At 71.0% G+C, this 52883-nt stretch carries 72 protein-coding genes and 1 tRNA gene (2 of these 73 only partly in view); 23 read left to right on the forward strand and 50 right to left on the reverse strand.

Annotation, left to right across the window (positions count from 1 at the left end):
* Positions 1-141, reverse strand: the start of a protein-coding gene (locus tag ABZ854_RS05530) for a hypothetical protein (RefSeq protein WP_361204666.1). Its footprint begins 216 nt before the window's first position; 141 of the gene's 357 nt are visible here — the first part of the coding sequence; the start codon lies at positions 139-141; its stop codon lies beyond the left edge, outside the window.
* The gene (locus ABZ854_RS05535; RefSeq protein ID WP_361204669.1) at positions 138-305 is read right to left on the reverse strand and encodes a hypothetical protein; all 168 of its coding nucleotides are present in this window, start codon (positions 303-305) and stop codon (positions 138-140) included. The genes ABZ854_RS05530 and ABZ854_RS05535 overlap by 4 nt, the downstream gene beginning before the upstream one ends.
* A 202-nt stretch (positions 306-507) precedes the next feature.
* Here ABZ854_RS05535 and ABZ854_RS05540 point away from each other — a divergent pair, with 202 nt between their 5' ends.
* A complete protein-coding gene (locus ABZ854_RS05540) occupies positions 508-804 on the forward strand; it encodes a hypothetical protein (protein WP_361204672.1) in 297 nt (98 codons plus the stop codon).
* Positions 797-1120: a DUF6221 family protein gene (locus ABZ854_RS05545; RefSeq protein ID WP_361204675.1), complete on the forward strand. Its 324-nt coding sequence runs from the start codon at positions 797-799 to the stop codon at positions 1118-1120. The genes ABZ854_RS05540 and ABZ854_RS05545 overlap by 8 nt, the downstream gene beginning before the upstream one ends.
* Here the strand turns inward: ABZ854_RS05545 and ABZ854_RS05550 are convergent.
* From ABZ854_RS05550 to ABZ854_RS05705, 32 genes are all read right to left on the reverse strand, one after another.
* Complete coding sequence (locus ABZ854_RS05550) at positions 1057-1803, reverse strand: hypothetical protein (protein ID WP_361204678.1); 747 nt, start codon at positions 1801-1803, stop codon at positions 1057-1059. The genes ABZ854_RS05545 and ABZ854_RS05550 overlap by 64 nt on opposite strands.
* A gap of 85 nt (positions 1804-1888) precedes the next feature.
* The gene (locus ABZ854_RS05555) at positions 1889-2332 is read right to left on the reverse strand and encodes a hypothetical protein (protein ID WP_361204681.1); all 444 of its coding nucleotides are present in this window, start codon (positions 2330-2332) and stop codon (positions 1889-1891) included.
* Positions 2333-2430: 98 nt separating this feature from the next.
* Positions 2431-2709 (reverse strand): hypothetical protein, encoded by a 279-nt coding sequence (locus tag ABZ854_RS05560; protein WP_361204684.1) that lies wholly within the window; start codon positions 2707-2709, stop codon positions 2431-2433.
* A gap of 79 nt (positions 2710-2788) precedes the next feature.
* Positions 2789-3244 (reverse strand): hypothetical protein, encoded by a 456-nt coding sequence (locus ABZ854_RS05565; protein ID WP_361204687.1) that lies wholly within the window; start codon positions 3242-3244, stop codon positions 2789-2791.
* A gap of 2 nt (positions 3245-3246) precedes the next feature.
* Positions 3247-3942: a hypothetical protein gene (locus tag ABZ854_RS05570; protein ID WP_361204690.1), complete on the reverse strand. Its 696-nt coding sequence runs from the start codon at positions 3940-3942 to the stop codon at positions 3247-3249.
* Entirely contained in the window at positions 3939-4109 is a 171-nt protein-coding gene (locus ABZ854_RS05575; RefSeq protein ID WP_361204694.1) for a hypothetical protein, read from the reverse strand. Before ABZ854_RS05575 ends, ABZ854_RS05570 begins: the two co-directional genes overlap by 4 nt.
* Positions 4106-4336, reverse strand: coding sequence for a hypothetical protein (locus ABZ854_RS05580; protein WP_361204697.1), 231 nt, complete (start codon positions 4334-4336; stop codon positions 4106-4108). The genes ABZ854_RS05575 and ABZ854_RS05580 overlap by 4 nt, the downstream gene beginning before the upstream one ends.
* Positions 4333-5385, reverse strand: coding sequence for a DUF4326 domain-containing protein (locus ABZ854_RS05585; protein WP_361204700.1), 1053 nt, complete (start codon positions 5383-5385; stop codon positions 4333-4335). Before ABZ854_RS05585 ends, ABZ854_RS05580 begins: the two co-directional genes overlap by 4 nt.
* An 80-nt stretch (positions 5386-5465) precedes the next feature.
* Complete coding sequence (locus tag ABZ854_RS05590; RefSeq protein WP_361204703.1) at positions 5466-6029, reverse strand: hypothetical protein; 564 nt, start codon at positions 6027-6029, stop codon at positions 5466-5468.
* 69 nt (positions 6030-6098) lie between these two features.
* Entirely contained in the window at positions 6099-6299 is a 201-nt protein-coding gene (locus ABZ854_RS05595) for a hypothetical protein (RefSeq protein WP_361204706.1), read from the reverse strand.
* Positions 6296-8185, reverse strand: a complete 1890-nt coding sequence (locus ABZ854_RS05600) for an AAA family ATPase (RefSeq protein WP_361204708.1) — start codon at positions 8183-8185, stop codon at positions 6296-6298. Before ABZ854_RS05600 ends, ABZ854_RS05595 begins: the two co-directional genes overlap by 4 nt.
* A gap of 12 nt (positions 8186-8197) precedes the next feature.
* Complete coding sequence (locus ABZ854_RS05605) at positions 8198-8509, reverse strand: hypothetical protein (protein WP_361204711.1); 312 nt, start codon at positions 8507-8509, stop codon at positions 8198-8200.
* On the reverse strand, positions 8509-9315 hold the full coding sequence (locus ABZ854_RS05610; protein ID WP_361204714.1) for a DUF2303 family protein: 807 nt from the start codon (positions 9313-9315) through the stop codon (positions 8509-8511). Before ABZ854_RS05610 ends, ABZ854_RS05605 begins: the two co-directional genes overlap by 1 nt.
* Before the next feature lie 5 nt (positions 9316-9320).
* Positions 9321-9686 (reverse strand): hypothetical protein, encoded by a 366-nt coding sequence (locus ABZ854_RS05615; protein ID WP_361204716.1) that lies wholly within the window; start codon positions 9684-9686, stop codon positions 9321-9323.
* A 34-nt stretch (positions 9687-9720) separates the two neighbouring features.
* Complete coding sequence (locus tag ABZ854_RS05620; RefSeq protein WP_361204719.1) at positions 9721-9954, reverse strand: hypothetical protein; 234 nt, start codon at positions 9952-9954, stop codon at positions 9721-9723.
* Entirely contained in the window at positions 9951-10217 is a 267-nt protein-coding gene (locus ABZ854_RS05625) for a WhiB family transcriptional regulator (RefSeq protein WP_361204722.1), read from the reverse strand. Before ABZ854_RS05625 ends, ABZ854_RS05620 begins: the two co-directional genes overlap by 4 nt.
* Positions 10214-10792 (reverse strand): hypothetical protein, encoded by a 579-nt coding sequence (locus ABZ854_RS05630; RefSeq protein ID WP_361204725.1) that lies wholly within the window; start codon positions 10790-10792, stop codon positions 10214-10216. Before ABZ854_RS05630 ends, ABZ854_RS05625 begins: the two co-directional genes overlap by 4 nt.
* The gene (locus ABZ854_RS05635; RefSeq protein WP_361204728.1) at positions 10792-11178 is read right to left on the reverse strand and encodes a hypothetical protein; all 387 of its coding nucleotides are present in this window, start codon (positions 11176-11178) and stop codon (positions 10792-10794) included. The genes ABZ854_RS05630 and ABZ854_RS05635 overlap by 1 nt, the downstream gene beginning before the upstream one ends.
* The gene (locus ABZ854_RS05640; RefSeq protein ID WP_361204730.1) at positions 11175-11810 is read right to left on the reverse strand and encodes a hypothetical protein; all 636 of its coding nucleotides are present in this window, start codon (positions 11808-11810) and stop codon (positions 11175-11177) included. Before ABZ854_RS05640 ends, ABZ854_RS05635 begins: the two co-directional genes overlap by 4 nt.
* Positions 11807-12076: a hypothetical protein gene (locus tag ABZ854_RS05645; RefSeq protein ID WP_361204733.1), complete on the reverse strand. Its 270-nt coding sequence runs from the start codon at positions 12074-12076 to the stop codon at positions 11807-11809. Before ABZ854_RS05645 ends, ABZ854_RS05640 begins: the two co-directional genes overlap by 4 nt.
* Positions 12073-12324, reverse strand: coding sequence for a hypothetical protein (locus ABZ854_RS05650; RefSeq protein ID WP_361204736.1), 252 nt, complete (start codon positions 12322-12324; stop codon positions 12073-12075). Before ABZ854_RS05650 ends, ABZ854_RS05645 begins: the two co-directional genes overlap by 4 nt.
* The gene (locus ABZ854_RS05655; RefSeq protein WP_361204738.1) at positions 12321-12683 is read right to left on the reverse strand and encodes a hypothetical protein; all 363 of its coding nucleotides are present in this window, start codon (positions 12681-12683) and stop codon (positions 12321-12323) included. Before ABZ854_RS05655 ends, ABZ854_RS05650 begins: the two co-directional genes overlap by 4 nt.
* Positions 12680-13432 (reverse strand): exonuclease domain-containing protein, encoded by a 753-nt coding sequence (locus tag ABZ854_RS05660; protein ID WP_361204741.1) that lies wholly within the window; start codon positions 13430-13432, stop codon positions 12680-12682. The genes ABZ854_RS05655 and ABZ854_RS05660 overlap by 4 nt, the downstream gene beginning before the upstream one ends.
* Complete coding sequence (locus ABZ854_RS05665; RefSeq protein ID WP_361204745.1) at positions 13429-14193, reverse strand: ERF family protein; 765 nt, start codon at positions 14191-14193, stop codon at positions 13429-13431. Before ABZ854_RS05665 ends, ABZ854_RS05660 begins: the two co-directional genes overlap by 4 nt.
* 1 nt (position 14194) lies before the next feature.
* Complete coding sequence (locus tag ABZ854_RS05670; protein WP_361204748.1) at positions 14195-15232, reverse strand: lambda-exonuclease family protein; 1038 nt, start codon at positions 15230-15232, stop codon at positions 14195-14197.
* Positions 15232-15522, reverse strand: coding sequence for a hypothetical protein (locus ABZ854_RS05675; protein ID WP_361204751.1), 291 nt, complete (start codon positions 15520-15522; stop codon positions 15232-15234). Before ABZ854_RS05675 ends, ABZ854_RS05670 begins: the two co-directional genes overlap by 1 nt.
* A complete protein-coding gene (locus ABZ854_RS05680) occupies positions 15519-16055 on the reverse strand; it encodes a hypothetical protein (protein ID WP_361204754.1) in 537 nt (178 codons plus the stop codon). The genes ABZ854_RS05675 and ABZ854_RS05680 overlap by 4 nt, the downstream gene beginning before the upstream one ends.
* Positions 16052-16189, reverse strand: a complete 138-nt coding sequence (locus ABZ854_RS05685) for a hypothetical protein (RefSeq protein ID WP_361204757.1) — start codon at positions 16187-16189, stop codon at positions 16052-16054. Before ABZ854_RS05685 ends, ABZ854_RS05680 begins: the two co-directional genes overlap by 4 nt.
* Entirely contained in the window at positions 16189-16629 is a 441-nt protein-coding gene (locus ABZ854_RS05690) for a hypothetical protein (RefSeq protein WP_361204760.1), read from the reverse strand. The genes ABZ854_RS05685 and ABZ854_RS05690 overlap by 1 nt, the downstream gene beginning before the upstream one ends.
* Positions 16626-16976 carry a hypothetical protein gene (locus ABZ854_RS05695; RefSeq protein WP_361204763.1) on the reverse strand — a complete coding sequence of 117 codons (351 nt, stop codon included), beginning with the start codon at positions 16974-16976 and terminating at the stop codon, positions 16626-16628. Before ABZ854_RS05695 ends, ABZ854_RS05690 begins: the two co-directional genes overlap by 4 nt.
* Before the next feature lie 90 nt (positions 16977-17066).
* Complete coding sequence (locus tag ABZ854_RS05700; RefSeq protein WP_361204766.1) at positions 17067-17294, reverse strand: hypothetical protein; 228 nt, start codon at positions 17292-17294, stop codon at positions 17067-17069.
* Positions 17278-17592 carry an XRE family transcriptional regulator gene (locus tag ABZ854_RS05705; RefSeq protein WP_361204769.1) on the reverse strand — a complete coding sequence of 105 codons (315 nt, stop codon included), beginning with the start codon at positions 17590-17592 and terminating at the stop codon, positions 17278-17280. The genes ABZ854_RS05700 and ABZ854_RS05705 overlap by 17 nt, the downstream gene beginning before the upstream one ends.
* A gap of 264 nt (positions 17593-17856) precedes the next feature.
* On the opposite strand from ABZ854_RS05705, the gene ABZ854_RS05710 reads away from it, so the two are divergent.
* The 3 genes from ABZ854_RS05710 to ABZ854_RS05720 all read left to right on the forward strand — a co-directional run bounded on the left by ABZ854_RS05710 (position 17857) and on the right by ABZ854_RS05720 (position 20033).
* Positions 17857-18222, forward strand: coding sequence for a helix-turn-helix transcriptional regulator (locus ABZ854_RS05710; protein ID WP_361204771.1), 366 nt, complete (start codon positions 17857-17859; stop codon positions 18220-18222).
* Between the two features lie 216 nt (positions 18223-18438).
* Entirely contained in the window at positions 18439-18696 is a 258-nt protein-coding gene (locus ABZ854_RS05715) for a hypothetical protein (RefSeq protein ID WP_361204774.1), read from the forward strand.
* A 29-nt stretch (positions 18697-18725) separates the two neighbouring features.
* Positions 18726-20033, forward strand: a complete 1308-nt coding sequence (locus ABZ854_RS05720; protein WP_361204777.1) for a tyrosine-type recombinase/integrase — start codon at positions 18726-18728, stop codon at positions 20031-20033.
* A 291-nt stretch (positions 20034-20324) separates the two neighbouring features.
* Here ABZ854_RS05720 and ABZ854_RS05725 read toward each other — a convergent pair whose 3' ends face one another.
* Complete coding sequence (locus ABZ854_RS05725; protein WP_361204779.1) at positions 20325-21395, reverse strand: YihY/virulence factor BrkB family protein; 1071 nt, start codon at positions 21393-21395, stop codon at positions 20325-20327.
* A gap of 172 nt (positions 21396-21567) precedes the next feature.
* Between ABZ854_RS05725 and ABZ854_RS05730 the strand changes: the two genes are divergently transcribed.
* Positions 21568-22035, forward strand: coding sequence for an ATP-binding protein (locus tag ABZ854_RS05730; protein ID WP_361204782.1), 468 nt, complete (start codon positions 21568-21570; stop codon positions 22033-22035).
* A 134-nt stretch (positions 22036-22169) separates the two neighbouring features.
* On the opposite strand, the gene ABZ854_RS05735 is transcribed toward ABZ854_RS05730, so the two are convergent.
* Positions 22170-22871, reverse strand: coding sequence for a DUF5324 family protein (locus ABZ854_RS05735; RefSeq protein ID WP_361204785.1), 702 nt, complete (start codon positions 22869-22871; stop codon positions 22170-22172).
* A gap of 262 nt (positions 22872-23133) precedes the next feature.
* Here ABZ854_RS05735 and ABZ854_RS05740 point away from each other — a divergent pair, with 262 nt between their 5' ends.
* The gene (locus ABZ854_RS05740; protein ID WP_361204788.1) at positions 23134-23667 is read left to right on the forward strand and encodes a peptidylprolyl isomerase; all 534 of its coding nucleotides are present in this window, start codon (positions 23134-23136) and stop codon (positions 23665-23667) included.
* 124 nt (positions 23668-23791) lie between these two features.
* Positions 23792-24682, forward strand: coding sequence for a rhomboid family intramembrane serine protease (locus tag ABZ854_RS05745; RefSeq protein ID WP_361204791.1), 891 nt, complete (start codon positions 23792-23794; stop codon positions 24680-24682).
* Positions 24683-24977: 295 nt separating this feature from the next.
* On the opposite strand, the gene crgA is transcribed toward ABZ854_RS05745, so the two are convergent.
* Positions 24978-25232 carry a cell division protein CrgA gene (gene crgA, locus ABZ854_RS05750; RefSeq protein WP_129307939.1) on the reverse strand — a complete coding sequence of 85 codons (255 nt, stop codon included), beginning with the start codon at positions 25230-25232 and terminating at the stop codon, positions 24978-24980.
* A gap of 140 nt (positions 25233-25372) precedes the next feature.
* Here crgA and ABZ854_RS05755 point away from each other — a divergent pair, with 140 nt between their 5' ends.
* Genes ABZ854_RS05755 through ABZ854_RS05780 form a run of 6 tightly spaced genes read left to right on the forward strand, consistent with a single transcriptional unit; the run spans position 25373 to position 29622 of the window.
* A complete protein-coding gene (locus ABZ854_RS05755) occupies positions 25373-26161 on the forward strand; it encodes a DUF881 domain-containing protein (protein ID WP_361204795.1) in 789 nt (262 codons plus the stop codon).
* A 22-nt stretch (positions 26162-26183) separates the two neighbouring features.
* Positions 26184-26888, forward strand: coding sequence for a class E sortase (locus tag ABZ854_RS05760; RefSeq protein WP_361204798.1), 705 nt, complete (start codon positions 26184-26186; stop codon positions 26886-26888).
* Positions 26889-26942: 54 nt separating this feature from the next.
* Positions 26943-27104 carry a hypothetical protein gene (locus ABZ854_RS05765; RefSeq protein ID WP_361204801.1) on the forward strand — a complete coding sequence of 54 codons (162 nt, stop codon included), beginning with the start codon at positions 26943-26945 and terminating at the stop codon, positions 27102-27104.
* The gene (locus ABZ854_RS05770; RefSeq protein WP_361204804.1) at positions 27101-27739 is read left to right on the forward strand and encodes an aminodeoxychorismate/anthranilate synthase component II; all 639 of its coding nucleotides are present in this window, start codon (positions 27101-27103) and stop codon (positions 27737-27739) included. The genes ABZ854_RS05765 and ABZ854_RS05770 overlap by 4 nt, the downstream gene beginning before the upstream one ends.
* Complete coding sequence (locus ABZ854_RS05775) at positions 27736-28854, forward strand: class E sortase (RefSeq protein WP_361204807.1); 1119 nt, start codon at positions 27736-27738, stop codon at positions 28852-28854. The genes ABZ854_RS05770 and ABZ854_RS05775 overlap by 4 nt, the downstream gene beginning before the upstream one ends.
* Before the next feature lie 15 nt (positions 28855-28869).
* The gene (locus ABZ854_RS05780) at positions 28870-29622 is read left to right on the forward strand and encodes a class E sortase (protein ID WP_361204810.1); all 753 of its coding nucleotides are present in this window, start codon (positions 28870-28872) and stop codon (positions 29620-29622) included.
* Between the two features lie 74 nt (positions 29623-29696).
* Here ABZ854_RS05780 and pknB read toward each other — a convergent pair whose 3' ends face one another.
* The 6 genes from pknB to ABZ854_RS05810 all read right to left on the reverse strand — a co-directional run bounded on the left by pknB (position 29697) and on the right by ABZ854_RS05810 (position 37897).
* Complete coding sequence (gene pknB, locus ABZ854_RS05785) at positions 29697-31700, reverse strand: Stk1 family PASTA domain-containing Ser/Thr kinase (protein WP_361204813.1); 2004 nt, start codon at positions 31698-31700, stop codon at positions 29697-29699.
* 171 nt (positions 31701-31871) lie between these two features.
* Positions 31872-33356, reverse strand: a complete 1485-nt coding sequence (locus ABZ854_RS05790; protein WP_361204816.1) for a penicillin-binding protein 2 — start codon at positions 33354-33356, stop codon at positions 31872-31874.
* Positions 33353-34807: an FtsW/RodA/SpoVE family cell cycle protein gene (locus ABZ854_RS05795; RefSeq protein ID WP_361204819.1), complete on the reverse strand. Its 1455-nt coding sequence runs from the start codon at positions 34805-34807 to the stop codon at positions 33353-33355. Before ABZ854_RS05795 ends, ABZ854_RS05790 begins: the two co-directional genes overlap by 4 nt.
* A 27-nt stretch (positions 34808-34834) precedes the next feature.
* On the reverse strand, positions 34835-36367 hold the full coding sequence (locus ABZ854_RS05800) for a Stp1/IreP family PP2C-type Ser/Thr phosphatase (protein WP_361205169.1): 1533 nt from the start codon (positions 36365-36367) through the stop codon (positions 34835-34837).
* Between the two features lie 137 nt (positions 36368-36504).
* Positions 36505-37023, reverse strand: a complete 519-nt coding sequence (locus ABZ854_RS05805) for an FHA domain-containing protein (RefSeq protein ID WP_361204822.1) — start codon at positions 37021-37023, stop codon at positions 36505-36507.
* A 10-nt stretch (positions 37024-37033) separates the two neighbouring features.
* Complete coding sequence (locus tag ABZ854_RS05810) at positions 37034-37897, reverse strand: DUF3662 and FHA domain-containing protein (RefSeq protein WP_361204825.1); 864 nt, start codon at positions 37895-37897, stop codon at positions 37034-37036.
* A gap of 469 nt (positions 37898-38366) precedes the next feature.
* Between ABZ854_RS05810 and ABZ854_RS05815 the strand changes: the two genes are divergently transcribed.
* The 6 genes from ABZ854_RS05815 to ABZ854_RS05840 all read left to right on the forward strand — a co-directional run bounded on the left by ABZ854_RS05815 (position 38367) and on the right by ABZ854_RS05840 (position 43410).
* Positions 38367-38450, forward strand: a tRNA-Leu gene (locus ABZ854_RS05815).
* A gap of 206 nt (positions 38451-38656) precedes the next feature.
* Positions 38657-39409, forward strand: coding sequence for an rRNA methyltransferase (locus ABZ854_RS05820; protein WP_361204827.1), 753 nt, complete (start codon positions 38657-38659; stop codon positions 39407-39409).
* A gap of 274 nt (positions 39410-39683) precedes the next feature.
* Positions 39684-40514 (forward strand): TrmH family RNA methyltransferase, encoded by an 831-nt coding sequence (locus tag ABZ854_RS05825; RefSeq protein WP_361204829.1) that lies wholly within the window; start codon positions 39684-39686, stop codon positions 40512-40514.
* 76 nt (positions 40515-40590) lie between these two features.
* Positions 40591-42117, forward strand: a complete 1527-nt coding sequence (locus ABZ854_RS05830) for a DUF2252 domain-containing protein (RefSeq protein ID WP_361204832.1) — start codon at positions 40591-40593, stop codon at positions 42115-42117.
* A gap of 101 nt (positions 42118-42218) precedes the next feature.
* Positions 42219-43031, forward strand: a complete 813-nt coding sequence (locus ABZ854_RS05835) for a hypothetical protein (protein ID WP_361204835.1) — start codon at positions 42219-42221, stop codon at positions 43029-43031.
* A gap of 49 nt (positions 43032-43080) precedes the next feature.
* A complete protein-coding gene (locus ABZ854_RS05840) occupies positions 43081-43410 on the forward strand; it encodes a rhodanese-like domain-containing protein (protein ID WP_361205172.1) in 330 nt (109 codons plus the stop codon).
* Between the two features lie 33 nt (positions 43411-43443).
* On the opposite strand, the gene ABZ854_RS05845 is transcribed toward ABZ854_RS05840, so the two are convergent.
* The 6 genes from ABZ854_RS05845 to paaA all read right to left on the reverse strand — a co-directional run bounded on the left by ABZ854_RS05845 (position 43444) and on the right by paaA (position 48308).
* Positions 43444-44577: an acyl-CoA dehydrogenase family protein gene (locus ABZ854_RS05845; protein ID WP_361204838.1), complete on the reverse strand. Its 1134-nt coding sequence runs from the start codon at positions 44575-44577 to the stop codon at positions 43444-43446.
* A 105-nt stretch (positions 44578-44682) separates the two neighbouring features.
* The gene (locus tag ABZ854_RS05850) at positions 44683-45744 is read right to left on the reverse strand and encodes a 2Fe-2S iron-sulfur cluster-binding protein (protein ID WP_361204841.1); all 1062 of its coding nucleotides are present in this window, start codon (positions 45742-45744) and stop codon (positions 44683-44685) included.
* A complete protein-coding gene (gene paaD / locus ABZ854_RS05855; RefSeq protein ID WP_361204844.1) occupies positions 45744-46286 on the reverse strand; it encodes a 1,2-phenylacetyl-CoA epoxidase subunit PaaD in 543 nt (180 codons plus the stop codon). Before paaD ends, ABZ854_RS05850 begins: the two co-directional genes overlap by 1 nt.
* On the reverse strand, positions 46280-47008 hold the full coding sequence (gene paaC / locus ABZ854_RS05860) for a 1,2-phenylacetyl-CoA epoxidase subunit PaaC (RefSeq protein WP_361204847.1): 729 nt from the start codon (positions 47006-47008) through the stop codon (positions 46280-46282). The genes paaD and paaC overlap by 7 nt, the downstream gene beginning before the upstream one ends.
* Positions 47005-47292, reverse strand: a complete 288-nt coding sequence (paaB, locus tag ABZ854_RS05865) for a 1,2-phenylacetyl-CoA epoxidase subunit PaaB (RefSeq protein ID WP_094218582.1) — start codon at positions 47290-47292, stop codon at positions 47005-47007. Before paaB ends, paaC begins: the two co-directional genes overlap by 4 nt.
* Positions 47289-48308, reverse strand: coding sequence for a 1,2-phenylacetyl-CoA epoxidase subunit PaaA (paaA, locus tag ABZ854_RS05870; RefSeq protein ID WP_361204850.1), 1020 nt, complete (start codon positions 48306-48308; stop codon positions 47289-47291). Before paaA ends, paaB begins: the two co-directional genes overlap by 4 nt.
* Before the next feature lie 560 nt (positions 48309-48868).
* Between paaA and ABZ854_RS05875 the strand changes: the two genes are divergently transcribed.
* From ABZ854_RS05875 to ABZ854_RS05885, 3 genes are read left to right on the forward strand one after another with little or no spacing between them, the layout of a single operon-like run.
* Positions 48869-49567: a DUF5819 family protein gene (locus ABZ854_RS05875; protein WP_361204853.1), complete on the forward strand. Its 699-nt coding sequence runs from the start codon at positions 48869-48871 to the stop codon at positions 49565-49567.
* Entirely contained in the window at positions 49564-50781 is a 1218-nt protein-coding gene (locus ABZ854_RS05880) for an HTTM domain-containing protein (protein ID WP_361204856.1), read from the forward strand. Before ABZ854_RS05875 ends, ABZ854_RS05880 begins: the two co-directional genes overlap by 4 nt.
* Positions 50778-51527 (forward strand): TrmH family RNA methyltransferase, encoded by a 750-nt coding sequence (locus ABZ854_RS05885; protein ID WP_361204859.1) that lies wholly within the window; start codon positions 50778-50780, stop codon positions 51525-51527. Before ABZ854_RS05880 ends, ABZ854_RS05885 begins: the two co-directional genes overlap by 4 nt.
* Positions 51528-51575: 48 nt before the next feature.
* On the opposite strand, the gene paaN is transcribed toward ABZ854_RS05885, so the two are convergent.
* Positions 51576-52883: the 3' portion of a phenylacetic acid degradation protein PaaN gene (gene paaN / locus ABZ854_RS05890; protein ID WP_361204862.1), read on the reverse strand. 384 nt of this gene lie beyond the right edge of the window; the window shows 1308 of its 1692 coding nt (coding positions 385-1692); its start codon lies beyond the right edge, outside the window; the stop codon is at positions 51576-51578.

Here is a 52883-nt window from a genome sequence, read left to right on the forward strand (position 1 = left end):
GCCGTTCCCCATGGGGACGGTGGCGTGTTCCCCGACCTGGCGTTCGGTGTGTGGGGTGGTGAGGTCGACGGTGGCCCCGCCGACGGTGAGGTAGCGGGCGAGGACGCCTTCGGGCCACGGCGTGGTGGGCTGCTGGTTCATCGCTGGCCGCCGTTCTGCCGCGGGAGCGGGTTGGCGGCGAGGTGCTTGGCGAGGGCGCGGCCCTGCTTGGCGAGCGCGGGGTGGCGGAGGCTGCTGCACAGGTTGCAGTCGCGGGCCGTGTGGGGGCTGTGCTCGTGGTTGGGCTGGTCGGTACGGTTGGCCATGAGGGCCTGCCTTTTCGTGATGGTTGAGGTGGGCCTGGCCCCGTCCCGGAGCGCCAACTCAGCGGGACGGGGCCGTTGTGCTTGGAGGGAACCCGGGTGCGGCTCCCCCTGGCTCAGCACGTTAGACCCTAGGGTCTAGCTCATGCAAGACCCTAGGGTCTAGAGTCGGGGTGTCGCGCTCCACGGCACGGAGGGAGCGTCAGTGGACGAGCAGGTCGAGGAGGTGCGTCGACTCTTGGAAGCCATCGAGCGCCTGGAGCAGATGCAGGACGACGAGGCGTGCGCCAAGGCGGTCACGCAGGTACTCGATACCTGGCCGGACCACCATGCGCGCCTGCGGGAGTTGCGTCAGGCCCGGGTCCAGCGGATGAAGGACTCGGGGATGACGTGGCAGCAGATCGGCGACGTGCTGGGGGTCCATCAGACGCGGGCGCAGCAGATCGCGAAGGGGCTGCGGGGGACGAAGCGGCCGGCGAAGAAGGAGGCGTCGGATGGATGACCTGGTGGTGTGGCTGCGCGCGCAGCTCGACGAGGACGAGCGGATCGCCACGGGCGGCTACGCCCGGCCCGTGGCGGCACAACCCAGGCAAGCAGTGGCTTGGGCCGGAAGCGTTCGAGAAGTACGACCTGCGCCTGCTCGCCCTGCCCTACGCGGCCCGGCCCGGCTACCGCGCCGAGTGGCGGCCGTAGCTGCACGTGCTGAGGGCCCTGCCGCCGCAAGACCGGCAGGGCCCTCGTGCTGTCCAGCAAGCTACGCCGCTACGCCCTGCTCGGTCCAGATCCGCCCGCACCCCGTGCAGTGCGCGAGCGGCTGACGGCCTTCCCCGCCGTGGACGTCGATCCGGCCGCCGCACGCGCACGGCTGCTCCAGCGTCCGCTGCTGCGCCGCGATGTCCAGGGCCCGCTCGACTCGGTCGGCGGCGCCGGCCGCGATGGTGCCGATCCGCTTCTCCTCCGCTTCGGTGATCCGCCGGCACGGCCCGGGTGCCCGCTCGACGCGGGCGAGGAGCCACAGCGCGGCGTGCGGCGCGGTGCGGCGGCCGGTGTACTTCCAGCGGCGCGGGTCCACCAGGTCGGCGTGCGCCAGCTGCGCGCGGCGGGCCCGGTCGGCGGCGGCGATGTCCGCGTCCCGCTGGGTGAGGTACGGGTGGGTGGCTGTACGGCGGGCGGTCGGGGCGGCGATTGGCGTGCGCTGTGCGGCGTGGGCGATGTCGTCGGCGCACTGGACGAGTGCGGCTTCGACGGCGCGCATGGTGTCGAGGATGTGTAGACGGACGGGGATCGGGCGTTCGCCGAGCTGGAGCGGGTCGCGGTCCTGGCTGTGCCGCCAGGCCCGGTGTGCGCGGAGGTATTCCTCGCGGTCGGCGTCCTCGAGGTGGGCGAGGTAGCCGCGGAGGCCGAGCCCGAAGGCGCCAATCTGGGCGGGTTGGCCGGCGGCTTCGTGGAGGTCGGTCCAGTGGAGAGCGATGGTGCGGAGGTGGGTGGCGGTGGTGGTCATCGTGACTCCCGTGGTGCGAGGTACGGTGAGGCCACCGAGGGGGCGCGCCTGGTCTTGGCGGAGTGGGCGCGCCCCTGCCGTGTGTTCAGGCGTCGCAGTCTTCGGCCGCGCCCATGACGAGGCGCTGAATCTCGGGGTCAGCGAATTCGAATCGCTTGGCCACAGCCTGAGCCGTTTCCTCGTCGAGATACTTCTGCCACTCGTCCCAATGGGCGACGATGAGCCGCTCGGTTGCGGTCTTCCGCGCACCAGCGGTCACTTCCCCCGGCGAGGCCAGGGTCGGGATGTGGTTCGCGCAGACGATCCGCCGATGACGGGACTTGGGCCGATGTGCACAGGCCCGGGTCCCACAGCCTGCCCTCCAGCAGGGGTCCAGGTCCTCGGTGATCGTCACAGCCACCGGCTTTCCGCAGGGCATCTCCCGGGGCGCCCTCTTAGCGTGAGCGCAGATGAGGCCGTCTCCCGGTTGCCAGGACCGGATGAGGATGCGGACCCGGTCGGTCTCTTGCAGGACCGTTTCGGTGTTCATGATCGCTGCTCCTTGTCGGTGGTGGGGCGGTACGGTGATCGCACCGGTTGGGGCGTGCCGTGGATCTGGGGAGGTCTGGGCGCGCCCCTTCGTCGTGCTCAAGAGTTCGGCCGGACGCTCCCGTCGCGGCGCTCGCGGTAGGACTGCCTTGTGCCCGTCTTGTTCTCCCAGCCAGTCAGGCACTCGGGGCAGACGTCCGAGTTTCGGTTGCTGAGGGGGCGCCCGGTCGCCTTGCTCAAGAGGGCAGGAAATCGCCAGCCCTTGCCGTAACCGACGCCTCGGGCATCCATGGCGCTGGCGAAGTGCTCGCCGTCGTTGAGCTGCTTGCCGCAGCCGTCGCACTGGAGCTTGACGGAGTAGATCGAGATCGTGGCCATATTCAGTTCCCCTCCGCCAGCTCATCAAGGTGCTGCGCGCGGACCAAGTTGTGCCGGGCGTCCACGCTGTGCTGGTTGGTCATCGGTTCCTCGCGATCTCGCAGCGTCCGGTCTCGGTGTGCATCTCGGCGCAGGCAGGCCCGCAGCGCTGCGCCAGCTCGGCCGTCCACGCGGCGATCCCGGCGTACTTGTCCTCGGTGGTGTGGCCGTCCCACTGCGCGCGCGGGTCGGTGACGTCGACGCGTTCGACGTGGGTGAAGAGGTCGGCGTCGCGCGGGCTGATGTGCCAGCTGGCCTGGTGGCCGCCGAGGTGGAGGTAGACGATCTGCCAACCGGGCTCGTCGACGTCCGGCGCCGGCGCGGTGACGGCCCCGTCGGTCATCGCGGCCAGGAGGGCGACGAGGTGGGCGCGCTCGCGGTAGGCACGGTCGCGCTCGGCCTCCACCGCCTTGATCTTCTTGGCGAGGTGTTCGCCGACGCGCGAGGCAGTCGCGTTCACGGCGCTCTGGGTGCGGCGGTTGGGGCGCTGAGGCATGGTCACTTCTCCGTGGTCTGGTCGGCGGGCTGGATGGCGTTGTGGAGTTCGGCGAGGTGCTCGTCCCACCAGCGGAGGTAGCGGGACATGGACGTGCCGAGCGGGGGCCCGCCTGCCTGCTTCCACCGCTCGTAGAGGTCGATGACGCGGGTCACGGTGTCCTCGGCGGACCGGTAGAGCGCGGCCGCCGCCCGGCTGTGCGGCAGCACGACCGACAGGGCGGCGTCGGCGGCTTCGTAGGCTGCGGCCTTGGGCCACATGGGCAGGTTGTTGCGGGCGATGGCGTCGGCGATCTGCTCGCGTAGGGCGGAGGGCTCGCCCTCGGTCGCTTCCGCGCTGAGCTCGCTGAGGGCAGCGACGACGTTCACGGCGAGTTCGTGGCGGCCGAGGTCGTAGTCGCTGATGCCGGCGGAGGTGGGGTGCGCGAGTCCCCTGACGAGGCCGAGCACGCGCATGATGGCGGCTTCGGCGCGGTGTCGGGCGTTGCCGACGGTCTTCAGCTCGCGCTCGCGCTGCTTGGCGATGGCCTGCCAGTCGACGGGTGCGCCCTGCTCGGGCTCGGTCGTCGGGTTCACGTCGACGAGTTCGAACCGGATCGGCCAGCCCAGGATGCGTAGTGCGCGCTGCACGGCGCTGAACGGCTGGTCGGCAATGTGTTGCGCGAGGGCTTCACCGAGGTCGGGCTTGGGCTTGCTCACTTGTTCCTCCGTGCTGCGCGCGCGAGGGCGCGCCGTGTGGCTCGGTTCGGTCGGGGGTCGGGTGCGTCGTCGTCCACCAGCTGCTCGACGCGGACGAGTTCGGTGTGCCAGGTGCGGCCCGGGGCGGGCGTGTGCTCGCCCCGGGGCGCCGACGACGGGCCGGTCACGCTGCCTCGTCGTAGTCGCGGCTCGCGCGGGCCAGGCGCCGCGCCTCACGCCTGCTGCGGGCCCACGACGGGCCGCTGGTGACTCGCCAGATGGTGCGTACGGCGTAGGCGCCGGTGGCGAGTGCGGTGAGGAGGCACATGGTGGCGACGACGGCGAGGACGACGAGCCAGGCGACCATCCAGCGGCCGAGGCTGATGAGGGTGTCGATGGCTTCGAAGATGATCACGGGCGGGCTCCGGGTTCGTTGACCAGGCGCAGCAGCACAGCGGCGTGGCAGTGGTCGGGCTGCCCGGGCTCGGGGTACGGGCACCAGCACGTGAGGTCGCGGCCCTGGAGGAGCGCGCGGAAGAGGAGCAGGGTGTCTGCCTGCTCGGGCTCGCAGATCCACCGGGCGTAGCGGTCGGTGGCGTCCACGCGCGCATCGGCGATGTCGTCCCAGCGCCCGAGCTTGCGGCCCTTGTACTCGACAGCCCACATGTCCAGGAGGCCGCCCCGCTGGGACGCGGCCGGGGCGAGCATGAACGGGTTGCCGAAGCGGGTGGGCCGTCCCACGTAGACGGCTTGCTCGGGGGCGCGCCAGCCCTTGGTGCGGCGGCGCTGGAGGCGGCGGGGCTCGGTGTCGAGGGCGGCGGCCAGGGCCGGGAGGTCGGCGGGCCGCTCGAGGACGGTGCTCGCCGCGTCAGGCTCCCGGCACTGCGCCATGCTGCACGTGACGTAGCCGCCGTGGCCGAGGAACAGGCTGGCGTGTCCGCAGGCGGGGCACTGGCCCTTGACGAGGGGCAGGCCGGCGGCGAGCGGAGCGGTGGAGGCGGGCTGTGGCTGCGCCTCGTCGGCGATGCGGCGCAGCTTCTGCAGGGCGGCCTGGTCCTCGTCGGTGAAGCCGTCACCGAGCGACATCTCCTCGGCGGCCTGGTCGAGGGCGAAGGTGAGGAACTTCCGGTCGGCGTCGGTCAGCACCGGGGCTGGGCCGGCGGGCTCGGGCAGTACGGCGTCAGCGCGAGCCACGGCGGCAGCGAACGCCGCGATGGTCCGCGGGTCGTCATACACCCGCTGCGGCATGGACGCGTCGTCACGGGCGCAGCGCTCCCAGAGGGTGAGCGCGAGGACCTCCATCAGCGGGTCGCCGTCCACCCAGGCCGCGTTGTCGAGGTGCGGCTTGACGGCGGCCCGGAGCGCCAGGCGCGCCTTGAAGTCTGCGACGGCCTTCCGGTCGCCGGCCGTGAGTCGGACGTTCGGGTTGTTGCCGCAGCGAGGGCTGACCGGCTGTTCGGGCATGGTGTGGCTCCTGTGGTGGATGTGGTGTGATGGGCCCGGCGGCCGCCCGCACTTCGACTGCGGGCGGCTGTTGCGTGTCGTCATCCGGCCTGCCGCTGCGAGGCGCGCCACGCCTCGAGGACCCGCTTGGGGATCTGACCGACCCGCGGGCAATCCACGCCGTTCGCGTCCGCCCACGCCCGCACGGTGCGGGTGTCGTAGTCGCGGACGTAGGCGCCGGGCCGCTTCTTCCGGGGCTTGGCCGGCGTCAGTTCGTCCTTGCGGGCCCGGATCTCCGCCAGCTGCTCCTCCTCGCTCGCGAGCGCTGTCAACTCGCGGTCGGAGGCGTACCGGGCGCGCAGGCCGACGAGAGCAGCACGGGCGCGCGCGGCCTGCGCCTGCACCTCCTGGTCGTCGTGCTGGTCACCCCAGGCGAGGAGCCGGCCGACGGGCAGTTTCTCCGGGTCGGCGTCGGCGGCCGGCGGGCGTAGGGAGACAGCGGCTGGCAGGGCCGGGGAGGTCGTGAGGATCGGGGCGGGTGCGGTGGTCATGGGTTCGGGTGTCCCTTCGAGGTCGGGGAGGTTGAGCCGCCACTGTCGGGCGGCTTCGGGGCCGCCCTGGTGGTCGATCTCGTCGAGGAGGTTGAGGAGGGCGGCGATGGTCATCGGCGGGGCTTCAATTCGCGTGGGGCCGGGTGGAACCGAGTTGGCGGTGAGGCGGCTGACTGCGGCTGCTCAGGTGTCGTTGGCTGCGGGGCGTGGCTTGCCGCAGCAGGCTTCTCGGTCGGCGTAGTTGTCGGTTCGGCAGGTGGGGCAGGTCCAGAGGAATCCGGCGCGGCGGCCGACGCGGAGCAGGGCGTTCATCTCTCCGCTGGTCTCGGCGGCTCCGAGGAGCAGGGTGATGGCTCGGGCGCGGGTCTCGGGGTCGGTGGTCACGCGCTGTGCCTTTCGGGGTTGGTGGTGTCGGTGGGGTGTTCGGGTCGGTCGGGGTGGCTGCCGGTTTCGGGGTCGCAGGCGAGGTGGGTGTCGTATCCGCGGTCGGCTCGGTAGCCGGTGATGGGGGTGTGGCAGACGGTGCAGAGCGGGCCGTCTGTGGCGGGCGGTCCGTCCCCCTGTCCCCCCTCTAGAGAGGGGGACAGTGGGACAGGTCGGGGCACTGCCTGACCCGAGCTGTCCTCAACCTGTCCGGGACAGGTCTGACCTGCGGTTTCGCCTGACCCTGTCCTGATCTTGGGGTCAGGTTTGATTTCTGGATCTGACCCAGGGGTGGGGTCAGGTTCTCCGGGGGTGTCCTGTCCCGTGTTGTCCGGGTTTGCCGCCTGGTGTGGTTGTCGGGATCCGGTGTCAACAAGAGGAGCCTGAGAAAATTGCAGGTCAGACCTGACCTCGGCCTGACCCCGGGTCTTCCTGATCCTGGCAACGTCAGCAAGGAGATCGGTTCGGGCGGCGATCCTCAGCCGCTGGCACTCCGTGCGCAGACGGTCCCGGCCGTGCCCCGAGGGGACGCCGGCCGCATCGAGCTGCGCGGCGATCCACTCGGCGGTGCCGACGACGGCGGCCGGGTCGACCTGATCGAGGGACTCCAGGACGACGGAGGTGACGGGCCGCCCGTCGGGCTTGTACTCGCCGTCGAGGGTGACGACCTTCAGCCCGAACTGGATGTCGCCGCCCTGCTCGTCGTCTTTCTGCTTGCCGACCTTGACGGTGACGATGGTGTTGCGGGCGTCGTCGCCCTTCTTCGACACGTGCAGCTCGGACTGCAGGGCACCCTTGGCGCTGGAGGCGCCGCGGCCGTGTTCGCCGACGTGCCCGGTGTGGTGGATGACGAGGACGCAGGCGCCGGTGGCGCGCCGCAGGTCTTCCATCCGTTCGATGACGACACCGACTTCGGTGTTGGAGTTCTCTTCGACGCCGACGGACACGCGGGCCTGCGTGTCGATGACGATCATGTCCGGGGCCAGGCGGCGCATCGCCTCGATGAGGGTTTCCCACTCGGGGCTCATGGCCTGGACGGGCCGGGGCAGGAACAGCACGTTGTCCATGCGCATGCCGTAGTGCTGCTCCCAGGCGCGGACGCGTTTGCGGATGCCGCGGGAGCCCTCGGCGACGAGGTAGACGACGGTGCCCTGGCGGACGTACTGGCCGTGCCAGCGGCGGCCGGTGCCGATGTGCGCGGCGATGTCGATGGTGACGAAGCTCTTCATGTGCCCGGACGGGCCGATGATCCGGGCGAGGGAGTCCAGGTGGAGGAGGTCGCCGAGGAGAGGCTCCAGGGCGGTCATGTCGTCGAGTGCGTTGGTGTCGAGGAGTTCAGCGAGGAGGGCATCGGCGGGGTCGCCGGAGCGGCCGGCGGCGCGTTCCTTCTGACGCTTGAGGTAGTCGTCGATGAAGGTGACGGCCGTGCCGGGCTGGGCGTCGGGTTCGGTGGCGCGCTGGACGATGCGCCGGCCGAGGTCTGCTTCTGCCCGGAGATCGGCGCGGCGGCGGACCTCGTCGGCGTAGTACTCGGGGTCGCCGCCATAGTCGCCGAGCTGTGCGATGTAGCTGATGCCGCCTGCCCGGCGGAGTTCCTGGCGCTTCTCCAGCTCGATCCGCAGTGTGATCGGGTTGACGGGCTGGCCTTCGTCGTGGAGGTAGTTGAGGACGTCCCAGACGAGTTCGTGTGCGGGGAGCGCGAAGTCGCTGCGGGTGATGATGTGGCGTACGGCGGGGATCTGCTTGGGCTGGTGCATGCAGCCGCTGAGGACGAACCGTTCGGCGTCGTGCTGGTCGGGGCCGTCATTGTCCGCCGTCTGGTGCGGGAGGGGGCGGACGTTGTCCACGGGGCGGTCTCCTCAGAAGATCGTGGCGGGCTCGGCGGGCGGGCACTGGTGGTCCAGCAGGTGCTGGTGCGGGCAGTCGGGCGGGTGGCCGCGGGCGGTCCAGCGGAGCCGGAGCGGCCGGTAGGACTGGCGGGGCAGGCACCAGACGAGCCGGTTCGGTTCGGCGTCGGCGGCCGTCGTGTCGTACGGCCTGGTCTCGCCCGGAGGCGGGAGGTCCACGCGGGCGCGGAGGGCGGCGGTGTGACCGACCCACTGGGCGAGGGTGTGGGCGCCGCAGGCGGGGCAGCGGGAGTCGTCGTTGCCCCGCCCGCGGGCCCGGCTCATCAGGCCGACGTCCCGTTCATGACCGGGGTGTCGATCTGCTCTCCGATCGCCTTGACCACGTCAGCGAACGCGGTCTTGCGGATCTCGTCGGGGCGCTCCAGCTTGTAGCCGAGGCGGAGACCGTTCTGCCCGATCCGGTAGCGGAGGCGGGCGGTGAGCTTGTAACCCTCGCTGCCCTCGAACGGGACCAGGCCGATCGTGAACGTCTCGGGGACGGTGAGCTGCCCCTTCTGCCCGGCCTTCGTGGTGGCGGTCTCGACGTACTGGAACTGTCGCTGGCCGCTGCTCAGCCGGGTGGCGGACTGGAAGTCGACCTTCTGCGCGGCCTGGAAGGACTGGGCGATCTCCAGCATGTCCGCGGCGGACGGCTCCAGGAGCTCGGGCAGGTGGTCCTGGAGGAACTCGGCGAACGTCTCCTGGTCGAGGAGTTGACCGTCGTTGCGGTTCCACTGCTGCCAGGCTGCGGTCTCGCGGAGGGCGAGGTGGAGCCGGTGGCCGGCCCAGCGGGCGCCGTCGGCGGTGTGCGCGTCGAGAACGGCGGTGACGGTGAGGCGTTCGGCGTCGGCGTACACCTCGGTGTCGTCGTCGGCGTGCTTGCTGTAGTAGGCGTGGAAGGAGACGGCGTCGCGGACGGTGGTGGTGCCGGCCTTCCGCGGGGGCACGCCGGTGTGCTCGGGTCCGGTGAGGTCGACCTTGTGGAGGCCGCCGCCGGGGGTGACGAAGGCGTAGTACTTGCCGAGCTGGAGTTCGGCCGGGTCGGCGCTGGCGAGGGCGGTGTCGACGATGGTCTGGGTGTTGTCGGTCATGGTGGTCAGGCGTCCTTGAAGGTGTTGGTGGCGGGGGCGGTGCGGAAGTCCAGGGCGATCTGCCTGGGGTCGTTCCGGGTGGGGTTGCCGTCGTCGTCGACGAAGTAGATGGCCGCTGGCGGGGTGCTCTTGGGGGCCTTGAGGTCGGACTCGACGGAGATCGCCAACGGGTCGCCTTCGACGTGGCCCTTGGACGGCTCGACGAGGACCTTGATGACCAGGGAGCCCTTCTTGCCGTGGGTGGAGACGGCCTGGAGCAGCTCGTGGAGTTCCTCGCTGAGCGCGGTATGGATGCGGCCGTTGAGGTGGCCGACGAGGAACGCGGCGAACTCGGCCGTCTGGACCTGCGGCTCGGTGTCCTGGGTGGTCATGTGTGGCTGGTGCCTTCCTGTGATGGCTGGTGGGTTAGGCCGCTTGCGCCTGGACGGCGGGACGGCAGGTGTGTGAACTGCGGATGGTGTTGATGAACCGGGCGATGTCGCCGGGCCCGTTGCCGTCGGGGACCTCGACGGTGTGGCAGCGCAGGCACTCGTAGCGGGCGCGCGGGAGCCGCTTCCATCGGTAGCCGCCGTGGCTGGTCTCGCGGCCGTCGCCGAGGTCGACGAACAGGGCTGCGGCGACCACCTGGCGGCTGGTCACGGGCGGGCCTGGCGGCTGCGCATCAGGGTGGTGCGCTCGGCCGGGGTGAGGCCGCCGTAGACGCCGTACCGGGAGCCGTCCTCGGACCGGAGGACTTCGTCGAGGCACTCCTGGCTGACCGGGCAGCGGGCGCAGACCTGCTTGGCCTTGCTGATGCCGGTCTTGGAGTCGGTGAAGAACTGGTCCAGTTGCTGCCCGCGGCAGGCGGCCTTGTTGGCCCAGGCGACGCGGTTGTCGAGGGTGTCGGGGGCGTGGCCGTTCATGCCGCCACCGCCTGCCGGGCCGCCAGCGTGCGGCCGTACTTGCAGGTCTGGCAGTACGCGTGGCCGTCGGCGCCGATCCGGCCGTGTTCGGCCATGCTGTGCCCGGCCTTGCACCGCTCCGGGACCGGGCCGCCGCCGAGGAGGTAGCGCAGCTGCTCCCGGTTGCGGCGGCGGCCGGGCTCGTCCTCGACGTGGTCGGGGGCGATGCAGTGCTTGTGGCCGCAGTCCGCCATGGCGTAGCCCTCGGGGTCGCGGCCGGTGCGGATCCGGAACGCGACGGCGGAGGCGCTGTGGTGCTTGTCCTTGTAGGAGAGGAGCGGGGTGCCGCTGGTCGTGCCGTGTTCGCCGGTCCACTCCATGTGGCCGTCGGCGTCGGCGGGTCCGGCGTACTCGCGCCACTTCTCCTCGAGGGTGCGGACCGTGGCCGGGCGAATGTAGACGGGCAGGTCGAGTTCGTCGCGGATCGCGCGGATCCGGGCGCGGTCGGCGCGGAGTTCGCGGCTGATGCGGTTCACGCTCCAGCCCTGCTGGAGGGCTTTGACGATCTGCTCGCGGGTGGCGTTGATGTTGCTCATCAGACGTTCACCGCCTTCGGGGTGTCTGCGCGCCAGCGGTGCACGGTGCGCTTAGTTACGTGGATGCGGTCGGCGATCTCGGTGGCGCTGGCGTGCTGGCGGGTGAGGACCCAGCAGGCGAGGCGGGCCTCGTCGCGGGTGAGTTCCGGGAAGGGCGGCTGGCCGAGGACGACCCGGCGTACGGCCTCCTCGTCGACGCCGGGGTGCCGGGGCCGGCGGGCGCGCGGCATGTAGTGCGGGCGGACGAGGCGCTCAAGACGACGGGCGGCACCGCGGTAGGTGCGGGCCTGGTTGGCGTGTTCCTCGTCGGCGGCGACCTGGCGGAGGGCGGCGGCGAGACGGCGGGCCGCGGTCTGGCTGGTGACGCGGATGGTGATCTCGATCATCGGGGGATCACCGCCGCGCGGTCGGGCCAGCGCACGGAGTCCAGCGCCCGCCGGTGGGTGTCCGGTACGACGGCCAGGGGCCAGCCGAGCCAGTGCAGGCCCATCGCGAGGAGGATGTAGGCGTCGGCCTCGTCGTACTTCGCCGGGCCCTCCGTGACGATGCCGTACGTGTCGGCGACGGCCTGCCGTACGACCGCCTTCAGCGGTTCGCCCTTCAGCCGCTGCCCGGTGTCCGGGTCCTTCGGGGCGGCGGTGCCGACGGCGTAGATGATCCGGTGGTCGGGGTTGACGACGACGTAGGGGATACGCCGCTTCCACAGGTCGTGGCGGACCATCCACCGCATCGCGGACAGGGCGTCGGCCCCATGGTTGTTCTTGGAGAACGCGGGGCCCTCGATGACGACGAACGCGGCGTGCCGGGTGTGGTCGGCGATCCCGGCGAGCTGCTGCTCGAACCGGGAGTGCTGGCCGCTGCCCTTGGCCTTGACGTAGTCGGTCCAGCCCTCTCCGGCGATGCCGGTGATGCCCATGGCGACGTCCAGGCCGATCACCTTGGGGAGGTTGGCGGGCCGGGGCCCGGCCGCCGCGGGGGCGGCCGGTGCCTCGGTGTCGAACAGGGTCGCGGTGCTCACCGGACGCCCCCCGCCTGCTGCCCGCCGGTGAGGGCGGTACGGCAGTCGAGGCACACGGTGCCGGTGGCGAGCTGCACATGGAGCGTGCGGCGGTGCTCGGCCAGGCACCATGCCTCGAACTGGTTGAGGGCCTCGACGGGCCGGACCATGCCCGCGCGGTGCTGGCCGACGGTGGGCGCCGGCCGGAAGTACCAGCGGGCGGCGCCGGTGGCGAGGATGAGCGCGGCCATGAGGACGGCGGCGCCGATCGTTACCTCGGGGATCACGCCAGGGCCTCCCATCGCTGGCAGGTGCACCGCTGGTTGGCGGCCGTGAGTTCGGCGAGCCGCTGCTCCAGGGCGCGCGCGCACGCCTGCGCCCGCGCCAGCTCCTCGGACGGCTTGCTGATGTGGACGCGGCCGCCCTCGATGAGCCGGGGGGCGTCCTCGGCGTCGATGACCTGCCGGGCCGCGGTCGTGGCGGCGGTCTTGTAGGCGTCGCGCTCGTATCGGGCCCGGCTGACGATGGGGTTCACAGGAGTCCCTCCCGCTCTGCCGCGTCGGCGAGTGCGTCGGCTGCGGCGTAGTCGTCCTTGAGGTCGATGCCGGCCTGCTGGAGTTCGAAGGCGAGGTCGGCGAGGGAGTAGTCGTCGCCGTGTTGGTTGGCGATGACGAGGCGGGCGATGGTGGTGCGCAGGGTGGTGCGCTCGGTCTCGGCGAGGAGGAGCCGCTTGACGACCGTGGGGACAACGAGCCGGAAGTAGCGGACCTCGTCGCGGGGTTCGGTCCGGCGGTGCCAGGTGAGCAGGTCGCGGACGGCGTCGGGGCTGGCCGGGTTGGCGGGGCCGAGTGTGGTGCGGAGCTCGGCGAGCTGGGCGCGGGTCATGGTGTTCACGTGTCACCCCCGGCGCGCTGGGCGGGGATCAGCGGCCACGAGCCGTCGATCACCTTGTTCGGGTCGCCGCCCTGCTCCGGCGTGGCCCGGGTGCGGAACCACTGCTGCAGGCTGGCCTGCTGCTCGGCCCGCCACGCCTGCTGAGCGGTGAACAGCTCGGCCGGGCCCATGCCGTTGAGCCTCGGGAACCGCTCGAACTGGGCCTCGGCGATCAGCAGTGCGGCCAGGGCGTCGGCCTCGGCGGTGTGCCAGTCGGTCAGCTCGACGCCGTACCGCTCCGCGGTGGGCTTCAGCTTGCGCTGCCCGGAGCCCTTCACGTACCGGTCGCACTGCTTGTCGATGACGATGGGGTCGATCAGCGTCAGGGGGTGCAGGCCTACGCGTTCCTCGACGGTCGGCAGGCCGTGGCGTACGAGGTCGTGGTGGAGGATCGACCAGTCGAAGCTGTGGTTGAACGCGATCAGCGGCATGCCCCACTGGATGGCGCGCACGAGGTTCGTGGCGATCTCGTCCAGCGCCGTCTCTGGGTCCTGGCCTTCGGCCTGGACCCGGGCGTCGTCGATGCCGTGGACCTCGGTCGCCTCGGCCGGGATCGGGACGCCGGGGTTGATCAGCCAGGAGAAGACGCGGTCCTCGCGGCCGCCGCCGCGCACGATGAACGCGGCGGTGACGATGCGGTCCTCGAGCGGGTTCGGGCCCGTGGTCTCGGTGTCCCAGGCGGCCTTGCGGACGTCGGCGAAGGTGCTCACTCGGCACCCCCGGCGGCGCGCTCCTTGCCGATGCGGACGACCATCGCGCCGATCTGCTCCTCGTCGCCGACCTCGTTCGTGACGAGCGCCCCCAACTGCCGGGTGGTGCCCAGCTCGTGGTGGATCTGCCGCAGCCGTCCCGCGCTCGTGCTCGGGTTGCAGATCTCGTCCAGGTAGCTCGCCGCCGGCCGGACCGGGGACTCGGCCCGCTCGAAGTGCACGGCGTCCGCGTCCCGGTCCTCGGTGGGCACGAGCCCGTTATTGATCAGGAGCGTTCGCAGCGCGATGCTCTGCGCCTTGGGCGTGGACCGGCCGCCGGAGTCCGAGGCCTCGCCCGCGGCCTGCGAGTCGAAGTACGAGCCGTCGGGGCCGTAGATCCGGAAGGTGACCAGCGCGGTGCACTCCCGCATCCGGCCACCCGAACTGGTGGAGATGTCGCGGTACTCGGTGGCGACCTTGTGCTGGATGACGAGCACGCCGTGCTTGCGGCAGGCGGGCCCGAAGGCGTTCAGCGCGGTCTCGATGCCCCGGAAGTTGAACCGGCCGGCCCGGCCGCCGTCGAACCGCTCGTTCTTGGCGATGGAGCGGACCTCGCCCATCACCCGGGACCAGGCGATGACCGCGCTGGCCGATTCGGCGTCCTTCGAGAGGTCGCCGAGGTCCGGCTCGGTCAGGTTCGGTGCCTCACGGACCTCGGTGGTCGGCTCGCTGTCGGACAGCGTCCGGCCGGCCGCAGCGGCCGCGTTCTCACGCAGACCCATGTCAGATGCCCCCCTTGAAGGCCTTGGAGATGTCGAGACGCTCGGTCGGATTGGCCTGCACGCAGGCCTCGTAGGCGTCGGGCCAGCGCTCGGCGAGCTGCTCCAGGTCGACGCGCGGGGCGGCGTTCGTGGGCTCCAGGGAGTAGGCGCGCTCGCCGCCGAGCCGGGCCTGCTGCGCGTCGCCGAGGGCGGCGATCATGCGGGCCTTCGCGGCGGCCTTCGCCTTCTTCGCGGCCGACTCCTCGCGCTGGTGCCGGTTGTAGGCGAGGAGCGCGTCCAGGGCGTCGGCGTGCATGTCGACGTCGACCGCGCCGGACCGGGTGGGGTGCAGGCGGCGGAACATCTTCGCGACTGCCTCACCGTCGCCGGTCGGCTCCGGCGGGACCTGCGCCTGGACGTGCTCGGTCCAGAACCGGTCCATGGCCGTGGTGATGTCGTCGATGACGTCCGCGTACTGGTCGGCGCGGACAGTGCCCTGGTGGTACTCGTTGCCGCCGATCAGGACGGCGAAGTGCATGTGCTCGTAGCCGTTGACGACGATCTGCCAGAGCATCTGGGCGAGGACGTCGTCCGGGGCGCCTGCATGCCACTGCGCGTTCTTGAAGGCGGAGCGGGTCTTGACCTCGAGGGCGCACGGTGTGCGGTCCTCGGTGATCGGGCATTCGGTGACGCGCCGGTCAAGGGTCGTCATCCAGTGCGGGTGGTCCTCGTGGGAGACGAGTCCGACGCGGCGGATGACGGACCGGTTGCGCATGGCCCAGTGGCGGGCGACGGGCTCTTCGTGGACGGTGCCCCAGAACGCGGCTTCGCCTGCGTCGTCGATGTCGTGGCCGGTCTTGTCGTAGTAGACGGCGAGGGGCGGCTTCTTGTCGACGAGGCCGAGGATGGCGGGGACGTCGGAGGAGCCGATGCCGCCTCGGCGGGCGGTGAGCCAGTCGGCGCGGTCGGCGTCGGCGGGGAGGATGAGTCGGCCGGTGGGTGTGACCCGGCGGCCGGCGGCCGGGGCCGCAGCCCCGGCGCGCGCGGTGGCGGTCGTCATCAGGCAGCCACCTCCGTCATGCAGTGGCGCTCCCACGGCCGCGCGAAGGTGTCGAGTGAGGCGTCCGGCGTCGTCATGCCGAGCCGCTTTCCGCACTGGCACGACGCGTGGAGCTCGCAGTCCCCGTACTCGATGACGAGGGCGTGGCCGCCGGCGAGGGTCTCGCGGAAGTCGGGGTCGGGGTTGGGGTCGCGGGGTTCCTTGTCGGCGCGGGCCAGCAGGTCGCGGGCTCCGGTCTCGTCGTATCCGGCGCGCTGGAGAGCGGCGAGGATCTCGGTGCGGGCGCTCACGGGCGGCCGTCCTTCCGGGAGTTCGGGGTGTCGGTGAGGCGGTGGATGGCGTAGCCGCCGGCGATGACGGCCGCGCTGGCGACGGCGGCCCAGACGGCCCACCGGGCGGTGCCGTCGAAGAATGCGGAGGCCGCGAAGGCGATGGCGGCGGCGAGGGCGCCGGACGTCACGAACAGGACGGGCAGCAGCAGGCAATGCAAGGGCCAGCGGCGGTCACCGGCGGCGGGAGTGGCGTCGGCCCCGGTGGGGCCGCTCTTCTCCTCGGCCTGGTCGCGGGCAGCCGCGTCGTCGTGGGCGTGTTCCCACAAGAGCCGGCGGACCTCGTCCATGTCGGCGGTGCCGGGGCCGGTGACGGTGTGCAGGGTGCGCACGAGGCCGCGGAGCATGGCCAGTTCGCCGTCGTACGTCTGGCCGTCCTCGGCGAGGATTTCGGCGCGGTGGGCGTCGAGCTTGGCGACGGCCATGCGGCGGTTGCCGTCCTCCTGGACCTTGCCGACCATCGCGTACAGGTACAGGTCGTCGCGGGCGCTCACTGGTCACCGCCCGACCGCTGCGAGGGCAGCCACACCGACTCCGACGCGCTGTGCGCCTCGTCCTCGACGAACAGCACCGCCCACGCGATCAACGCCACGGCCGAGGCGAACACGAGCGCCGTGAGAAGCCACATCACGAGACACCGCCCGTCGGCAGGACCCGGGAACCGTGGGGCAGAGGGTCCTCGCGCAGGGCCTGCGTCGGCGCCAGCATGCGGGTCAGCCGGTCGACGGCGGCCTCGGCCCCGGGCGTCAGCGCGAACGAGATCGGGTCCTCGTCGACGGGCCGCTCGTACTCGGCGAGCCGGGCCTCCAGCTCGGCGATCTGGTCCCGGTTCGCGCGCAGCTGCTTCGCCGCGTCGGACAGTGCCTCATTGGTGGTGTGCCGCTCCACCAGCAGCTCGGCAACCTGCTTGCGCAGCTGCTCCAGCTCGGCGGCGGTCTCCGGGGACTGCAGCAGCTGCGCCGACTCCAGCGCGAACGCGGCCTGCGACGCCAGGTCGTACGACGGACCGTTCTCCCACGCCGCGTCGATGACCTTCTTCGCCGTCATGGCGAGGGACGAGATGCTCACGCCGCCACCGCCGCAACGATGTAGCCCAGTACGACCTCACCGGCGGGGACCGGAGCGGAGACCCGGATGGGGACCGACGAACCGTCCGCGCGCTCTGGGGACGAGGTGAGCAGCGTCCACAACTCGACGCCGTCACCGGCGGGGTGGACGTGGACCCTGCCGCCACGGGCGGTGAGCCACGCGCCCAGGTCGTCGACGTCGGCGACGCTGACGTACACGGCGTCAGGCCGGGCGGTCACGGACGGGGCGGGCAGGGCGAGGTAGTCAAGCATCACCTCGACGGCGATGCGGTTGTCGCTGGTCTGCGCCAGCTCGCTGACCGGAGGGACGGTAGTCTCGGTGGTCACGGTGACCTCTGCTTTCTCTGGTGTGTTGAGGCGCCGAGTCGGGGGTCGTCGGGTCGCATCCGGCGGCCCTTCGGCGTGCTCAGGGGGGTGTCAGGCGGTGGCGGCGAGCTGCTCGTCCTGCGTGGCCATCCAGGTCTTGACCTCGTTGAGGTCGAAGCGGCGGCCGCGGGCGCCGAAGGGCTCGACGGGCATCCCGGCCTTGATCCACTGGAGGACCGTGAAGTCGGAGACGCCGTAGTACGTCTCCAGCTCCTTCTGGCTCAGCAGGGGGATGAGGCCGCCCGGGAGGGCGACGCGACGGTCACTCTTCGTCGGCATCGGGGGTTGACCTTTCGATAATCGAAGTCGAAGGTGTGGGCATGGCAAAGAGGTCCTGGAGGGGGGCGCTCGTCTCCTGGTGGAGCGCGTCGGCGACGAGCCAGGCCGTCTTCAGCTCGCACGTGGTGCGGGCCGTCTTGCCCTGCCCCGCGAGCCGGCCGACGGTCGCCGCCGAGACTCCCTTCCCGGCCGGGTCCACCTGCCGCGTCGCCTTGGCGAGTGCGGGGATGGAGAGGCCGGCGCGGGCCATGGCGTCTCTGAGCGGGCGTCCGTCGTCCTTGCGGTGCAGTTTGGGCATGAATGGACCTCTGCCGTTGTGGCTGGATCGCCTCGGCTGAGGCGTCTTCGATATTTCTACTTTCGAAATCGAAGTTCGTCAACCAGTCTCGCCGAGATTCGCCGTGTTCTGCCGAGGGTGTCGCGCGGGTCGAATGGATGTTCTACTTTGGCGGCATATGCCTTGCACAACGGCGCGTAATGGGGAGGTCGCGCGCCGCCAAGTTCTCGCCATGCCTTCTACTTTCGCTTGCGAAAAGTAGAAGGTCCGGGCACGCTTGCCTGCGTGGAGACACCCGACCGAACTGAGCCCAGCGAGACCTTCGCGCAGGTTCTCGCCGCGCTCAAGGACGAGTACCGCGGCATCAGCGACAGCGAGATCTCGCGACGCATCGGCTCCCACGTGTCCACGGTGAACAACTGGGCCAACGGCAAAGCCATCCCCAGGCGCGATGCCATCCGCCGGCTCGCAGAAGAGTTCCCCCGCTTCCCTGAGACGCGGCTCTTCGCGGCCACCGGGAAGAAGACGCCTCCCCCGCTCCAGGCCGGCGAGCGTGAAGCGCTCCTCGAGGTCTTCGACCGCCTCACCGAGGAGCAGCGGCAGATGCTGTACATCCAGGCCACGGCCGTCGCGGAGAGCAACGACCAGTAGGCTCCGGCGGCGCGTCGGGAAGTCGCGTGCAACCCTTCCGGGGTGCCGCGAGTCTCAGCTAAACGGACTTCATTACTCCCCGTCAGGTGCCGTTCACAAATGCTGCACAGAGTGGTCGCATATTCACCCAACAGGGGGTAGGTTCGACCGCACTGCCGATGTTCTCCCCCATCGGTGGCGCCAGTCACACGCGTCAACCACCGGGGGAGTGCGCCCATGTGTATCCGCGTCAAGTACGCACCGCGCCACACGATCAGCGACCCGTGGGACCACGAGCACAACCTGGTCATCATCCCCGACGAGCTGCGCGCGACCACGATGTACACGACGCGTGCCCTGCGGGCGGTCCTTCGCCAACTCGGCATCGCCCAGCCGCCCTTCGGTGCAGTCTGCTGGTGCGGGGAGAGCATCAGCCTGCTCCCCGCGATCCCGACTCAGCGAAGGAGCAACGAGGTGATCCACCTTGGCGCATGAAGTGAAGGCCCGAACGGAAGCGAGGCACCATGCCTCGTAGGGCAACGAACAACCCCCGGCAGCTGCGCTCCAAGTCCTGCGGCTGCAAGCTGTGCCTCGAGGCCTACCCGCCCGGCGAGCACGGCGAGCGCAAGGCACGCCGCGACTGCATCGGCTCCTGGCAGGCCCGCTACCGCGACACCGACGGCCGGCAGAAGGCGAAGAACTTCCCCAAGGCCAAGGACGCCAACGCGTTCCTCGACAAGGTCCGCGAGTCCGTGCGGTCCGGGACCTACCTGGACCCCAAGCGCGGCGAGATGACGGTCGCGGCCTGGTGGGACGAGTGGTGGCCCGGCCACGAACCGGTACGGCCCACCACCCGGAACCGCAAGCTCGGCCTATGGACGTGCCACCTCGAACCCAAGTGGGGTGGCCGGAAACTGGCGTCGATCCGGACCACCGAGGTCCAGGCGTGGATGAGGACAGAGGTGAAAGGACACGCCACCCAGATCAAGGTGAGGGAGCTGTTCCGGGCCCTGATGCGGGACGCGGTGGTCGACGAGCGGATCGCCAGGAACCCGGTCGACGGCGTCAGCGTCACCGCGACCGCGACGGCCAAGCACCCGGACGAACTGCGGCCGCCCACCGAGGAGCAGTACGCCGCCATCCGCGAGGCCATCCCCAACTGGTACAAGCCGCTCGTCGACTTCGCCCACGAGACCGGCATGCGGTGGGGCGAGCTCATCGGCCTGCGCGCCTGCTACCTCGATCTCGAGGAGCAGACGGCCGAGGTCCGGCACATCCTCGTCGACGACCGCGGCACCATTGTCCGGCAGCAGATGCCGAAGACGGTCGCCGGCTACCGCACGGTGCCGCTCACCACGCTGGCCGTGGAGGCCGCCCAGCTCATGCTGGAGCGCCTGCCGGCCTCCGGTGCCATGACAGCCGTGAAGGACGGACTCTGCCCGGAGGAGCTGGTGTTCCGCGGCCCGATGGCCGGGGAGGCCCGCCTCCTCAAGGGTGAGAAGGTGACCCTCGACGGGGTGTTGCGGGGCAACAACTTCCGGCGCCGGATCTGGATCCCCGCGATCAAGGAAGTGGGATTGGCGCGGCTCATCAAGGACCCGGAGACGGGCCGTGAGGAGTACTGGCCGCGGATGCACGACTACCGGCACGCGCTGGCGAGCCGCCTGCACGCCCGGGGTGTGAGCGAGAAAGATGTGCAGCTCATGCTGGGGCAGGAGCGTGGAGGCCGGGTGACGTGGCTGTACACGCACGGCAGTGAGGGTGCTGCCGACCGGGTGCGTGCGGCCCTCGAGGGCGGCGGCGAGGCCCGCCACCTGCGGGCTGTGTCGTGAGGCCGCGCCGGGCAGGAGTCCACAAGGATTCCACAAACCCCTCTCGGCGACGCTCGGCGAGTCTCGGCGAACGCCACGGCTGTTGACCCGCACCATGGTTGACCTGCACTCGGGGCCACTCGGCGGCACTCGGCCAGACTCGCAAATCAGTGCATGTGATTTTGCATGGCAGATGTCAGGGGTTCGACTCCCCTAGGCTCCACCCCGTAAAAACCCCTCTGACCTGCGGAAACGCGGTCAGAGGGGTTTTGTCCGTCAGGGGGCGGAGGCCCGGGTGGGACGGGTGAGGGCTCAGGGCTCCTGCAGGCGCCGTACGTCCTCCTCGTCCCACGCCCGGGTGTCGCGCGGCTCGGTGTACGGCTCCTTGTCCGGCGGCAGACCGCCGGTGATCGCCCGCTGCCGTACCGTCTCGGCGTCGAATTCCAGGCCCAGCAGGATGGCCAGGTTGCTGATCCAGAGCCAGACCAGGAAGACGATCACGCCGGCCATGGTGCCGTAGGTCTTGTTGTACGAGGCGAAGTTCGCGACATAGAACGCGAAACCGACGGAAGCCACCATCCAGATCAACAGGGCGAGGAAGCTGCCCGGGGTGATCCACCGGAAGCCCTTCACCCGCGCGTTCGGGCCGACCCAGTACAGCAGCGCGATCATGCAGGTGACCAGCAGCACCAGGACGGGCCACTTGGCGATCGACCAGGCGGTCAGCGCGGTGTCCCCCAGTCCGAGGGCGGTGCCGGCCTTGTGGGCCAGACTGCCGCTGAAGACCACGATCAGCGCACTGATGACGGCCAGCACCATCAGGGCGACCGTCAGTCCGAGCCGCACAGGAAGGATCTTCCAGGCCGGTCGGCCCTCGGGCATGTCGTACACCCGGTTCGCGGCTCGCATGAACGCCGCCACATATCCGGAAGCCGACCACACCGCCAGGACGATGCCCACCACGGCCATGATCGAGCCGGTACCGGCGTTGTTCTGCAGTTGGTGGACCGCCTGGGTGAGGATGTCGCGGGCCGAGCCGGGGGCGAGCTGCTTGAGGTTGTTCAGCAGTTTGTCGGTGGTCGACCTGCCCGTGAGGCCCAGTGCGGAGACCAGCACCAGCAGCGCCGGGAACAGCGACAGCACTCCGTAGTAGGTCAGTGCCGCGGCGCGGTCGCTCAGCTCGTCGTCCTTGAACTCGCGCAGCGAACCCCGTAGCACGGCCCGCCAGGCTCCCCGCGGGAGTTTCGTGGGTGAGTCCGGCGCCCGCCGCTCCACCTCGGGGCCTGGACCGGCCTCCTCGGGGGACGGGACCGGACGGGTGCCGTCTTCGTCCGAGTCGGCGCCGTGGTGATCTCTTCTGCCCGGGAGATGCAGCTTCGCCATGTCCACCGGGTATCCCCGGCACCCACGACTAAGCCATCAGACCCGCATGGCACTGGGCAAGGTGGGGCATAAGGGGATTGAACGGACGCAAGGCAGTCGAGGCGCCAGGCACTCGCGACAGCCGCGTGAGTGCTGGACGGGCGCAGTGGAGGCGGCGGTCCCGGTGGAGCCTGTGTTTTCGGATCAGAGCCACGAGGCACCCGATATCGATCTCCCGGAGCTGACGGTCGCGCTGGAGGGCGACGGCACGTGCATCGCCGAGGCCCGGCACCTGGCGGCCGGATTCCTCGGCCGTCTCCATGACGAGCAGGGGCTCCCCCTGCCGCCCCAGGTTCTGGACGCCACGCAACTCGTGGTCAGCGAGCTGGTGACCAACGCCCGCAAGTACGCTCCCGGCCCCGTCATGCTCGACCTGCACCTCGCCGGTGACCAGGTGGAGGTCGTGGTCTGGGACAGCGAGCCCGCTCTGCCCGTCGCCCGGACGGCCGACCCCGACCGGGTCGGACAGCACGGACTGGAGATCGTGCTGGCCATCACCCAGGACTTCGAGGCCCAGCGGGAGCCCGTCGGCAAGCGCGTCACCGCACGGATCGCACTCAGCGACGACCGGGGCGACGTGAGCGAGCGGTGTTTCACGTGAAACGTGATCCCAATGGCGGGGTTTCACGTGAACCACAGCGTGGGACGGACGACTCCACGTCGTCCGTCCCACGCGTCGACCGCCTTGACCGCCTCGACCGTCGCGGTTCGACCAGGTCGACCGGTACGACCGCGTCATGCCTGGTCGTCGCGGTGCGCTGCTTCCTCCTCGTCCTCCTTCGCCTGAACCTCCGGGTCCAGCACGGACGTGTCAGTGCCGTCCACCGAACTCAGCCGGCTCGACTCGGGCACCTCCGTCGGGGCCGGCGGCTCCACCAGCCAATCCGGGTTGGCCTGCTTGTCCCACCACTTCCAGGCCGCCACGGCACCGCCGGCGATCACGCCGACCAGCGCGAGCACCTTCATGGCGCGCCCGGCCCGGGACCGCCGCGCGTTGCGGCGTGCCATCTTCTGGATCTGCCGGGCCGAGACCTGGCCGCGCAGCGCGGCCAGGGCGGCGGCGCCGCGCGCGGTCGCCTCGTCGGCGACCGGTCCGGCCGCGGCCACGGCCTGCTCGATCCTCGGACGTGAGTACTCGGCGGCCTGCTTGGCGGCCTTGCGGGTGCGGGCCGCCGCCTCTTGGGCGGCCTGGTCCATCTTCGGCGGCACATGCGTGCGGGCCAGCTCCAGACGCGGCGCCAGATGGGCGTCGTACTGCACACGGGCCTGTTCAGCGGCTTGGGACACCACGGGCGCGAGCCGTACGCGTGCCTCCTGCGCGTAATACGCAGCACGGTCCTTGGCCGTGTCGGCGTAGGGCGCCACCACTTCCGCGGCGTGCAGCACGCTGTCCTTCGCCGAGCCGGTCGCGGCGCGCACGCTGTCGATGCGGGTCACGGGTTCCTCCTCCTCGGTGGCGTACGGTATTTCGACTTTCCACCCTTTTACGGATCATGCCTGTCGGCACGCCCTGCGGCATGCGAGGACGGGCATACGGGTGCTGAACGGAGAAATTCCGGTCAACAGGCGCTTGCGGTCGACACTGCCACGATTCGCCGCCGCCCGCTCCCTTCCCGGGTGAACTCGCGGAGGCCGGGGTCCACACGGCCCACACCGTGCGAGGATCGGAGGATCACGGAAAGACAACGGAAGGCAGACCGTGGCCGAGCAGCTCTACGCCACCCTGAAGACCAACCACGGCGACATCGAGGTCCGGCTCTTCCCGAACCACGCGCCCAGGACGGTCAGGAACTTCGTCGAGCTGGCGCAGGGCGACCGCGAGTGGACCCACCCGGCCACGGGCGAGGTGAGCAGCGCCAAGCTCTACGACGGCACGCTCTTCCACCGTGTCATGAGCGGCTTCATGATCCAGGGCGGCGACCCGCTCGGCACCGGCATCGGCGGACCCGGCTACGAGTTCGAGGACGAGTTCCACCCCGACCTGTCCTTCAACAAGCCCTACCTCCTCGCCATGGCCAACGCGGGCCCCCACACCAACGGCTCCCAGTTCTTCATCACGGTCTCCCCGACCACGTGGCTGAACCGCAAGCACACCATCTTCGGCGAGGTCACCGACGCGGCCGGCCAGAAGGTCGTGGACGCCATCGCCAACGTGCCGACCAGCCGTCCCAACAACCGGCCGCTGACAGATGTCGTCATCGAGACGGTCGTCATCGAGAAGCGCGAGCGCTGAGGTCGGCCGTCCGGCGGGAACCAGCGGACGGGAACCAGCGGGAACCAATCGCCCCGCTCGTCCGTAAGGATGAGCGGGGCAGGGTAGTGCCGGGGGTACCGCCACCGACGAGCAAGGGGACCGCATGGACCAGGCCGCAGGCAGCACGCCGGACGCCCGGAGCCTGCCCGTGTGCTACCGGCACCCGGACCGCGAGACCGGCATCCGCTGCACCCGCTGCGAACGCCCCATCTGCCCGGAGTGCATGGTCAGCGCCTCCGTCGGCTTCCAGTGCCCCGAGTGCGTGCGCGCAGGCTCCGGCACCGGGCACACTCCGGCCGCGACCCGGCCGCGCACGCTCGCGGGCGGCACCCTGACGGCGGACCCGCGGCTGGCCACCAAGATCCTTATCGGCGTCAACCTCGCCGCCTTCCTCGTACAGCAGTCCGTGGGCGACCGCTTCACCAACCGGTTCCTGCTGTTCGGCGGCCCGGCCCACGCCGCCTACCTCACCGGCCTCCAGGGCGTCGCGGACGGCCAGTACTACCGGCTGCTCACCGCGATGTTCCTGCACAGCGGCTACATCCACATCCTGTTCAACATGGTCAGCCTGTGGTGGATCGGCGGCCCGCTGGAAGCGGCCCTAGGCCGTGCCCGCTACCTCGCCCTGTACTTCGTCTCGGGCCTGGCCGGCAGCGCGCTCACCTATCTGCTCGCCGCCCCGAACCAGCCCTCGCTCGGCGCCTCCGGGGCGATCTACGGGCTCTTCGCCGCCACCGCCGTCCTGATGCGCCGGCTCAACTACGACCTGCGGCCCGTCGTCGCCCTGCTGGTGATCAACTTGATCATCACCTTCGGGGTGCCGCACATCGCCTGGCAGGCCCACGTCGGAGGGCTCGTCGCCGGCGCGGTCACCGGGTACGCCATGGTGCACGCCCCGCGCCGGAACCGGGCTCTCGTGCAGTACGGCACCTGTGCCGTCGTGCTGGCCGTCGTGGTCGTCCTGACGCTGGTGAGGACCGCTCAGCTCACCTGATGTCGAACCGTTGTCCACAGACGGTGGCCGATCCTGTGCACACCGTGCGGGAACAACGGTGCCCCCTGTCACCCGGATGAGTTTTCGCAGGTGAGGCAGGGGGCGATCGTGTGTTCGGGGAGCGGTAGGCCAGTCACACCGGCGTCAACCGCCGATGAGTTATCCACAGATCTTCTTCTTTTCCCCAGCTCTTGTGGACAACGCCGGTGGCCTGTGGATAACTCAGCGAACAGCCGTGGGCAGAGCTGCCCCGACCCGGCCGGCCGAGAGGTCGACCGCGGCTACTTCCACGTGGCTACTTCCACTGCGTGGAGACACCGAAGCCGGCGGCGATGAAGCCGAAGCCGACCACGATGTTCCAGTTGTCGAGGGCGTCGATCGGGAGCGAGCCGTCGGTCACGTAGAAGACCACGATCCAGGCCAGACCGATGATGAACATGGCCAGCATGACCGGCGCGACCCACGCGCGGTTGGTCAGCTTGATGGCCTGCCCCTGTTTCGCGGGGGGCGGCGTGTAATCGGCCTTCTTGCGGATACGTGACTTCGGCACGAGGGTCTCTCCTGTCGATGCGCTGCGTGGCCGCGCAGACAACTGGTCGGGCTCGGGGCAGCGTACAAGGGGACACTGATTGCTCCCCCGGGCGTCCGTTAGCGTAGTGCTTCCGCGGCGCCGAAGGAGATAAGGGTACGTTGAGCAATTCTGCCGACTCCCCCGGGACGGGATCAACGGGTGCCGGCCCCGCGCGTAGGCCGCGTGTCCGGCCGGTGCGGATCCTGACCCTGGGCGTCTTCGCCCTCGCCGGTCTCATCTTCTTCACCAGCTTCGACACGGCCAAGGGCACCGACATCCGCACCGACGCCTCCCTGCTGAAGCTGTCCGACCTGATCCAGGAGCGCAGCCTCAAGAACAAGGGGCTGGACGAGTCCAACGCCAAGCTGCGCGGCACGGTCGAGTCGCTCGCCGAGAGCGACGACGGCAGCACCAAGGCGCAGGACGAGCGGCTCACCGGCCTGGAGAAGAGCGCGGGGACCAAGAACCTCACGGGCAGGGCGGTCACCGTCACGCTGAACGACGCGCCCCCGAACGCGACCGCCAAGCTGCCCGGCTACCCGGAGCCGCAGCCCGACTACCTGGTGATCCACCAGCAGGACCTACAGGCCGTGGTGAACGCCCTGTGGCAGGGCGGGGCCAAGGGCATCAAGGTCATGGACCAGCGGCTGATCTCCACCAGTGCGGTGCGCTGCGTCGGCAACACGCTGATCCTCCAGGGCCGGGTGTACTCGCCGCCGTACAAGATCACCGCGGTCGGTGATCCGGCCAGGCTCCAGCAGGCGCTCGCGGCGAGCAAGGCGATCCAGACGTACATGGTGTACGTGAACGTCTACGGTCTCGGCTGGAAAGTGACCGACGACGGCACGGTGACTCTGCCGGGCTACTCGGGCACAGTGGACCTGCACTACGCGAAGCCCGTGAAGTAGCCGCCCTCGCAGGAGGCCGCCGGTGCGCGTGATCGTCAGGACCGTCAGCGAACTGTGCATCACCGTCGGCGCCGTGATCGTGCTCTTCGTCGTCTATGTGCTGTTCTGGACGGGCGTGCGGGCCGACGGCGCGATGAGCGACCAGATCGACCAGCTCCAGCAGCAGTGGTCGAAGGGGACCATGCGCCCCGCGGCGGGAGCCCAGGCTGCCGCCGGCCACGGGGCCGCCGCGAGTCCGCCGCGGCAGCCGTCGTACCACTACGGCCGGCCTTTCGCGATCATGTACATCCCGCGGCTCGGTTTCACGTGGAACAAGCCGGTGCTTCAGGGCACGGGCGCGGACGTGCTGCGCAAGGGGCTCGCGCACTACGCGGGGACGGCCCGGCTGGGCCAGGTCGGCAATTTCGCGGTCGCGGGGCACCGGCGGACGTACGGCGATCCGTTCAAGGACTTCCCCCGGCTCCGGCGGGGCGACGCGGTCGTACTGACGGACGGGACGACCTGGTTCACGTATCGGATCGACAAAGGGCCCTACAAAACCGTCCCGTCCGACGTTGAGGTGATCGACCCTGTGCCACGTAAGTCCGGGTATACGCGCCCGGGCCGCTACCTGACGCTGACCACCTGCGATCCGGAGTGGGGGCACAGTCACCGGCTGATCGTGTGGGCGCACCTGGACTCCACACAGCCTGTGGAGACAGGCGAACCGAAGGCCCTGCGCCGTTAGTCTGGTGCGGTACGGCGTGGGTTACCGGTGCCGTGGCGAGACGGAAGGGACGGCATGTACGGCTGGATCTGGCGGCATCTGCCGGGGAACGCGTGGGTCAGGGCCCTCATCTCTGTCGTCCTGGTCCTGGCCGTGGTCTACGCCCTCTTCCAGTACGTCTTCCCGTGGGCCGAGCCGCTGCTGCCCTTCAACGATGTGACGGTGGACAACCAGTGAGTGCGCGGATTCTCGTCGTCGACAACTACGACAGCTTCGTCTTCAACCTCGTGCAGTACCTGTACCAGCTGGGTGCCGAGTGCGAGGTGCTGCGCAACGACGAGGTGTCGACGGCGCACGCCCAGGACGGTTTCGACGGCGTGCTGTTGTCTCCGGGGCCGGGCACGCCCGAGCAGGCGGGCGTGTGCGTGGACATGGTCCGGCACTGCGCCGCGACCGGTGTGCCGGTGTTCGGCGTGTGCCTGGGCATGCAGTCGATGCAGGTGGCGTACGGCGGTGTGGTGGACCGCGCGCCGGAACTGCTGCACGGCAAGACGTCGTTGGTGGAGCACGCGGGAGCGGGTGTCTTCGCGGGGCTGCCGTCGCCCTTCACGGCGACGCGCTACCACTCCCTGGCCGCCGAACCGGCCACCGTGCCGGAAGAGCTGGAGGTCACGGCCCGGACGCGGGACGGGATCATCATGGGGCTGCGCCACCGCGAACTGCGGGTGGAGGGCGTGCAGTTCCACCCGGAGTCGGTGCTGACGGAGCACGGGCACCGGATGCTGGCCAACTGGCTGGTGGAGTGCGGCGACGAGGGTGCGGTGGCGAGGTCTGCGGGGCTTGCCCCGGTGGTGGGCAGGGCCACGGCGTGACCGCGTTGCGCCCTGAGCGCGAGACCGAAGCCTCGTACGGCGGTGCGTCGTACGGGGCTTTTGGTGCGCTGGGGGACTGGGGCGCGACGGAGCACGGGGCGGGATTCGACGGGGGCGCAGGTCCCTCTTCCGGCGCCGGGGACGCCTACCGGGCGCCGCTGGACGACGAGACGATGGCGCTGCGGGTGCCGGGGGCCGGGGATCCACTGGAGGCGTCGGGCGGGCCCACGTTCGCCTCTGCGGCCTCCTCGGTCACATCGGCCCCTGGGCCTCCGGGGGGCGGCCGCGCGGCCCGGAGGAAGGCCGCCAGACGGCGTGGCGGGCGTCATGGCGGTACGGCGGGCATGGCCGGCCCGGGGCGCGCCGGTGATCCGGGGTCGTCGGCGGGGCCGGAGCGGCCGCTGTCGCGGGTCGAGGCCCGGCGGCAGGCGCGGCTGCGCAAGCCGGGCCCGGCGGTGCTGGCGAGCCGGGCGATCGGCGAGATGTTCATCACCACCGGTGTGCTGATGCTGCTGTTCGTCACCTACCAGCTGTGGTGGACGAACGTGCGGGCGCACGCGCAGGCCGGACGGGAGACGAGCAGCCTGCAGCACGACTGGGAGAGCGGCAAGCGCAGCCCCGGGGTGTTCGAGCCGGGGCAGGGTTTCGCGATCCTGCACATTCCGAAGCTGGACGTGGTGGCGCCGATCGCCGAGGGCGTCAGCAAGACGAACGTGCTCGACAAGGGGATGGTCGGGCACTACGGCGAGGCCCCGCTGAAGACGGCGATGCCGGACGCGAAGACGGGGAACTTCGCGCTGGCGGCGCACCGGAACACGCACGGTGAGCCGTTCCGGTACATCAACAGGCTGAAGCCGGGCGACGCGGTCGTCGTGGAGACGCAGGACAAGTACTTCGTGTACAAGGTGACGTCGACGCTCCCGGTGACGTCGCCGGCCAACACCAGCGTGCTGGACCCGATCCCGCGCGGGTCGGGCTTCACCAAGCCCGGCCGCTACATCACGCTCACCACGTGCACACCGGAGTTCACCAGCAAATACCGGCTGATCGTCTGGGGCAAGATGGTCGAAGAACGCCCGCGCAGCAAGGGCAAGCCGGACGCGCTCGTCGAGTAGGGACCAGGGAACGAAGTGGCAGCGACCGCTGACGACACCGAAGAGCACACGGACCCGTCCGGCGCGCCGCCCGGCGCGCGCAGCCGGCGCCCCGGCCGGATCGCCATGGCGGTGAGTGTCTTCGGCGAGATCCTCATCACGGTGGGCCTGTTGCTCGCCCTGTTCGTCGTCTACTCGCTGTGGTGGACGAACGTCATAGCGGACCGCAAGGCGGACAGCCAGGCCCACAAGGTGCGCGACCACTGGGCCCACGCCAAGGACACCGGGCCGGGCGCGCTGGACACGAAGGACGGCATCGGCTTCCTGCACGTGCCGTCCATGCACAACGGCGAGGTGCTGGTCGAGAAGGGCACGGGGACGGACGTCCTCAACGACGGCGTGGCCGGCTACTACACGGACCCAGTCAAGGCCCGGCTCCCGATGACCGGCAAGAAGGGCAACTTCACCCTCGCCGCCCACCGCGACGGCCACGGCGCCAAGTTCCACAACATCGACAAGGTGAGGAAGGGCGACCCGATCGTCTTCGAGACCAAGGACGACTGGTACGTCTACAAGGTCTACGCGATCCTCCCCGAGACCTCGAAGTACAACGTCAAGGTCCTCTCCCAGATCCCGAGGGAGTCCGGGAAGACCGAGGCCGGCCACTACATCACCCTGACGACCTGCACCCCGGTCTACACCTCCCGCTACCGCTACGTGGTCTGGGGCGAGCTGGTACGGGTGCAGAAGGTGGACAGCGCACGAACGCCCCCGAAGGAACTGGGCTAGCAGCAGAGTCGAAGAGCACGTGGGCCCCTGCCGGGAGAACCGGCAGGGGCCCACGTCCGTGTGGTGGGGCTCGGTCAGCCCCCGGCGCCGCCGAAGATGTTCGTGCCGCCGTTGTTGCCGCCGCCCTGGTTGCCTCCGTTGCCGCCCTGGCCGAAGGTGACGAGGTCGACGCGGGAGCCCGACTGGACGGTGCTGCCCTGGGGCGGGTTGGACGAGACGACGATCGAGTTCGGGTCCTGCGAGCCCTGGATGTTGCCGACCTGCAGGCCGACCTGGGCCAGCTGCTGCTGGGCGTCCTTGAGCTTCTGGCCCTGGATGTTCGGGACCTGGACCTGGTTGTTCTGCACCTTGCCCACGTTGAGCGTGATGGGCGTGTTCTTGGAGAGCTGCTGGCCCGCCTGCGGGTTGGTGGAGAGGACCTTGCCGTCGTCGTCGGGGTTGGTCGTCGGTGTGTCGTTGCAGGTCGGGGTCAGGCCCAGGCCCTGCAGTTCGGTCTTGGCGTCGTCGCAGGACTTGCCGACGAGGTCGTCGGGGACGGTCACCTTCTCCTCGGCCTTGGCGACCGTGAGGGTGATCGTGGTGCCCTTCTCCTTCTTCACGCCGCCCGCCGGGTCCTGCTTGGTGACCACGCCGGGCGTCTGCGTCGACACCTCGGTCTTCTTCTCGACCTCGAAGCCCTTGTCCTTCAGCTGGGCCTCGGCCTGGTCGAACTGGACGCCGCGGACGTCCGGGACGATCACCTTGGGGGCGCCGGTGGAGATCACGAGGTTGACGGTGCTGCCCTTCGCGACCTTCACGCCCTGGTCCGGGTCCTGCGTGCACACGTTGTTCTTGGGCTGGTCGGCGCAGGGCTTCGAACTGAACGACAGCTTCAGTCCGACGTTGGTCGCCATCTTCTCGGCGGTTCCCTTGGAATTGCCGACGAAGGCGGGAGCGGGCACCTTCCCGTCCGCCGCGTTGTGCCCGCTGAACGCCCACTTGCCGATCAGGATCGCGCCGATCAGCACCAGGATGCCGGCGATCACCAGGAGGATCGTGGAGGTGTTGGACTTCTTGGGCTGCTGGCGGCGTCGGTCGGGGCGGTCGTCGTAGCCGTAGCCGCCGTCGTCCGGGTTCATCGGCGGGAGCATCGTCGTCGCTCCCGCGGCGCCGGGCTCCTGGCGCAGAGCGGTGGTCGGCTGGTCGTCGCCGTAGCCGCCGTACCCGACCGCGCCGAGGGCGGCGGTGGCCGCGACGGGCTGGCCGTCGAGGCAGGCCTCGATGTCGGCGCGCATCTCGTCGGCCGACTGGTACCGGTAGTTCGGGTCCTTGACCAGCGCCTTCAGGACGATGGCGTCCATCTCGGGGGTGATCTCGGGGTCGAAGACCGAGGGGGCCTGCGGTTCCTCGCGGACGTGCTGGTAGGCCACGGCCACCGGGGAATCGCCGACGAAGGGCGGCCGCACCGTCAGCAGCTCGTAGAGAAGGCAACCCGTCGAATACAGGTCCGAGCGGGCGTCGACCTGCTCGCCCTTGGCCTGCTCGGGGGAGAGGTACTGGGCGGTGCCGATGACGGCCGCGGTCTGGGTCATGGTCATGCCGGAGTCGCCCATCGCGCGGGCGATGCCGAAGTCCATGACCTTGACCTGGCCGTTGCGGGTCAACATCACGTTGGCCGGCTTGATGTCGCGGTGGACGATGCCGGCCCGGTGCGAGTACTCCAGGGCCTGGAGGATGCCGATGGTCATCTCCAGCGTCCGCTCCGGCAGCAGCTTGCGGCCGCTGTGAAGAAGCTCACGGAGGGTGGAGCCGTCGACGTACTCCATCACGATGTACGGGATCGAGACCCCGTCGATGTAGTCCTCGCCCGTGTCGTAGACCGCGACGATCGCGGGATGGTTGAGCGAGGCGGCCGACTGGGCCTCCCGGCGGAACCGGGCCTGGAAGGACGGGTCACGCGCGAGGTCCGCGCGCAGCGTCTTCACCGCCACGGTGCGGCCGAGCCGGGTGTCGTGCGCGAGGTAGACCTCCGCCATGCCACCACGGCCGAGCACCTGGCCCAGCTCGTACCGGCCGCCGAGGCGACGCGGCTCTTCCATGGTTACCTACCAGCCCTCTCCGTCGGTCCCGGCCACGGCGTCTGCGCGCGGCCTGAGGCTCCCGTCCGGGCCTACCGTACCCGGCTCGTTCTGTGTGACCTGGCCAAGCCCGCAACCTGATACGAGACCGGTACCGCAACGTGCGCCGATGTGAAGAGGGCGTGATGGGGGTCACTTCTTGGTGTCGAGGACCGCCTTCATGACGTTCTTCGCAATCGGGGCGGCGAGGCCGCCGCCGGAGATGTCGTCCCGGTTGGCGTGCTCGTCCTCGATGACGACGGCCACGGCGACCGGCGAGCTGCCGTCGGCCAGCTTGGCGTAGGAGAGGAACCACGCGTAGGGGTTCGCGCTGTTCGCCACGCCGTGCTGGGCGGTACCGGTCTTGCCGCCGACGGTGACGCCGGGGATCTTCGCGTTCGTGCCGGTGCCCTTCTCGACGACGGTCTCCATCATCGACTGCAGGATCTGCGCGTTCTCGGCCGACAGCGGCCGGCTCATCTCCTCGGGCTGGGTCTTGGCGACCGGGTCGACGTTGGAGGACTCCAGCTCGTCGACCATGTACGGCTTCATCAGCTTGCCGTCGTTGGCGACGGCCGAGGCGACCATGGCCATCTGCAGCGGGGTCGCGGCGGTGTTGAACTGGCCGATGGAGGACAGCGCGGTCTGCGACGGGTTCATGTCGTCGGAGAACACCGAGGCGTTGGAGCGGACCGGGATGAACTGCTCGGAGCCGAAGCCGAACTTCTTGGCCTCGTCGAGCATCTTCTCGTTGCCGAGGTCGGAGCCGATCTTGCCGAAGACGGTGTTGCAGGAGTACTGCAGCGCGACCCGCATCGTCGCGTTCTTGCAGGGGATGTTGCCCTCGTTCTTCAGCTGGGTGTGGGTGCCCGGCATGGTCCAGGGCAGCGGCGAGTCGGTCTTCTCGTCGGCGGAGGTGTACTTGCCGTTCTCCAGCGCGGCCGCCGCGGTGACGATCTTGAAAGTGGAGCCGGGCGGGTAGGTCTCGCGCAGCGCCCGGTTGAGCATCGGGTCGGCCGGGTTGTTCTTCTTCTGCAGGTCGTTCCAGGCCTTCGCGTCCTTGTTGCTGTTGCCGGCGAAGGCGGAGGGGTCGTACGACGGGTAGGAGGCCAGGGCGAGGATCTTGCCGGTGGCGGGGTCGAGGGCGACGACGGCGCCCTTGCCTCCCTGCGCCTTCAGACCGTCGTACGCCGCCTTCTGCGCGGACGCGTTGAGCGTGGTGACGACGTTGCCGCCCTGCTGCGGCTTGCCGGTGATCATGTCGAGGGTCTTGCGGAAGAACAGCCGGTCGTCGTCACCGGTGAGGATGCCGTCGTCGATGGACTCCAGCTGGGTGGCGCCGAAGGCCTGGGAGGCGTACCCGGTGACGGGCGACCACATGGGCCCGTTCTTGTAGGTGCGCTTGTACTTGAGGTCGTTCAGGCCGGTCTTGCTGGTCTCGGTGGACCCGGTGATGGGGTTGCCGTCGACGATGATGTCGCCGCGCGGGGTGGAGTAGCGGGCGATGGTGACGCGGCGGTTGTTGGGGTCGTCCTTGAGCTGGTCGGCCTTGACGTACTGGAGCCAGTTGTCGCGCAGCAGCAGGGTCAGGACGAGGAGGCCGCAGAAGAGCGCGATCCGGCGCAGGGGCTTGTTCATGTCGGTCGGACCACCTGGGTCATCTCGGCGTCGGGGTTGGCGGCGGGCGCGGGCGCCGGGCGGCGGGCGGTGTCGCTGATGCGGATCAGGATGCCGATGAGCGCCCAGTTGGCGATGACGGAGGAACCGCCGTAGGCCAGGAACGGCATGGTCATACCGGTCAGCGGGATGAGGCCCATGACACCGCCGGCGACGACGAACACCTGGAGGGCGAAGGCGCCGGACAGGCCGACGGCGAGCAGCTTGCCGAAGGGGTCGCGGGCGGCGAGGGCGGTGCGCACGCCGCGCTCCACGATCAGGCCGTAGATGAGCAGGATCGCCATGATGCCGGCCAGACCCAGTTCCTCGCCGAAGGTGGCGAGGATGAAGTCGGAGTTGGCGGCGAACTTGATCAACTCGGAGTGGCCCTGGCCCCAGCCGGTGCCGAGGGTGCCGCCGGAGCCGAAGGCCCACAGGGCCTGCTGGAGCTGGTCGGAGTGGGCGATGCCGTCGTGCGTGACCATGCGGCTGAGCTTGTACTCGTGCATCGGGTTGAGCCAGGCCTGTACACGGGTCTGGATGTGCGGTTCGAAGCTGGCGACGCCGACGGCGCCGGCCGCGGCCATCAGCAGGCCGAAGACGATCCAGCTGGTCCGCTCGGTGGCGACGTACAGCATGATCACGAAGATGCCGAAGAACAGCAGTGACGTGCCGAGGTCGGTCTCGAAGACCAGGATCAGGATCGACATCGCCCAGACGACGAGGATCGGGCCGAGGTCGCGGCCGCGGGGCAGGTACAGGCCCATGAAGCGGCGGCTGGCCAGGGCGAGCGCGTCCCGCTTGACCATCAGGTAGCCGGAGAAGAACACAGCCAGGACGATCTTGGCGAACTCGCCGGGCTGGATGGTGAAGCTGCCGACGTGGATCCAGATCTTGGCGCCGAACACCGGGTAGGACAGGCCCGGTACGAGCGGGAGCAGCAGCAGGACGAGCGCGCAGACCATGGAGATGTAGGTGTAGCGCTGCAGCACGCGGTGGTCCTTGAGGAACACCAGGACGGCCACGAACAGGGCGATGCCCATCGCCGTGTAGATCAGCTGGTTGGTCGCCTTGCCGCCGGCCACGTTGATGGACTGGAGCAGCTTGGACTGGTCCAGGCGCCAGATGCAGACCAGGCCGAGCCCGTTGAGGAGGGTGGCCAGGGGCAGCAGCAGCGGGTCGGCGTAGGGGGCGAACTTCCGTACGACGAGGTGGGCGACGCCGGCCAGCAGGCCGAGGCCGAGGCCGTAGCTCAGCAGACCGGCGGGGACCTTGTCGTCGATGGCGAGGCCCACGTTGGCGTAGGCGAACACGGGGATGGCGACGGCGAAGACGAGCAGGGCCAGCTCGGTGTTGCGGCGGCTCGGCGCGCCGATGGCGCCGATCGTGGACGTGTGGTGCGTCGACGCGTGCGTGTTGTGTGTACTGCTCATGGCTGGAGGGGGCCTCTCACGGCTCGCTTATTGCTTGCCGCACTGATCGACGACCTTCTGCTCATCCTCGGAGAGGCTCGGGCCGGGGTTGGCGGTGGCGGACGCGCTGGGGGTCGGGGACGTGGACGGGGACGTCTTGGAGCCCGACGACGGCTTCGTTGACGCCTTGGACGTGAGCGTCGACGGGGTGGTTCCCGTGGCGTCCTTGCCCTTGCCGTTCTTGGCGTTCCCCCGGCTCTTGTCCGCCGCGTCCCGTTCGGCCTGCTTCCGGCAGGCGGAGGCCTGCACGGCGAGCGCCTCGACCTTGGCGCGGGCCTGCCCGAGGTCACCGGCGGCGATCGTGTTCTTGACCTGCTTCTGCTGGTACGGCGGCAGGTACTTGAGTTCGATCTCGGGGTGGTCCTTCTCCACTCTGGACAGCGACACCCAGGCCAGGTCCTGGCTGATGCCGCGGTACAGGGCGACGTGCTGGTCGTTGACGCCGACGTAGTACTGCGTCTGCGTCCAGCGGTAGCCGCCGTACAGGCCGCCGGCGATGACGGCCAGCGCGAGCGCGGTGTATAGGGATCTCTTGAGCCACTTGCGGTTCTTGCGGTGGGACTTGGTGAAGTCCGCGTCGCCGTAGTCGCCGAAGCCGCCGGTGGGCACGAAGCCGGTGGTGTCGCCGGAGCCGGGCGGGCCGAACTCACCGCCGCCGTGGGCCTGCCGGCCCAGGTGGGAGGCGCGGCCGGCCGGGGTCTGCATGATGCCGTTGTCGTGCAGGTGGTGCTGGTTCTCGGCGACGGCGCCGACCACGATCGGGGTGTCGGACAGCTGTCCGGCGAGGGTGTCGCCGGTGTCCAGGTCGAGGACGTCGGCGATGATCACGGTGATGTTGTCGGGGCCGCCGCCGCGCAGCGCGAGCTGGATCAGCTCCTGCACGGTCTCCTGCGGGCCCTGGTAGCTGGCGAGGGTCTCCTCCATCGTCTGGTGGGAGACGACGCCGGACAGGCCGTCGGAGCAGATCAGGTAGCGGTCGCCGGCCCGGACCTCGCGGATCGACAGGTCGGGTTCGACGTGCTCGCCGCTGCCGAGGGCGCGCATCAGCAGGGAGCGCTGCGGGTGGGTGGTGGCCTCTTCCTCGGTGATGCGGCCCTCGTCGACGAGCCGCTGCACCCAGGTGTGGTCCTGGGTGATCTGGGTGAGGACGCCGTCGCGCAGCAGGTAGGCGCGGGAGTCGCCGACGTGCACGAGGCCGAGTCGCTGGCCGGTCCACAGCAGGGCGGTCAGGGTGGTGCCCATGCCCTCGAGCTGGGGGTCCTCCTCGACCATGGAGCGCAGCTGGTCGTTGGCGCGCTGCACGGCGGCGCCGAGGGAGGTGAGGATGTCGGAGCCGGGCACGTCGTCGTCGAGCGTGACCAGGGTGGAGATCACCTCGGAGGAGGCGACCTCGCCTGCGGCCTGGCCGCCCATGCCGTCGGCGATGGCGAGCAGGCGCGGGCCGGCGTAACCGGAGTCCTCGTTGCCCTCCCGGATCATGCCTTTGTGCGATCCGGCGGCGAAGCGCAGTGACAGACTCATGCGCACCTCGCCCGTCGGCTCCTGCAGCCGGTCGTGTCGAGCCACACTGCCCACCCTCCGGTCGGGAGCGCGCCGGGGACCTTGGTGCGGTCCTCCGCCGCGTGCTCGCTCCGCTCGCGCTCACTCATGATGTAGCACTACTTCCGCAGCTCGATGACGGTCTTGCCGATGCGGATCGGCGCGCCCAGCGGGATCGGTGTGGGGGTCGTCAGCCGGGACCGGTCCAGATAGGTGCCGTTGGTGGAGCCGAGGTCCTCGACGATCCACTGGCCGCCCTGGTCCGGGTAGATCCTGGCATGGCGGCTGGAGGCGTAGTCGTCGTCCAGCACGATCGTCGAGTCGTGCGCCCGGCCCAGGGTGATGGTCTGGCCCTGCAGCGCGACGGTGGTGCCGGTCAGGGTGCCCTCGGTGACGACCAGCTTGCTGGGGGCGTTGCGGCGCTGCCGGCCGCCGCCGCCCTGCTGGCCGCGCTGCTGCGGCGGCGCTGCGGCCTGCCGGGCGGCCGCCTGGGGCCGCTGCGCTTCCCTGCGGGCGCCGCGCTGGGTGACGCGCGTACCGAACAGGTCGCTGCGGATGACCTGCACGGCCACGATCACGAACAGCCACAGTACGGCCAGGAAACCCAGCCGCATGACCGTCAGGGTCAGCTCTGACATTGCCCCCGCTTCACCCTTCGGCTTGCCGGTAAATGATGGTGGTGCTGCCCACGACGATCCGCGAGCCGTCGCGGAGCGTAGCGCGGGTGGTGTGCTGCCCGTCCACCACGATGCCGTTGGTGGAGCCGAGATCCTGGATCGTCGAGGGCGTTCCGGTCCGGATCTCGCAGTGCCGGCGCGAGACGCCGGGGTCGTCGATCCGCACGTCGGCCTCGGTGCTGCGGCCCAGCACCAGGGTCGGGCGGGAGATCTGGTGGCGGGTGCCGTTGATCTCGATCCAGTAGCGGGTGCGTCCGCCGCTCATCGGGGCGGCGGCGGGGCGCTGGGTGGCGGGCTGCGGGTAGCCGTAGCCGCCGGGCCGGGCGCCGGACGGCGGCGCGGCCGGCATGGGGGGCGCTCCGGCGGGCGCGGCGGGCGGATAGCCGTAGCCGCCGCGGGCGCCGGGCGTGGGCCGGCCGGCGGGGGACGCCGAGGGGGCCTCGGGCGCCTGCTGGCTGCTGGAGGAGGCGAGGGTGCGGCTGCGCACCCGGTACAGACCCGTGTCGAGGTCCTCGGCCTTCTCCAGGTTGACCTTGATGGGGCCCATGAAGGTGTAGCGCTGCTGCTTGGCGTAGTCACGGACCATGCCGGCCAGCTCGTCGCCGAGCTGCCCGGAGTAGGGGCTGAGGCGCTCGAAGTCCGGCGCGCTCAGCTCCACGATGAAGTCGTTGGGTACGACCGTCCGGTCGCGGTTCCAGATCGTGGCGTTGTTGTCGCACTCGCGCTGGAGCGCACCGGCGATCTCCACGGGCTGGACCTCGGACTTGAAGACCTTCGCGAAGGTGCCGTTGACCAGGCCTTCGAGCCGCTGCTCGAACTTCTTCATGACTCCCACGGGGCACCTCCTCCGTCGCTGCCGTTGCTGCCGTGTCGTGCTCTGTGCCGCTGCCCTGCTTCTGCCTTGCTTCTGTCTTGCTCCCGCCGTGCTTCCGCTGTGCGGGGGTCTCGCTCACTGATCGTATCTACGTGCCCGGCAATCAGCCGGTTCCCCCAGCGGCTCCCCCTCGAACTCCTTCTCCTTGTGTGAAGGATCGTAGAGGCGGGCGAACTCCAGTGTCCCGCACCCGGCTGTGCACCCGGCCCGCCTCCTGGACAGATGCCCGGGACCGGTACGAGGTTGATACGTGAACCTCGTCTCCTTGGTACGAAGTGCCGGCGGAGGGGGCCCTGAGGTGCGGCGGGGGCGCCGGCCGGCCCGTGGGGCGGCCCGGAAACGGATGTGAATCCACCCCGTACGGCGTGCTAATGTTCTGGATGTCGGAAGGGGCGCCCCGCAAGGGAAAGGCCCGGAGGACACACCCAATGCGCGGGTGGCGGAATAGGCAGACGCGCTGGATTCAGGTTCCAGTGCCCGCAAGGGCGTGGGGGTTCAACTCCCCCCTCGCGCACACCGACGGCAACGGGCGGATCGTTACTACGATCCGCCCGTTCCGCTATGTCCGAAAGCACCGCGCTGTTCACGGGGCGGTGTGACGAGGTTCTCAGGCGGTCGTACCGGGCTGCGGTGCCGCGAGTCCGGGGCGAGGGTGGGCGTACCGCCGTCCACCGGCACCGGTGTGGGGGTGGGCGTACCGCCGTACATGGGGAGTGAGACGTGACCTCGTACCGTCACGCCGTGGAGCGGGCCGACAGCTCCGATCTGGCCTGCGGTGTCGTGCTGCACTCCGCGCCCGGTCACCCCGCCTTCCCGGTACGGCTGGCGACCGAGCTGTTCCTGCGGGCCAGGGCCCGGATCGCCGGCGAGGGGCCGGTGACGCTGTGGGACCCCTGCTGCGGCAGCGGCTACCTGCTGACCGTGCTGGGGCTGGTGCAGCGCCCTGCGCTACGGCGGGTGATCGGCTCCGATGCCGATCCCGCGCCCCTGGAACTCGCGGCCAAGAACCTCGCCCTGCTCACCCCGGAGGGGCTGAGCGCGCGCGAGCGGGAGCGCCGGGAACAGAGCGAGCGGTTCGCCAAGCCCGCGTACCTGGAGGCGGCCGACGCGGCGGGCCGGCTGCGGGAACGGCTGCTCGCGGACGGCGGGGCGCTGCCGGTCACCACCGGCACGGCCGACGTCTTCGACCCGCGCGCGCTGGGCGCCGCCCTTGCCGGGGCGGCGCCGGACGTGGTGCTGACGGACCTGCCCTACGGGGAGCGGACCCACTGGACGGGCAGCGTGCCCGAGCAGCCGGTGACCGGCCTGCTGGCCTCGCTGGCGTCGGTACTGCCCGAGCACGCGGTGATCGCCGTCACCGACCGCAGCCGCAAGATCCCGGTGGCTCCGGTACGGACGCTGGAACGGCTGAAGATCGGGACGCGGTCGGCGGTCCTGGTCCGGGCGGCGGACGTGCGGGAAGCGCTGGGCTGAGGCCGCGCTGCGGGGTGCGGGAAGCGCTGGGGCGAGGCCGCGCTGCGGGGTGCGGGAAGCGCTGGGGCGAGCCGGGCCCGCGGGGGGTGCGGAAGCGCTGGGGTGAGCCGGGCCGCGGGGGGTTCGTGAGGGTCCGGGGTGGTGATCACCCCGGTGGTATGTTGCCCCGGCCGGTGGGACAGCCGGTGTGCGTACGGCAGGCCGTATCGCAGTGGTGCCGGTGTTGTGTACGGCAGAGAGGACGCCCGTGGCTACCCCGCCCCCGACTCTTCGGGTGAGCACGCGCAACGCCCGTTTCCAGCAGTGGGAGGCGCTCCTCGGCAACCGGGCGAAGCGGCAGCGGGCGGGCGAGTTCGTCGTCCAGGGGGTCCGCCCCGTCACCCTCGCACTGGACAACGGCTGGCCGCTGCACGCCGTCGTGTACGCCGGTGACCGTGCCCTGTCGCAGTGGGCCGAGGACACCCTGAAGCGGGTCGACCGTGCGGTGCAGCGGGTCAAGATGGACTCCGCCCTGCTGCACGAGCTGGGCGGCAAGGACGAGTCCACCCCGGAACTCCTGGTCATCGCCGAGATCCCGCCGGACGACCTCGACCGCCTCGCGCCGCAGGAGGACTTCCTGGGCCTGGTGTTCGACCGTCCGACCACGCCCGGCAACATCGGCTCACTGCTGCGCTCGGCCGACGCCTTCGGTGCCTCGGGGCTGATCGTCTGCGGTCACGCTGCCGACGTCTACGACCCCAAGTCGGTGCGCGCCAGCACCGGTTCGCTGTTCGCCGTGCCCGCGGTCCGGGTGCCGGCCCCGCGCACGGTCCAGGACTGGGTGGCGGGTCTGCACGCGCGCGGGACCGCGCCGCGCATCCTCGGCACGGACGAGCACGGCAGCCGGGACATCACCGAGGTCGACCTGACGGGCCCGGTGCTCCTGGTGATCGGTAACGAGACGTCCGGGATGAGCGCGGCCTGGCGCGAGCTGTGCGACGAGACGGTGCGCATCCCCATCGGCGGCGCGGCCAGCTCCCTCAACGCCGCCAACGCCGGCACGGTCTCCCTCTACGAGGCAGCCCGGCAGCGGGGCTTCGCGCGCGTACGCAACCGGAACCGCTGAGGTTTTCCACAACCGCTGAGTTGTCCACAGGCGGCTGACGGGTCCGGGCCACCGGCTGTACGGTCGGCACGAGTTGATGTTCACGCCGGTGCGCGGGCCGGTGTTCGTGCTGGGGGAGGCGGTCGGGGTGACCGGGACCGGTGTGCGGATGACGGAAACGGCGGAGCGGGCGGAGTCGGCGGGCGGCCCGGAGGTCGGCCCTGAGCGCGGCGTGGTGGCCGCCAGGCTGCCCCGGGCGCGCGGCTTCGCCCAGTGGCCGGCGCCGGGTTCGCCGAAGCGGGAGGGCAAGGCGCTGCGGTCGAGCGTGCCGCGCAGCGCGCACGGCACGTTCGAGGCGGACGACTCCCGCCCGGACCCGGTGCGTGCCGTGGAGGAGTCCAACGCCGACCGCATCCCGGAGCTGACACCGATACGGGTGGGCCGGATGGCGGCCACCCCGTTCGCGTTCCTGCGCGGCTCGGCCGGCCTCATGGCGTACGACCTGGCGCGCACCCCCGTCACCGGTATCGGCGCCCAGATCTGCGGCGACGCGCACGCGGCCAACTTCGGCCTGTACGGCGACGCGCGCGGCGGTCTGGTCATCGACCTCAACGACTTCGACGAGACGGTGCACGGCCCTTGGGAGTGGGACCTGAAGCGGCTCGCCGCCTCCCTGGTGCTGGCCGGACGTGAGGCGGGTGCCGACGAGGACGTGTGCCGCGCGGCCGCCCACGACGCGGTCGGCGCCTACCGGCGCACCATGCGGCTGCTGGCCAGGCTGCCGGTCCTGGACGCCTGGAACGCCATCGCGGACGAGGAGCTCGTCTCCCACGCAGACGCCCACGATCTGCTCGGCACCCTGGAGCGGGTCTCCGAGAAGGCGCGGGCCAACACCAGCGGCCGGTTCGCGGCCAAGTCGACCGAGGCCGCGGAGGACGGCGGGCGCCGCTTCGTCGACGCGCCGCCGGTGCTGCGCCGGGTCCCGGACGCGGAGGCCGCCGCGGTGGCCGCGTCCCTGGAGTCGTACGTGACGACGCTGTCCGAGGACCGGCACCCGCTGCTCGCCCGGCACGCGGTGCACGACGTGGCCTTCCGGGTCGTCGGGACGGGCAGCGTCGGCGCCCGCTCGTACGTCGTGCTGCTGCTGGACCACCGCGGCGAACCCCTGGTCCTCCAGGTCAAGGAGGCCCGCGCCTCGGCGCTGGTCCCGCATCTGGTCCCGGCCGGGTTCGCGGCGCCGCCGGTGGAGCACGAGGGACGCCGGGTGGTCCTCGGCCAGAAGCGGATGCAGGTGGTCAGCGACATCCTGCTGGGCTGGACCACGGTCGAGGGCCGGCCCTTCCAGGTACGCCAGTTCCGCAACCGCAAGGGCAGCGTCGACCCGGCCGCGCTCGCCGCCGACCAGATCGACGACTACGGCCGCATGACCGGCGCCCTCCTGGCCCGCGCCCACAGCCACAGCGCCGACCCCCGCACCATCGCCGGCTACTGCGGCAAGAACGAGGAACTCGACGAGGCCATCTCCGCCTTCGCCCTCACCTACGCCGACATCACAGAACGCGACCACACCACCCTGACCACAGCCATCAGAACGGGCCGCATCGCAGCGGAACAGGGTGTCTGAACAGGTACGGGGCGCCGCGACCGGCCCGGGAGGGCCGGCTCCGCACCCCCCACCACGCACCGCACCCGGCCCGAGACCAGCACAGCGATACTCTGGGCCGCGTGACCTCCCCCGAACCTGATCAGTCCCCGCCGCCGCGACCCGAGGAACGGCTCGAGCGGGCCGTACGGGCCGCCGAGCAGGCCTTGATCGAGTACGAGATCGCCGTGGAGACCTTCCGCGTCGAGGTCGAGAACTTCTCCCGGCTGCACGAACAGCGCCTCGGCCCCCTCTACACCCGCCTGGAGGAGCTCGACGCCCGGATCGCCGAGGCGAAGGCCGCCCGCACCGGCGACCCCGAGGACATCCGCCGCGCCGAGGAGGCACGCGCCCAGGTCACACCCATCCCCGGCGTGGAGGAGCTGCTGCACGGCTGGATGGACGGCCACGGCCTGTTCCCGGAGGCCACCGCCATGCTCACCGACCAGGAGGTACGGCCCCCCGAGCGGGTGCGCCCCAGCGAGGAGGCCCGCAAGCTCTACCGCGAGCTGGCCCGCAAGGCGCACCCCGACCTCGCCCAGGAGGAGCCGGAGCGGGAGCGCCGCGAGGAGTTCATCACGCGGGTGAACGCCGCCTACGCCCGCGGCGACGAGACCCTGCTGAAGGAGCTGGCCGAGGAGTGGGCGGCGGGCCCGGTGCCGCCCGAGCGGCGCCCGAGTCCCAGCGAGGAGCTGTACGCCCGCCTCGAATGGCTCGCCCAGCGCAAGGAACTGCTCACCCTGGTCGCCCGCGAACTGGAGGAGGGCGCCATCGCCGGCATGCTGCGCCTCGCCCCGGACGACCCCGACGGCCTCCTGGAGGAGATCGCCGGCAAGCTCCGCCACGACATCGCCGCGCGCGAGACCGAGCTGGCCGCGCTGCTGGACGGGGAATGAGGCGCGGCGCTCTTCGGGTAGCGTCGGGGGCATGAGTTTCGGAGCTGGTGTGCCCACGGTCGAGGTCGGCGACCTCAAGGACGGCGACTTCCTGCTGGACGTCCGCGAGGACGACGAGTGGCGGGCGGGCCACGCCCAAGGGGCAGTGCACATCCCGATCAGCGAGTTCGTGGCCCGCTACGGCGAGCTGACCGAGGCCGCCCCGCAGGACGGCCGCGTCCATGTGATCTGCCGTTCCGGCGGCCGCTCGGCCCAGGTCACAATGTACCTGGTCCAGCAGGGCATCGACGCGGTGAACGTCGACGGCGGCATGCAGATCTGGCAGGCGGCGGGCCGGCAGGTCGTCACGGCCGACGGCAAGCCCGGCCACGTCCTGTAGCCCCCGTGGCCGCGGGGCCCCGCCGCCGGTCCGTCAGCTGAGCGGGTGTGCCGCCAGCAGGTCTCCTAGGGCCTCCTCGTACGCTGCCGCCGGGCCGAGCGACAGTTCCAGGTGCTTGGCCCAGGCGTGGTACCGGTGCAGCGCATAGTCGGTGTCCGCGCCGAACCCGCCGTGCAGGTGCTGTGCCGTCTGGACGACCCGGCGCACACCGTCCGCCGCCCAGATCTTCGCCACCGCCACGTCTCCGGACACGGGTAGCGCCCCCGGCGCCCCGGAGGCGATCCGCCAGGCCGCCTGCCAGAGGGTGGCCTCCATGGCGCGCAGGTCGATGTACCGGTCGGCGGCCTGCACCGCGACCGCCTGGAACGTCGCGAGCGGATACCCGAACTGCTCCCGCTTCCCGGTGTATTCGCTGGTCATGCGCAGCACCTGTTCACCCAGCCCGAGCGCCAGCGCGCAGGTGCCGGTGGCCAGCAGCGCGTGCAGCCACTCCCAGGCGCCGTCCGCCTCGATGACGTCGGCCGCGTCCAGCCGCACCGCCCGCAGCCGCAGTTCCGCCAGCCGCTCCCCGGTGGTGGAGATCTGCTCGGCGAGCACCACCCCGTCCCGCTCGCGCGGCACCAGCGCCAGCACGGTCCGGTCGCCGCCGGTGTGCGCCGGTACGACGACGAGGTCCGCGTCGTAGGCCCACGGCACCGCCGTCTGAACGCCCTCCAGCAGCCAGCCCGTCCCGTCGCGGCGCGCGGTCACGGCGAGCCCGGCCGGGTCGTGCCCGCTGCGGCCGCTGCCGGCCACGGTCAGCACGACCTCGCCGCGCCCGGCCCGGGACAGCAGCCGCTCCCTCAGCTCCTTCGTCCCGTGGGTCTGGACGAGCGCCGCTGCCGCGCTGTGCTCCAGCAGCGGGACCCGGGCCAGTACCCGCGCGGACTCGCGCAGCACCAGACACAGCGCTATGGCGTCCAGTCCGGCCCCGCCGTACCCCTCGTCGAGCAGCAGGCCGAGGAGGTCAGCTCCGCCGATCCGGCGCCACAGCTCCTGGTCGAAGCCCTCGGCCACGGCGCCGGTCGTGAGCGCCGGGCTCGGCACCGCGTCCGGCGCCACCCCGGCGAACACCCCCCGTGCCGCCTCGGCCGCCGCCCGCTGCTCCTCGGTGAAGGTGAAGTCCACGGCCTGTCCTCCCGGCGCTTCGGGTTACCTGACGGGGCGTCAAGATAGAACAGGTTCTAGGAGAAGGGAACGGCGGGGCACGGAAGGGAAGGAAGCGGGGGCGGCTCAGCGGTCGAAGTCCAGCTCCACCTTCTCCGTCACCGCGTGCGACTGGCAGGCCAGGACATACCCCGCCTCGGTCTCCTCCGCCTCCAGCGCGAAGTTGCGGTCCATGCGCACCTCGCCCGACACCAGGAAGGCCCGGCAGGTTCCGCACACGCCGCCCTTGCAGGCGTAGGGCGCGTCGGGGCGGTTGCGCAGCACCGTGTCCAGCAGCGATTCGCCGTCCCGTACCGGCCAGGTGCCGCCGCGCCCGTCGAGGCGGGCGGTGACAGTGCTGTCGGCCGGCGCCGAAGCGGCCTCGGCCGGGACCGCGCTGTCCACGTGGAAGATCTCCTGATGGATGCGGGACTTCTCCACACCGAGCCCGCGCAGCGCCTTCTCCGCGCCCTCCACCAGCCCGAACGGCCCGCACAGGAACCAGCCCGCCACCTGATCCACCGGCAGCAGCGCGGGCAGCAGCTCCGCGAGCCGCTCCCGGTCGAGCCGCCCGGACGGCAGGCCGGCCTGCTGCTCCTCGCGGGAGAGCACGGTCACCAGCTGCAACCGCTCGGGGTAGCGGTCCTTGAGGTCGGCGACCTCCTCCAGGAACATCGTCGAGGCCGCCGTACGGTCGCCGCGTATCAGGCAGAACCGGGCCCGCGGCTCGCGTGCCAGCAGGGTGGAGACGATCGACAGCACCGGCGTGATGCCGCTGCCGCCGACGACCGCCGCGAACAGACCCGGTGCCGGGTCGAGCGTGAAGCGGCCGGCCGGGGTCATCACCTCGATCTCGTCCCCGATGTTCACTTCCTTGAGCGCGTACGTCGAGAAGGCGCCGCCCTCGACCAGCCGCACCCCGACGCGCAGGGCGCTCGGCCCGTCGCCGTCGGGGGCCGGGGCGGGGGAGCAGATCGAGTAGGTGCGCCGGATCTCCGTGCCGTCCGTCCGGCGGCGCAGGGCGAGGTGCTGGCCGGGTGCATGCCGGAACTCCTCGCGCAGCTCCGGCGGGACGGTGAAGGTGAGGGCGACGGAGTCGTCGGTGAGCCGGTCGACCGCGGCCACCGGGAGCGGGTGGAAGCGCGCCATCACAACTCCTTGAAGTGGTCGAACGGTTCGCGGCACGCCAGGCAGCGGCGCAGCGCCTTGCACGCGGTGGAGGAGAACCGGCTGAGCAGCTCGGTTTCGGCGGACCCGCAGTGCGGACAGCGGACCGGATCGGGGGCAACCGGGTCGGTGTCCGCTTCCCGCGTCCGGGTGGGACCGAGGGCGAGCGCGACGGGCCCGGCATCCCGGTGGACGCGCGGCGGCGCTATGCCGAACTCCTGGAGTTTCCGGCGGCCTTCGGGGGAGATGTCGTCCGTGGACCAGGCGGGCGCGAGCACCGTGCGGACGGTGACCTCACGCATTCCGTGGGCACGCAGCACCCGCTCGATGTCCAGGCTCATCGCCTCGATGGCGGGGCAGCCGGTGTAGGTGGGGGTGAGATCGACCTCGACGGTGTCGGCACCGCTGACGTGCACCGCGCGCAGGACGCCCAGTTCGCGGAGCGTGAGCACGGGCAGTTCGGGGTCGGGCACCGAACCGGCCAGCTCCAGCAGCTCCGCCTCCAGGGCGGTGGCCGTCACCATGACGCGCCCGGGTGGCTGCGGTGCAGGTGCTGCATCTCGGCGAGCATCCGCCCGAAGGACTCGGTGTGCAGGCCCTGCCGTCCGGCGCCCGCGGACCAGGCCCCGGTGCGCGGGCCCTCGGGCACGGTCAGGGTGGACCGGCCGAGCACGTCGGTGACGGACTCCAGCCAGCGCTCCGCCATACCCGCCCAGTCGACGTCCAGGCCGTCCACCGGCTGGAACATCTCTCCGGTGAACCGCCACAGCGCGTCGCACGCCCGCTGCATGCGCTCGTGGCTCTCGTCGGTTCCGTCGCCGAGGCGCAGGGTCCACTGCTCGGCGTGGTCGCGGTGGTAGGCGACCTCCTTGACGGCCTTCGCGGCCAGCGGTGCGAACGGTCCGTCACCGGCGGCGAGTTCGGCGTACAGCAGGTGCTGGTAGGTGGAGAAGTACAGCTGGCGGGCGATGGTGTGGGCGAAGTCGCCGCCTGGCTGTTCGGCCAGCTGGAGGTTGCGGAAGTCCCGCTCCTCGCGCAGGTACGCCAGCTGGTCCTCGTCGCCTGCCATGGAGAGCAGCACCCGGGCCTGGCCGAGCAGGTCGAGCGCGATGTTGGCGAGGGCGACCTCCTCCTCCAGGACGGGGGCGTGACCGGCCCACTCCCCCAGGCGGTGGGAGAGCACCAGGGCGTCGTCACCGAGGGCCAGCGCGGCGGCGGTGGTGGTGGCGGGGACGGTGGCGGTCACAGGTGCTTCACCCCTTCCGGGATCTCGTAGAACGTCGGGTGCCGGTACGGCTTGTCGGCGGCCGGCTCGAAGAAGGGGTCCTTCTCGTCGGGCGAGGACGCGGTGATCGCGGCGGCGGGGACGACCCAGATCGAGACGCCCTCGCCACGCCGGGTGTACAGGTCACGGGCGTTGCGCAGGGCCAGCTCCGCGTCCGGCGCGTGCAGGCTGCCGGCGTGGGTGTGGGAAAGGCCGCGCCGGGAGCGCACGAAGACCTCCCACAGGGGCCAGTCGGTGTTGGTCATGCTCGTGTCGCTCCCGTCCCACCGGTGGTCCCGGCGTGCTTGGCCGCGTGTGCCGCGGCCGCTTCCCGTACCCACGCGCCCTCGTCGTGCGCGCGCCTGCGCTGAGTGATCCGCTGCTCGTTGCACGGGCCGTTGCCCTTGAGGACCTCCCAGAACTCCGTCCAGTCGATCGTCCCGAAGTCGTGCTGCCCGCGCTCCTCGTTCCACTTCAGGTCCGGGTCGGGGAGGGTGAGGCCAAGGGACTCGGCCTGCGGGACGCAGATGTCGACGAAGCGCTGGCGCAGCTCGTCGTTGGAGTGGCGCTTGATCTTCCATTCCATGGACTGCGCGGAGTGCTGCGACTCGTCGTCCGGCGGGCCGAACATCATCAGCGAGGGCCACCACCAGCGGTCCACCGCGTCCTGGGCCATCGCGTGCTGCTCGGGGGTGCCGTTGCTCAGGGCCAGCAGCAGCTCGTACCCCTGGCGCTGGTGGAAGGACTCCTCCTTGCAGATCCGCACCATCGCCCGGGCGTAGGGGCCGTAGGAACAGCGGCACAGCGGCACCTGGTTGGTGATCGCCGCGCCGTCCACCAGCCACCCGATCGCGCCGACGTCGGCCCAGGTCAGGGTGGGGTAGTTGAAGATGGAGGAGTACTTCTGGCGGCCGCTGTGCAGCTTGTCGAGCAGCTCCTCGCGGCCGGTGCCGAGGGTTTCGGCGGCGCTGTACAGGTACAGGCCGTGGCCGGCCTCGTCCTGCACCTTGGCCATCAGGATCGCCTTGCGCCTGAGGGAGGGCGCGCGGGTGATCCAGTTGGCCTCCGGCTGCATGCCGATGATCTCGGAGTGGGCGTGCTGGGCGATCTGCCGGACCAGGGTGGCGCGGTAGGCGTCGGGCATCCAGTCCCGTGGTTCGATGCGTTCGTCGGCGGCCACGGCCGCGTCGAAGGCGCGCTGGTACTCCGCCGTCCCGCCGGCGGTGTCCGGTGCGCCGCCCGCTTCCGTGCGGGCCGTGCGCTGCGCGGCTGCTGTGGCCATGCGATCCCCCTGACCTGGGCTCTCGTCGATCACTGTCCCGACCGATCGTTCGGTCCGTGCGATTCCATGGTGGGCCGGGCCGCCGCGAGGTGTCAACCGCTGTGGAAAACCCGCGGCAGGGGCTGTGGACAACCCTCTCGCCGCCGTCCCGGGTGCGGCCGGGCGCCGTACGGCGTTGTGAGGCTGTGGTGAAGGGTGTGGGTGGACGACGTGGCGTCGGACACGGTCGGGGATCGGGCGGGGTCCCGGGGCTGCGCTCGGTGGTCCCGGCTGAGTACCGTTCCGTGCGAGCGCCGCCGACTGGCGCTCGGGACCACGCGGCGCCCGGTTCGGGCGGCCGCGGCAGCAGCCGAGACGGGGGACAGGGCGGAATGGACGCGTACGACGAGGACTCGCGGGCCCCGGACGGGCCGGACGAGCCGGCCGAGGCGCCCTCCGTTTCCGGCTCCCCTCCCCCGGAGCCCGGTTCCGAGGGGTCCTCCGGTTCCCGCCCCGCGGAACCCGGATCCGAGGGGGCCTCGGCAGCGCCGCTCCCGGCCCCCGGCGTACCGGAGGCCAGGGTGCGTGAGCCCGGGGCGCCGGAGCCCGGGATGCCGGAGGCCGCCGCTCCCCGTACCGGTGTGGCCGCCCTCTCCCGTCGTTACCAGGTCGTCGCCGCGCTCGCCCTCGCGGTCGTGGCCGTCGCCGCCTGCGCGCATCTGGCGATGGTGTTCCTGAGCGTCGCGCCCGCGAACACCGTGTCGAAGGCGCACGGGAAGGCCATCGACGAATGGGTCTTCCCCGAGTTCGAGCAGAACTGGAAGCTGTTCGCGCCCAACCCGCTGCAGCAGAACGTCGACGTCCAGGTGCGCGCGCAGGTGCGGGCGAGGGACGGCGGGGTGAGCACCACGGGCTGGTACGACCTGTCCGCGCAGGACGGCGCGAAGATCGATGGCAATCCGCTCCCCAGCCACACCCAGCAGAACGAGCTGCGGCGGGCCTGGGACTTCCTGGTCAGCACGCACAGCACCGACAACAAGCCGGTCGGGCTGCGCGGCTCGCTCTCGGAGCAGTACGTGCGCCGGATCGTCGTCATGCGGCTGTGCGGGGTGGACGCGATCAAGAAGAAGGGCGTCATCGCGCGCGTCCAGGTCCGCTCCAGCACCACCAACGTGGCGCCGCCGGACTGGAGCGGTGAGCGGATCTCCACCAGCCCCGTCTACCGGGTGCTCTCCTGGTGGACGGTGCCCGCCGACGAGGCCGCCGGAGGTGTGCGGTGAACAGCGTCTCCCTGTCCTTGTCGCGCGGCATCGCCCGGGTCACCGGGTCGGCCCTCGGGCCGTACCAGACCGCCGTGGTCCGCATCGGGTTCGCCGCGACCTGGTTGCTGTTCCTGCTGCGGGAGTTCCCGCACCGGCAGGAGCTGTACGGACCCGACAGCCCGTGGAGCCCCGCGCTCGCCGGGCGGCTGACCGGCGACAACCACGCCTTCACGGCCCTGCTCTGGTACGACGGGCAGGCCTGGTTCCAGTGCTTCTACCTGCTGGCGATCCTCGCGAGCGTCCTGCTGCTGCTCGGCTGGCGCACCCGCACCGCCTCCGTGCTGTTCATGGTCGGTGTGCTCTCGCTGCAGAACCGCAGCGTCTTCGTCGGCGACGGCGGTGACAACGTCCTGCACATCATGTCCCTCTACCTGGTCTTCACGCGCTGCGGGCAGGTGTGGTCCCTCGACGCGCGCCGGGAGGCCCGTGCGCGGGCGGCACGCGCGCGTGGGGAACGGGTTCCCGCCGACCGGGTCGGATTGGTGCTGTGGGCGGTGCTCGGCCTGGCGCTCGGCGTGGTGACCCTGACCGGCCGGCTGGACCACGGCCGGCTGGTACCGGTGCTGATGTGGACGGTCTGGGTGGGACTCGCCCTGTGGTGGGCCGTGCGGCGCCGGCCGCGGGCGCGGGAGCCCCAGGTGCTGCTCGACGTGATCGCCGACGTCGTGCACAACGGCGCCCTGCTGGTAATCATGGCGGAGGCGTGCCTGATCTACGCCACCGCCGGCTGGTACAAGATCCAGGGCTCGCGCTGGCAGGACGGCACCGCCGTCTACTACCCGCTCCACCTGGACTACTTCTCCCCCTGGCCGGGTCTCGCGGACCTGATGTCCAGCAGCGGCGCCATGGTCATGCTGGTGACCTACGGGACGGTCCTGGTGCAGGTCGCCTTCCCGTTCACGCTGTTCAACCGCCGGGTCAAGAACGTCCTGCTGGTGCTGATGATGACCGAGCACGCCGTGATCGCGGTCGTCCTCGGGCTGCCCTTCTTCTCGCTGGCGATGATCGCGGCCGACTCCGTCTTCCTGCCGACGTCCTTCCTGAAGAAGGTGGGCGAGCGGGCGGTACGCGCGTGCGGGCGGTTCGGCAGGTCCGGGCCGCACTCGTCCGCGGTGCCGGCACCCCGCGTCTCGCAGGAGGACGAGCCCAGCCACGTAGGCTTCACCGCATGACCGACCCCGTGAGCCGCTGGCGCGAGCGCGCCGGCGGAGCCGTGCTGCTCGACGGCTTCCACGCCCTCAAGCACGCGCTGCGCTTCGGCGCCGAGATCCCGGTGGCGGTCACCACCGACCGGCGGGCCACACTCGCCCTCGCCGGTGAACTGGCGCCGGACCTCACGCGGGCGCTGGACGCGCTGCTCGCCGAGGTGCCGGAGACGACGTACGCCTCGCTCGTCCCGCGTCCGCACCCGACCGGCGTGGCCGCGCTCGCCGTACGGCCGTCCCGGGAGGGCCATCTGCGGATGCTGGCGCGCCTGCCGCGCACCGCGCCCGTCGTCGTCCTGGACGAGCCGCGCAACCTGGGCAACGCCGGGGCTGTCATCCGGCTGGCCGCCGGCTTCGGGGCGACCGGCGTGATCACCACCGGCACGATCGACCCCTGGCACTCCACCGTGGTGCGTGGCGGGGCCGGGCTGCACTTCGCCACCGCCGTGGAGCGGCTCGCCGTCGACGAGCTGCCGCCGGGACCGCTGTACGCGCTGGATCCCGAGGGCGAGGACATCCGGGGCGTGAAGCTGCCCGACGACGCTCTCCTCGCGTTCGGCTCCGAGCGCAGCGGCCTGTCGGCCGGGCTGCGCGCGCGTGCCGACCAGCTGCTGGCACTGCCCATGCGCCCCCAGGTCTCCAGCTACAACCTCGCCACCAGCGTGGCGATGACGCTGTACCACTGGAGCGCGGGGGCGCACGCCGCTCCGTGAGGGGCGCGCGCCCGCGCGCCCCTCGGAGGGCTCGCGCCCTCGGTGGCCTCACGCCTCCCGGCGGACCTCGACGACCCGGAAGCGGTTCGCCACGAACGCGCCGTCGCAGAGGGCCGCGTTCGCCGCCGGGTTGCCGCCCGAGCCGTGGAAGTCGGAGAAGGCGGCGGTCTGGTTCACGTACACCCCGCCGGTCAGGTTGAGCGAGAGCTGGGCGGCCTCCTCCAGGCACACCTCCTGGACGGCCTGCTCGACCTCGGCGTCGCTGGTGTACGCCCCGACCGTCATCGCGCCCTTTTCGCGGACCGTGCGGCGCAGCAGCTCGATCGCGTCACCGACCGAGTCGACGGCGACGGCGAAGGAGACCGGGCCGAAGCACTCGCTCATGTAGGCGGCCTCGTCGTCGGGCTTGGCCCCGTCCAGCTTGACCAGGACGGGTGTGCGCACGACGGCGTCCGGGAACTCCGGGTTGGCGATCTCGCGGGAGGCGAGGGCGACCTCGCCGAGCCCGGCCGCCGCCTCCAGGCGGGACTTCACGTCCGGGTTGACGATGGCGCCCAGCAGGGCGTTGGCGCGGGCGTCGTCGCCGAGCAGGCCGTCGACCGCGCGGGCGATGTCCGCGGTCACCTCGTCGAAGGTCTTGGGGCCCTCGTCGGTGCGGATGCCGTCGCGCGGGATGAGCAGGTTCTGCGGGGTGGTGCACATCTGGCCGCTGTACAGGGACAGCGAGAACGCCAGGTTGGAGAGCATCCCCTTGTAGGCGTTCGTGGACTCCACGATCACCGTGTTGACGCCGGCCTTCTCGGTGTAGACCTGCGCCTGGCGGGCGTTGGCCTCCAGCCAGTCGCCGAAGGACGTCGAACCGGTGTAGTCGATGATCCTGATCTCGGGGCGGGTGGCGAGCGTCTTGGCGATGCCCTCGCCGGGGCGCTCGGCGGCCAGCGCGACCAGGTTCGGGTCGAAGCCGGCCTCGGTCAGCACCTGCCGGGCGACCTGCACGGTGAGCGCGAGCGGCAGCACCGCGCGCGGGTGGGGCTTGACCAGGACCGCGTTGCCGGTGGCCAGGGAGGCGAACAGGCCCGGGTAGCCGTTCCAGGTCGGGAAGGTGTTGCAGCCGATGACCAGGCCGATGCCGCGCGGGACGGGCGTGAACTGCTTGGTCAGGGCCAGCGGGTCGCGCTTGCCCTGCGGCTTGGTCCACTCCGCCGCGTCGGGCGTGCGCACCTGCTCCACGTACGCGTACGCCACCGCTTCCAGGCCGCGGTCCTGGGCGTGCGGGCCGCCCGCCTGGAACGCCATCATGAAGGCCTGGCCGCTGGTGTGCATGACCGCGTGCGCGAACTCGTGCGTCCGGTCGCT

The organism is Streptomyces sp. NPDC047028 (assembly GCF_040644095.1).
GTDB lineage: Bacteria > Actinomycetota > Actinomycetes > Streptomycetales > Streptomycetaceae > Streptomyces.

Bases quoted from the DNA above. Each gene is read 5' to 3' on its own strand.
- ABZ854_RS05685 (WP_361204757.1), bottom strand. From the start codon at position 16,189: ATGTGGCTTCTCACGGCGCTCGTGTTCGCCTCGGCCGTGGCGTTGATC.
- ABZ854_RS05790 (WP_361204816.1), bottom strand. From the start codon at position 33,356: ATGAACAAGCCCCTGCGCCGGATCGCGCTCTTCTGCGGCCTCCTCGTC.
- ABZ854_RS05765 (WP_361204801.1), top strand. From the start codon at position 26,943: ATGTACGGCTGGATCTGGCGGCATCTGCCGGGGAACGCGTGGGTCAGG.
- ABZ854_RS05550 (WP_361204678.1), bottom strand. From the start codon at position 1,803: ATGACCACCACCGCCACCCACCTCCGCACCATCGCTCTCCACTGGACC.
- paaB (WP_094218582.1), bottom strand. From the start codon at position 47,292: ATGACCAACACCGACTGGCCCCTGTGGGAGGTCTTCGTGCGCTCCCGG.
- ABZ854_RS05565 (WP_361204687.1), bottom strand. From the start codon at position 3,244: ATGCCTCAGCGCCCCAACCGCCGCACCCAGAGCGCCGTGAACGCGACT.
- ABZ854_RS05605 (WP_361204711.1), bottom strand. From the start codon at position 8,509: ATGAGCCGGGCCCGCGGGCGGGGCAACGACGACTCCCGCTGCCCCGCC.
- ABZ854_RS05585 (WP_361204700.1), bottom strand. From the start codon at position 5,385: ATGCCCGAACAGCCGGTCAGCCCTCGCTGCGGCAACAACCCGAACGTC.
- ABZ854_RS05560 (WP_361204684.1), bottom strand. From the start codon at position 2,709: ATGGCCACGATCTCGATCTACTCCGTCAAGCTCCAGTGCGACGGCTGC.
- ABZ854_RS05555 (WP_361204681.1), bottom strand. From the start codon at position 2,332: ATGAACACCGAAACGGTCCTGCAAGAGACCGACCGGGTCCGCATCCTC.
- paaD (WP_361204844.1), bottom strand. From the start codon at position 46,286: ATGGTGACGGCCACCGCCCTGGAGGCGGAGCTGCTGGAGCTGGCCGGT.
- ABZ854_RS05670 (WP_361204748.1), bottom strand. From the start codon at position 15,232: ATGACGACCGCCACCGCGCGCGCCGGGGCTGCGGCCCCGGCCGCCGGC.
- ABZ854_RS05725 (WP_361204779.1), bottom strand. From the start codon at position 21,395: ATGGCGAAGCTGCATCTCCCGGGCAGAAGAGATCACCACGGCGCCGAC.
- ABZ854_RS05830 (WP_361204832.1), top strand. From the start codon at position 40,591: ATGTTCACGCCGGTGCGCGGGCCGGTGTTCGTGCTGGGGGAGGCGGTC.
- ABZ854_RS05715 (WP_361204774.1), top strand. From the start codon at position 18,439: ATGTGTATCCGCGTCAAGTACGCACCGCGCCACACGATCAGCGACCCG.
- ABZ854_RS05705 (WP_361204769.1), bottom strand. From the start codon at position 17,592: ATGCCCAAACTGCACCGCAAGGACGACGGACGCCCGCTCAGAGACGCC.
- ABZ854_RS05635 (WP_361204728.1), bottom strand. From the start codon at position 11,178: ATGATCGAGATCACCATCCGCGTCACCAGCCAGACCGCGGCCCGCCGT.
- paaA (WP_361204850.1), bottom strand. From the start codon at position 48,308: ATGGCCACAGCAGCCGCGCAGCGCACGGCCCGCACGGAAGCGGGCGGC.
- ABZ854_RS05590 (WP_361204703.1), bottom strand. From the start codon at position 6,029: ATGACCATCGCCGCCCTCCTCAACCTCCTCGACGAGATCGACCACCAG.
- ABZ854_RS05615 (WP_361204716.1), bottom strand. From the start codon at position 9,686: ATGACCACCCAGGACACCGAGCCGCAGGTCCAGACGGCCGAGTTCGCC.
- ABZ854_RS05800 (WP_361205169.1), bottom strand. From the start codon at position 36,367: ATGAGTCTGTCACTGCGCTTCGCCGCCGGATCGCACAAAGGCATGATC.
- ABZ854_RS05610 (WP_361204714.1), bottom strand. From the start codon at position 9,315: ATGACCGACAACACCCAGACCATCGTCGACACCGCCCTCGCCAGCGCC.
- ABZ854_RS05850 (WP_361204841.1), bottom strand. From the start codon at position 45,744: ATGGCGCGCTTCCACCCGCTCCCGGTGGCCGCGGTCGACCGGCTCACC.
- ABZ854_RS05720 (WP_361204777.1), top strand. From the start codon at position 18,726: ATGCCTCGTAGGGCAACGAACAACCCCCGGCAGCTGCGCTCCAAGTCC.
- ABZ854_RS05545 (WP_361204675.1), top strand. From the start codon at position 797: ATGGATGACCTGGTGGTGTGGCTGCGCGCGCAGCTCGACGAGGACGAG.
- pknB (WP_361204813.1), bottom strand. From the start codon at position 31,700: ATGGAAGAGCCGCGTCGCCTCGGCGGCCGGTACGAGCTGGGCCAGGTG.
- ABZ854_RS05805 (WP_361204822.1), bottom strand. From the start codon at position 37,023: ATGTCAGAGCTGACCCTGACGGTCATGCGGCTGGGTTTCCTGGCCGTA.
- ABZ854_RS05700 (WP_361204766.1), bottom strand. From the start codon at position 17,294: ATGCCGACGAAGAGTGACCGTCGCGTCGCCCTCCCGGGCGGCCTCATC.
- ABZ854_RS05630 (WP_361204725.1), bottom strand. From the start codon at position 10,792: ATGAGCAACATCAACGCCACCCGCGAGCAGATCGTCAAAGCCCTCCAG.
- ABZ854_RS05885 (WP_361204859.1), top strand. From the start codon at position 50,778: ATGACCGACCCCGTGAGCCGCTGGCGCGAGCGCGCCGGCGGAGCCGTG.
- ABZ854_RS05665 (WP_361204745.1), bottom strand. From the start codon at position 14,193: ATGGGTCTGCGTGAGAACGCGGCCGCTGCGGCCGGCCGGACGCTGTCC.
- ABZ854_RS05535 (WP_361204669.1), bottom strand. From the start codon at position 305: ATGGCCAACCGTACCGACCAGCCCAACCACGAGCACAGCCCCCACACG.
- ABZ854_RS05625 (WP_361204722.1), bottom strand. From the start codon at position 10,217: ATGAACGGCCACGCCCCCGACACCCTCGACAACCGCGTCGCCTGGGCC.
- ABZ854_RS05795 (WP_361204819.1), bottom strand. From the start codon at position 34,807: ATGAGCAGTACACACAACACGCACGCGTCGACGCACCACACGTCCACG.
- ABZ854_RS05745 (WP_361204791.1), top strand. From the start codon at position 23,792: ATGGACCAGGCCGCAGGCAGCACGCCGGACGCCCGGAGCCTGCCCGTG.